Here is a 56,281-nt window from a genome sequence, read left to right on the forward strand (position 1 = left end):
TCGCCCCGTCCATCTCGGCGGCCTCGTAGATCTCACCCGGGATGGAGGCCATCCCGGCCGAGAAGAGCACCACGTAGAAGCCGACCGCCTGCCAGACCAGCACCCCGATGATCGACCAGAGGGCCAGGTTCGGCCGGACCAGGAAGAGCACCGGATCGAAGCCGAGCTTCATCAGTACGCCGTTGATCAGGCCGGACTCGTTGGGCCGGTAGACCATCTGGAACAGCACCGCGATGATGGCCACCGCCAGGACCTGGGGGAAGAAGAACACCACCCGGTAGAACTTCGCCCCCCAGACCCCCTGGCGTTGCCCACCGCTGCTCTTCCCGCCCACGTTGAGCAGGAACGAGAAGAACAGCGCGATGGCAATGGTGATCAGCGGCAGGGCAAGCAGCAGTACGCCGTGGTGCTGGACCGCCTTCCAGAAGCTGCCGTCGTCGAGCAGCCTCCGGTAGTTGTCGAAGCCCACCCACTGCGGGGCGGAGAGCCCCCTCCAGTTGGTCATCGAGATCTGGAACGCCTGCGCGTACGGCGCGATGACGAAGACCACGTACAGCGTGACCGGGGCGAACAGGAACCCGATCACGAACGGATACTTGCCGTGCCGCATGACCCCTACGCTCCGATCAGCGCTTGAACTTGGTGACGGAGCTGTCCTTCTTGATCGCGTCGGCGCGCTTCTGGATCCGCTCCACGAAGGCGTCCGCCTTGATCCGGCCGAACATCAGCTCGTTGGTGGCGGTACGCGCCTCCGTGTCGAGCTCCTTGTACCAGCCGTCGAAGTACAGGTTGAACACATCCTGGCCGGCCGCCTTGAGCGCGGCCTGCGAGCTGGCCACACCGGGCGGGAAGGCGAAGCCCTCCGAGCCGGCGGTGACCACGGTCGGGGCCTTGACCACCTCGGTGAAGCCCTTCGCGCCCTCCGTGGACAGCATCCGCCGCATGTACTCCAGGCCGCCCTTGGGGTTCTTGCTCTTCGCCGAGACGAAGTAGCCCTCACCCGCGGTGGCCCGCAGCGCCGTGGCCGGCAGCCTGTCCGAGGCGGACATGCTCGGCACCGGCATGAGCTGGTACTCGAAGCCGGCCGGCGTGTCCTTCTTCTGCTCGCCTTCCAGCCAGTCACCGCTGGGGTACATGGCCACCTTGTACTGGTTCTGCCGCAGCTGCACGTCGGTGTGCTTGAGCCCCTCGAAGCTCTTGTCGCTGAACTTCGCCCCGACCTCGGCCCACGCGGTGGCAGCCTGCTTGACCGCGTCCTGCTGCCAGGCGCCGTCCTCCAGGTTGTCGATGTTCTTCAGCACGTCCGTGCCGCCGATCTTGGCGGCGTGGGTGAGGATCACGTTCCACTGGTAGTAGGCCGCGTTCGCCCCGGCGTAGCCGTACGGCGTGATGCCCTTGGCCTTGATGGCCGTGAGCAGGGTCATGAACTCGTCCCAGTTCTTCGCCGGCGCCCAGCCGTTGTCCTTGAACAGCTTGCCGGAGTACCAGATGCCGAAGACGGTGGAGACGTAGTACAGGACGAACGGCTTGCCGTTGAACGAGCCCGCCTCGATGGTGCCGGGCACCACGGTGTCGCGGACCTTCTTGGCCGGGTCGTCGACCGACGGCGCGTCCCACAGCTCGGTGAGGTCCTGCAGCTGACCGTCGGCGACCAGCGCGCCGAAGTCCATCAGCTTCTCGCCCGAGTTGTTCACGAACTCCGGCGGGTTGCCGGAGGCGAAACGCGGCTGGAGCACGGTGGAGACGGCCTGGGTGGCCTGGTGCTTGACCTCCGCCTTGGGGAACGCCTTCTTGTAGAGCGGCTCGTGCACGTCGGTGGCGTACTTCTCGCCGTAGCCGCCGTTGAAGATGACCACCTCGATCGGGGCGTCCTCCTTGACACCCAGCGGGTTGGTCGCGCTCTTGGTGCCGCCGGAGACCTGCTCGTTCTTCTCGTCGCCACCGCTGGTGGCGCAGGCGCTGAGCAGGCCGATGGCCGGAGTGGCGAGCATGCCCACGGCGGCGGCGCGGCGCAGCACCGTACGGCGGTCAAGCTCGGCCGGGTGCTCGGGGGTAATCGACATCGTCGTCTCTCCTTGTGGAATTCGGGTCAGGCCGTGCGCCGGAGACGCCCGGCGTACCGCGACTCGAGGGCGATGTTGTGCTCGTCCCCGCCGGGGACGTTGGCCGAGAGGTAGATAGGGGGCACCTCTCCGGCCTGATGGAACCGTCGGACGACCTCCGCGGTCAGCAGCTGCGCCAGCAGCGCAGTGGTGACCGAGGAGACCGCACAGACCGCGCCGCCGCCCTCGAGCGGCAGCAGTGCATCGCCGTACGGCGCGCCATTGTCCAGCACGACGTCGGCGAGGTCGGCGAGCCGTCGACCGGACGGGTGCCGCGGGGCCACCCGTGCGGTGTGCTCGACCGAGGTGACCGCGATCAACGGGTGACCGCGCTCGGTGACCAGCGCCGCCAGCTCGACCACCGAGCCGTTGATGCCGGATTGGGACGCCACCACGAACACGTCGCGCGGCTGAGGCGCCGCGAGCGCGTAGATCTGGTGGGCGATTGAGGGGTCGCGTTCCAGCTTCGGGTCGGCGAGCACATCCGGCGGGGCGTCGCCGTGCACCACCAGGTCACGCACCGAGAGCCGGTTGGTGGGAACCAACCCGCCGGCCCGGGCGACCAGTTCGGCGGCGAACGCCTCGGAGTGCCCGGCGCCGAACGCCTGGAGCACACCGCCGGCGCGCAGGCTCTCGGCGATCAGGTCGGCGGCCCGGGTGATGCCGTCGGCCTCGGTGTCGAGCAGCCGGTCGAGCACCGGGCGGACTGCGTCCGCGTACCCCTGGGCGCTGATCATGCGAGGGCTCCCTTCGCGGCCTTGTGCCCGTCGACGGCCTGCGCGGTACGCCGGAAGGCCGCATGCGCGCGGTCGTGGGTGCGCTGGGCGACGGCGATGTAGAGCAGGTCGAGCACCACCAGCTGGGGGTGGCGGGCGGAGAGCGCGTCCGGCCGGAAGGTGGTCGCCTGGCTGGCGGTGAGCAGCACGATGTCGGCAAGCTCGGCCAGCGGTGAGCGGGGGAAGCCGGTGAGGGCGATCGTGGTGGCGCCCCGACTGCCCGCCTCGGCGAGCATCTCGATCGTCTCCCGAGTCTGGCCGGTGTGCGAGATGCCCAGCGCCACGTCTCCGGTGCGCAGCAGCGCGGCGCTGGCCAGCCCCTCGTGCACGTCGTTCCAGGCCCACGCGGCCACCCCGATGCGGTGCAGGCTGAACTGCATTTCCTCGCCAACCAGGGCGCTGCCGCTGGCGCCGAAGATGTTCACCCTGCTGGCGCCGGCGATTGCCACCGCGGCCCGCTCCACCTCGGAGAGGTCGAGCAGCGCGGCGGTGTCGTGCATGGCCCGGGTGTCGGCGGCCATGATCTGGTCGAGCACCCGGGCCAGCGGGTCGCTCGGCTGGATTTCCCGTCCGATGTCGATGGTCCACCCGGCCGAACGGGCCCGACCTGTCTCGGAGGCGATGCCCAGCCGCAGGTCGGCGTACCCCTCGAAGCCCATCGCCCGGCAGAAACGGGTGATGGTCGCCGGTGACGTGCCGCTACGCTCGGCCAACTCGACTATGGTGGATCGGGCGGCCGCCTCCGGGTCGCTCAGCACGTGCTCGGCGACCCGGCGCAGCGCGCCGGTCAGCTCACCGAGCCCGTTGCGGACCCGGGCCAGCACCCCGTCGGAGGCGGACCCGAGCGCGCCTCGCCGGTCGAACGCGTCGGCGTCGACCACCGCGGTCCCCGCGGAGGTGTCCACCTCGTGATCAACCATGCGACGCCTGGCCTTTCCAAAAAGATTGTTAACTGTTAGTGGTAAAAGTTCTTACTGAACGCCCCTCCGTGTCAAGACTGTGGGCGAAGTTTTCAAACTGTTACCTGGCGCACAGCCCGCCGCGCCGGCCAGATCTTGCCCCGCACGACGGCGCCGACCAGCATGAACGGGGCCCAACGTCGCGCAGCGCAAGGAGGCCGTGCCGATGTCCGACACCGTCGTGGTCGGTCTCGACGTCGGCGGTACGTCCACCCGGGCGACCGCTCTGACCCTCACCGGCGAACGCCTCGGCACCGGCCGAGCCGGCGGTGGCAACCCCACCAGCCACGGCGCCGAACAGGCCGCCACGGAGCTGCTGAAGGCCCTGCGCGGTGCGCTCGCCGACGTCGACCCGACCCGGGTGACGGCCGGCACCATCGGGCTGGCCGGGGCGGCCCGGCTGCTCGCGGACCCGGCCGGCCGCGCCGCCTTCGACCGGGCCTGGCAGGACGCCGGCCTGCGCTGCCCGTACGCGGTGCACGGCGACGCCCTGGTGGCCTACGCCTCCGGCACCGCCGCCCCGGATGGCACGGTGCTCATCGCCGGCACCGGGGCGATCACCGCTCAGGTCCGTGACCTGCGGCTGGACCGGGTCGCCGACGGACACGGCTGGCTGCTCGGCGACGCCGGGTCCGGCTTCTGGCTGGGCCGTGAGGCGGTCCGCCGGTTGCTCGCCGACCTGGACGCCGGCCGCGCCCCCGGCGCGCTGGCCACGGCGGTGCTCACCGACCTGCTGGGCAGCCCCGAGATCGCCGCCCGCCCTCGGGACACCGTGGACGCCACGATCCAGGCGGTGACCCGCCGACCCCCGATCGAGCTGGCCCGGCTGGCGCCGCTGGTCGTCACCGCCGCCGCCGACGGTGAACCGGTCGCCACCGCGCTGCTCACCGAGGCCGCCGCGCACCTGGTCGACAGCGTGGGCCGGATCCGCCCGGCCGGGGCGGTGACACCGTTCGTGCTCGGCGGTGGGCTGCTCACCGGGAACACCCCGCTGGCCGCCGCCGTCCGGGCCGAGGTCGGCCGGCACTGGCCGGACGCGCCGCTGCGCACCGCCGGCGACGGGGCCGCCGCCGCGGCCTGGCTCGCCGCCCGCGAGCTGCCCGAGGTGACCGATCCGACCACCCTGCACGCCCTCCTCTTCCCCACCCCCTGACCGCCCGACCCACACCCGCCCCGCGCCCCGCCCGCCGCGTTGGGTCAGAGCGGGCTCGATCGTGGAAATAGTCCCCACCTCGCGTCCGGAGGCCACTACATCCTGGATCGAGCACGATCAACGCGAGCCCCCGCCCCACGCCTGCCCGAGAGGCCCCGCGCGCCCGCCGCTCCACGGCGAAGAATCGGGGTGGGGACGCGGAGGTCTGCGCCAGCTGCGCGGCGATCGAGATCGGTCAGACGTGCGGCCCGGATCGGCGGGTCGGCTACTTGAGCTGACCCGCGGTCAGGCCGGTCTGCACCTGTCGCTGGAAGCCCACGTACACGGCGAGCACCGGCAGCACGGCGATGCTCAGCCCGGCGAAGAGCCGGGCGTAGTCGCCGGCGTATCCCTGGCTGACCGACAGCGCGAACAGCCCCTGGGCGAGCACCCACTTGGACTCGTCGCCCTGCATCAACACCTGCGGTAACAGGAACTGGTTCCAGTGGCTGAGGAAGTTGAAGATCGCCACACTGATCAGTCCCGGACGCGCCATCGGCAGCATCACCCGGAAGAACAGTCGGAAGTGACCGCAGCCGTCGACCATCGCGGCCTCGGCCACCGAGGTCGGCAGGGTCCGGAAGAACGCGGTCAGGAAGAACACCGTGAACGGCAGCGAGTAGGCCGCGTACACCAGGATCAACCCGATCCAGGTGCCGAAGAGGCCGGCGTTGCGGACCACGAAGAAGAGCGGCACCAGGGCGAGGAACACCGGGAACATCAGACCGCCGACGAACAGGTAGTAGACGAACTGCCGGCCGCGGAACTCGTACCGGGCGAAGACGTACGCGGCGGTGGCGCCCATCAGCATGGTGAGGCTGACCGAGCCGGCCACCACCACCAGGCTGTTGAAGAAGTACCGGCCGATGTGCGCGCCGGTCCAGGCCCGCGCCCAGTTGTCCAGGTTCAGCGCCCCGGGCAGCCCCCACGGGTCGGCCAGGATCTCGCCGTTGGTCTTGAACGAGCTGATGAACATCCACAGCAGCGGCAGCACGGTGAGCAGGCCCCAGAGCAGCAGGAAGCCGTGCGAGAAGACGTTGGCCACGCCGAGGTCCCGGCGGAGCGGGCGGTCCCGGCCGGCGGGGGGCGTCGACGCGGTGGCGGCGGGGGCGGGTCTGTCCACTGTGGTCACGAGTACTCGATCCGATCGCGCCGGCCGACCCGCAGCGACAGCACCGCCACCGAGAGGGTCAGGAAGAACATCACCACGCCGATGGCCGAGGCGTAGCCGAACTTGGTCTCACTGCCGAAGGCGGTGTCGTACATCCGTACGCCGATCACGTCGGTGGAGAAGTTCGGCCCGCCGTTGGTCATCAGCTGCACGAGGACGAACCCGTCCAGGGCGAAGATGGCCAGGTAGACCCAGGCCACCTGGACGGTGTCCCAGAGCAGCGGCAGGGTGACCCGGCGCAGCGTGGTGAACCGGGACGCGCCGTCGAGCAGCACCGCCTCGTAGATCTCCTTCGGCACGGCCGACATCGCCGCGCCGAACAGCACCACGTAGAAGCCGACGTTGCTCCACACCATCACCGCGAGGACGCACCAGAAGGCGGTCGCCGGGTCACCGAGCCAGGTCGGCGCGGGCAGGCCGAGCGCGTGCAGGGCACTGGTGAGCAGCCCCTGATTCGGGTGGTAGACCTCCTTCCAGAGCAGCGCGATGATCACCACGGAGAGCACCTGCGGGAAGAAGTACACCGTGCGGTAGAACGCGCCGCCACGTACACCGGTCACGCCGGCACGGCCCTTGCGCCCACCCATGGCGAGCATGGTGGCGAAGAAGATCCCGAGCACGATGGTCAGCACCGGCACCAGGGCCAGCAGGATCGCGTTGTTCTGCAACGCGTTCCAGACGTACCCGTCGCGCCACAGGGTCTTGAAGTTCGCCAGACCGACCGAGTTGGCGTCGGCCGAGTAGCCGAGCCAGTCGGTGGTGGAGATCTGGAACGCCTGCAGGTACGGCGACACGACGAAGACGATGTACAGCAGCACCGGCGGCACCAGGAAGGTGACGATCAGCGGCCACTTGCCATGTCTCACGATGAGGACCTACTTCCCGTGGTGCGGCCGGTGGGGGCGGTCCGCCCCCACCGGCCGGGGTGTCACGCAGCCCGCTTGAACTTCTTGATCGAGCTGTCCTGGGCGATCGAGTCGGCGCCCTTCTGGCACTGGTCGAGGAAGTCCGCCGGGCCGATCCGGCCACTGAAGAACTCGCCGCACGCGGCGTCGACGAGGTTGCGCTCCAGCTTGCGGTAGAAGTTGTTGTAGACCCAGTTGAAGCCGTTGGCGCCGGACGCGTCCAGTGCCTTGACCACGGTGCTCAGCCCGTACGGCAGCTCGACGCCCTCGCTGGCGCCGGCCACCACGGTGAGGCTGGCGACCTTCCGGGTGAAGTCCTGGGCGCCCTTCTTCGAGAGCATGGTCCGGAAGTACTCCAGGCCACCGGCGACGTTGCGGGCCTTGGCCGGCACCATGAACGGCTCGCCGGCGGTGCCCCGGATCGCCTCGAACGGCAGCTTGTCGCCGCTGCCCAGGCTCGGCGTCGGCGCGATGGTCATGTTGAACCCGGCCGGGGTGACGGCCTTCTGCTCGCTCTCCAGCCAGGAACCGCAGGAGATGAACGCGGCCTTGCCCTGGCACCAGGCGGTCTGCGACTGCTTGTGGTCCAGGCCGGGCGAGCCCTCCAGGATGTACTTGTCCTTGACGATCTGGTGCCAGGCGTCGGCCGCGGCCTTCATCGCGTCGGACTTCCAGGCGTTCGGCTCCAGGTTGTCGAGGGCGGTGGCCACCGACGGGCCGCCGAACTTGATCGCGGTGGAGATCAGCGGCCAGCTCATGTAGCGCGGGTGTATGCCGGCGTACGTCCAGGGGGCGATGCCGGCGGCCTTGATCTGCTTGCAGAGCGCGATGTGCTCGTCCCAGGTCTTGGCGTACTCCCACTTGCGTTCAGTGAACAGCTTGTTGGAGTACCAGATGCCGTACGCGGTGTAGGTGTAGTTCATCACCAGGAACTTGCCGTCGTACGAACCGATCTCGACCGCGCCGGGCAGCAGCGTGTCCTTGATCGTCTTGCCGGGGATGTCGAGGCTCGGGGCGGCGAGCAGCTCGCCCAGGTCGGCGAGGGCGTTCTGGCTCACCAGGCCGTTGAAGTCGATCTGACCCGTGCCGGAGTTGTTGACCACGTCCGGCGGGGTGCCGTCGACGAAGCGCGGCTGGAGGGTCTTGCTGATCTCCTGGGTGGAGGAGTGCTTGATCTGCGCCTTCGGGTACTTCTCGGTGTACATGGCCTCGTGGGCCTTCGCGTACTCCTCGCCGAACCCGCCGCCGAAGATCACCACCTCGAGCGGGGCGTCCTCCTTGACGCCGAGCGGGTTCTGCTCGGACTTGGTGCCCTTGTAGGCGGTGGCGTCGCTCTTGTCGTCGCCGCCGCCGGTGGCGCAGCCGGTCAGCAGGCCGGCGGCGGGGGTGGCCAGCAGCCCGGCGGCGGCGCTGCGCCGCAGGATGTCACGCCTGTTCATGATGTCTCCTCGGGTCGGGTCGGGCGGGCGCCGGTGATGGGGGGTGGCGTCCGTCGCGTCGAGGCGCAGGGGGATGTGTTGCTTGTCTTCATATGACACTGAGTCGTTGAAGAATTTCTACGGCAGCGACGCGCGGACTTCAACCCCCGGCTGCCGAACCGTTATCACCACCGGCCAGCACCGGGTCGCATAGCCTGAGGCGATGCGCCGCCTGCGCCAGCTCGCAGAGCGCACCCCGCCCGGCCGGGAGCGGTACGTCGACCTGCTCCGGGCGCTCGCCATCACCATGGTCGTTCTCGGGCACTGGGGCGTCACGGTGATCGAGCGGGACGCCGCCGGCCGGCCCACCGGGCACTCCGCGCTCGGCGAGCTGCCCTGGGCGTACCCGCTGACCTGGGTGGCCCAGGTGATGCCGGTCTTCTTCCTGGTCGGCGGCTACGCCAACGCGGCCTCGCTGACCCGGCTGCGGGCCCGGGACGGCGACGCCGCCGGCTGGTTGCTCGACCGCAGCGCCCGACTGGTGCGCCCCACCAGCGTGCTGGTGCTGGTGCTCAGCGCCGCGGCGGCGGTGGCCCGGCTGCTCGACGCCGACCCGACCCGGATCCGCGAGGTGGTCTGGTTCGCCACCATCCCGCTCTGGTTCCTGGTCGCCTACCTGGCGGTGGTCGCGCTCACCCCACCGATGTACGCGCTGCATCGCCGCTTCGGCCTGGCCGTCCCGCTCGTGCTGGTCGCCCTGGTCGGCGTCGGCGACCTGCTCCGAATGACCGGGCCGGAGCAGCAGGGGTACGGCAACTACCTGTTCGGCTGGCTGGCCGTACACCAGCTCGGCTTCGCCTGGCACGACACCCGCGCTGCCGGGCCGTCGGCACCCGACCGTCCGGGGGTACGCCGACGCCGGCTGCCCACGTCCCGCCGAGCCGGCGTGGTGTTCCTGGCCGTCGGGCTGGCCGCGCTGCTGCTGCTCACCGTGCTCGGCCCCTGGCCGGTGGCCATGCTGCACGTGCCCGGAGAGCGGCTGGACAACGCCGCGCCGCCCAGCCTCGCGTTGCTGGCCGTCGCCGCCACCCAGCTCGGCCTGGTCCTGCTGCTGCACGGCCCGGCGGAGCGCCTGCTGCGCCGCACCGGCCCGTGGCAGCTCGTGATCGGGGTCAACCTGGTGGTGCTGACCGTTTTCCTCTGGCACCTGACCGCCGCCGTCCTGCTGATCGGCCTGCTCGACGCGACCGGGACGCTGCCCACCCCGGCGGTCGGTTCGGCCGCCTGGTGGGCGTGGCGGGGGCCCTGGCTGCTGCTGCTCGCGGTGGTCCTGGCGGTCCTGGTCGCCATCTTCGGCCAGGTGGAGGCGCGCAGCGCCCGGCACCGCACCGGGCGCCGGGCCGGACGGGGCACCACCACCCGGACGGCGCTGACCGTGGCCGGCTACGCCGCTGTGGTGGCCGCGCTGCTGATCAACAGCGCGACCCCCGCGCGGGCACCGGAGCCGCTCGGCACACCCGTCCCGGCCCTGCTGGCGTACCTGGCCGGGGCGGGCGTGCTGCGGCTGCTCAGGTCTGGGTGGGGAACCCGAGGTTGACCCCACCGTGGCGTGGGTCCAGCCAGCGGCTGGTGACCACCTTGCCCCGGGTGAAGAAGCGCACCCCGTCCTCGCCGTGCGCGTGCAGGTCGCCGAAGAGCGAGGCCTTCCAGCCGCCGAACGAGTGGTACGCCATCGGCACCGGGATCGGCACGTTGATCCCGACCATGCCCACCTCCACCTCGTGCTGGTAGCGCCGCGCCGCGCCGCCGTCGTTGGTGAAGATCGCCGTGCCGTTGCCGTACGGGCTGCCGTTGACCAGCTCCACCGCCTCGTCGTACGAGCCCACCCGGACCACGGCGAGCACCGGCCCGAAGATCTCGTCCGTGTAGACCGACATCTGCGGGGTCACCCGATCGAACAGCGTCGGACCCAGCCAGAAGCCGTTCGGGTCGCCGTCCGGCGTGACGTCCCGACCGTCCACCACCGGCACCGCGCCGGCGGCCACCCCGGCGTCCACGTAGAAGCGCACCTTCGCCGCGTGCTCGGCCGTGACCAACGGGCCCATGTCGCAGCCCCGCCGGCCATCACCGGTACGCAGCCCGGCCATCCGGGCGGCGATCCGCTCGACCAGCGCGTCGGCCACCGGCTCCACCGCCACCAGCACCGAGATGGCCATGCACCGCTCCCCCGCCGAGCCGAACCCGGCGTTGACCGCCGCGTCGGCGGCCAGGTCCAGGTCGGCGTCGGGGAGCACGACCATGTGGTTCTTCGCCCCGCCGAGCGCCTGCACCCGCTTGCCGGCGGCGGTGCCGCGCTGGTAGACGTACCGGGCGATCGGGGTGGAGCCGACGAACGACACCGACTGCACCTCCGGGTGGTCCAGCAGCGCGTCGACCGCCTCCTTGTCCCCGTTGACCACGTTCAGCACCCCGTCGGGCAGGCCCGCCTCGGCGAACCACTCGGCCAGCAGCAGCGCCGCGCCGGGGTCCTTCTCGCTGGGCTTGAGCACCACCGCGTTGCCGCAGGCCACCGCGACCGGCACGAACCACAGCGGCACCATCACCGGGAAGTTGAACGGAGAGATCACCGCGACCACCCCGAGCGGCTGGCGGATCGTGTACGAGTCGACCTCGGTGGAGACGTTCTCGCTGAACGCGCCGCGCAACGCCGAGGGCAGGCCGCAGGCGTACTCGATCACCTCCAGGCCGCGCTGCACCTCCCCGGCGGCGTCGGCGAGCACCTTGCCGTGCTCTGCCGTGATCACCTCGGCGAGCCGGTCCCGGCGGGAGTGCACCAGCTCCCGGAAGGCGAACAGCACCGCCGACCGCTTCGCCAGGGACGCGTCCCGCCAGGCCCGGGCGGCGAGGGCGGCGGCCCGCACCGCGACGTCGACGTCCGCGGCCGAGGCCAGCTCCACCTCGGCGGTACGCCGACCCGTCGCCGGGTCGAACACGTCGCCCCGCCGCTCGGACGTGCCGCCGACCCGCTTGCCGTCGATGAAGTGCCCGATTCGGCTGCTCACGCCGCCACCCCCGCCGCCGACCGGATCGCGTCGACGAGGATCGCCAGGCCCTCGCGGGCCTCCTCCTCGGTCAGCGTCAACGGTGGACCCATCCGCAGCACGTTGCCGTACAGGCCGCCCTTGCCGGCGAGCAGGCCACCGGACCGGCACGCCTCGAAGACCCGGTTGGTCAGCGCCGGGTCGGGTTCGCTGGTGCCCGGCCGGACGAACTCGACGCCGAGCATCAGCCCCTTGCCGCGTACCTCCGCGACGCAGTCGAGGCCGCCCACGGCGGACCGCAGGCCGTCGGCGAGGATCGCGCCGACCCGGGCCGCGTTCGCCTGGAGGTCGTGCGCGATCAGGTAGTCGAGCACCGCGTTGCCGGCCGCCGTGGAGATCGGGTTACCGCCGAACGTGGAGAAGCTGATCGCCGGGACCGACTCCAGCACCTCGGCACGCCCGACCACCCCGGCCAGCGCGAACCCGTTGCCGATGCCCTTGGCGAAGGTGAGCAGGTCGGGCGTGACCCCGTGCGCCTGGTAGCCCCAGAAGTGCTCCCCGGTACGCCCCCAGCCGGTCTGCACCTCGTCGGCGATGAACAGGATGCCGTGCTCGTCGAGGACCTTCTTCCAGCCGGCGAAGAGCCCGTCCGGCGGGTGCACGAAGCCACCCACGCCCTGGATCGGCTCGGCGATCAACGCCGCCACGTCGCCGGCGGTCTGGGTGGCCAGCACCTCACGCAGGTCCTCCACCGCCGCGTCGACCTGCTCCTCGGCGCTCAGCCGGGCGAGCAGGCCGCGCACCCGGTCACCCGAGTGCAGCCAGGCCACCTGGAGAGGGTTCAGCCCGCTGGCCGACCAGTTGCGGTTGCCGGTGACGCCCATCGCCGCGTACGACCGGCCGTGGTAGCTGTTGCGCACGGCCAGGATCTGGTGCGAGCGGCGGTGGTTGGTGGCGACCAGCAACGCAGCCTCGTTCGCCTCGGTGCCGGAGTTGGTGAAGAACACCCGGGCGTCCGGGATGCCGGAGCGCTGCGCGATCTTCTCGGCCAGCTCCACCTGCTGGCGGATCAGGTAGAGCGTCGAGCTGTGCACGATGCCGGAGGTGAGCTGCCGCTCGACCGCCTCCCGGATCTCCGGGATGTCGTAGCCGATCATGTTGGTCAGCACGCCACCGAAGAAGTCCAGGTAGCTGCGGCCCTGGGCGTCGGTGACCCGGCGACCCGAGCCGGAGACCAACTCGATCGGCTCGGCGTAGTACAGCGGCATCCAGGACGGAAGCACGGCCCGGTGCCGGGCCAGCAGGTCGTCGGTCATCGTGGCAACCCTTCAGCGGCATTCGTGGATACCGCACGCTCCCACCGGCGGCCGGTGTGGGCAACTGCCACTGTGTAGCGCAGCGCGCGCCCGCTCCTGACAGTGCGTCAGCCTCGGGCGGCGGGCCAGACGTCAGCCGGCGGCGGCGGCGCGGCGACCGACCGCGCCGACCCGCGAGGCCGCGTGCAGCGCCCCGGCCACCAGCGCGAAGGCCACCCAGCCGGCCGCCAGGGCGGTAGCCGGCGAGGTGTCCTGCCACCAGTGGTACGCCGCCAGGAAGCCGACCAGCGCCAGGCTGTCGCGGGCGAAGTGCCGGGTGAACGCCACCAGGTCGCGACGGCTCTCGACGGCCACCAGCACCCCGGAGTACGGGAAGGTCACCACCATCGCGCGCAGCAGCTCGCCGAGCAGCCCGGTGAGCGTCGCGCCGACCAGGATCACCAGCAGCTTCACCGGCGCCGGCAGGCGTCGCCCCGCCTCCACCTGCAGCTCGGTCTCCTGCGGCGGCTCGGTTGGTGGCGGCGGGGCGGGATGCTGCCGGCGCAGCATCAGCATCGCCAGCGCCCAGAGCGCCACGCTGGCGCACAGCGCCAGCGCGAACGGCACCGGCACGGCCAGCAGGCCGGCGCTGAACGCCACGTACCCGGCGATCCCGGCGGCGTCGGCGAGAAGGATCGGCCAGCACAGCCGATGATGCGTGACCGCCACGACGACGAAGAACAGGTTGAGGCCGAGCACCCCGAGCAGTTGCGCGCCCTGCACCCGGTGCCCGGTGCTCACCAGGGCCAGCGACATCGGCAGCGGGAGACTGTAGACGAACGCCCGCAGGCGCACCGACCGGATCAGGCTGACCGCCCACACCACCGCCGTCACCAGCAGCACAGCGCTCACGGTCATCGGCGGGCCGCCCTCCGGTCGCGGTCAGTCCAGGAAGGTCGCGGCCTCGACGCAGACCTCGAAGACGTCGGTCAGCCGGGCCAGGTCCGCGGCGTTGACCGAGAACTGGTTCTCGGTGATCTCGCCGTGCGCGCTCATCACACCCTCCCAGCGCGCCGTGCCGTCCCACAGGGTCAGGTTGACGTGCCGCGAGGCCTCCACCACGCCCCACGGCAGCAGCCCCACCCGCACCCCGGCCCGTTGCTGCGCCCGCACCAGCTCGCTCAGCTCGTCGGTCAGGCCGGCGTGCAGGAAGACCCGCGTGATCCGTACCCCCCGGGCCAGCGCCTCGGTGTTGGCCGCCCAGTAGTGCCGCCCGACGTCGCCACGCCACCAGCTCAGCTCGCCGCTGGCCCTCGGCATCACGTTGGTCACCGCGTCCAGCCGCCGCACGCACTCCCGGGTCGCGCCGAGCAGGTCCTGGCAGTCGTCGCCCGGCCGGATGATCTGCCCGGCGCGCAACTGCTCGGTCTGCGCCCGGAACCGTTCGAAGCGGCGCCGGGCCTCCTCGGCGACCCGGCTGCCCGGATGCCGCTCGACCGCCTCCCGGGTGCCGGTGACCAGCTCGGGCACCGCGTGCACCAGCCAGGACGGCCCCTCCAGCAACGTCCGCAGGTGGAAGCGGCGCTCGGCGCGGGCCAGCGAGTCCACCAGCAGCGAGATGGTGGTGCCCATCAGCCCGGCGAGCAGCGACTCCACCCCGGTCGCCGCGTTGGTCAGGTCCAACGTGACGGACAGCGAGACCGACAGCAGGATGCCGACCAGCGCGACCGGGTCGGTGTGCGCCAGCAGCCGGACGAAGCCACCCGCCGGCCCGACCCGGTCGTTGCGGGGCCGGTGGAGCAAATCGGCCATCGAGGTACCTCCCGGGCGCCGGCTGCCGTCAGGGTACGACGGGACGACAACGAGGCCGCCCCGCCGGCCCGGTACGATCCGGCGGTGCCTGAGCTGCCCGTACCGCTGCCGACCGGGGCGCCGGGCGAACCGGCCGCCGGCATCGCCGAGTGGGTCTCCGCAGACCCGATACGCCGACTGGTCGAGCACTTCGGGGGCAGCTGGCCGGACGGCGACCTCGCCGACGTGCTCCGGTTCCTGGACGAGTTCTCCGCCCGACACTGGGACTTCCGCGGCGGCCGGGAACGGCCCGACGCCCGGGAGCCGGACCTCGACCCCGGCACCGTCGAGCTGGTGCTCGCGTCGGCGGCGGCGCTCGGCCTGATCCGGCCGGTGGCGCCGGCCCGGTCGGCGTACGCCCACCTGGTGGTGCTCGGCGGCCTGGCGCACGCCTGCGTACGCCGGGTCGGGTACGCCGCCCACCTGCTGCGCTCCGGACTGCGGGTGGACGGCGAGGTCGCCGTGCTCGGCAGCTTCCGGCCGCTGTCCGACTGGGAACGCCGGACGCTGGCCGATGCGGGCCTGCCCGCCGACGACACCGAGGTGGATGTGCTGGACACGGCGGTCCGGCGGGTGTTCGGGGTGGCCGCCCCGGCCGAGCAGGAGGGTGTCGACGCCGGGCACCCGCACCACTCCTGGTCGTCGCGGACCTACCGACCGGTCGGCCTGCCGCCGGTGCGGGTGCTCGCCGCGCCGTCCAGCGAACCGTACCGGCGGCGCGCGCACACCGCCGACACACAGCGGTTCTGGGCGGCGCACGTCCAGCTCGCCCCGGGCGACGAGGTGCTGATGGTCACCGCGCCGATCTACGTGCCGTTCCAGCACTGCGACGCGCTACGCACCCTGGCCGTGCCGTACGGCTGCGGCATCGACACCGTCGGGGTGGACCCGACGCTGGCCGACCTGGCCGTGTTGCCCGAGCAGACACTCACGCCGGGGCGCTACCTCCAGGAGATCCGCTCGGCGATCCGCTCGATGCGCGCCCTGCACGACCGGCCCGACCCGCTCTGACCCCGGCCGGGCGCGGTGTCACGCCCCGGCGGTGTCGGCGACGGCCTGGGCGAAGACCTCCGAGCGGTGCTCGAAGTTGCGGAACTGGCCGTAGCTCGGCGCCGCCGGGGACAGCAGGACCACCCCACCGGCCGGGGTCAGCTCCCTGGACAGCCGCACCGCGTCCACCAGGTCGTCGACCAGCTCGGTACGCACCTTGGGCAGGTTGGCGAGCGCCGCCACGATCCGGGTACCGCTGTCCGGGATGCCGATCACGGTCAACTCCCGCTCCGCCAGGTGCTCGGCCAGCGGCGTGTAGTCCAGACCCCGGTCGGTGCCCCCGACGATCACGGTCAACGGCCGGCCGTCGTACGCGTCGATGGCGTGCATGGCCGCGTACGGGCTGGTGGCCAGGGTGTCGTCCACGAACGTCAGCCCGGACGGGTCGGTGATCTCGGTGAGCCGGTGGGCCAGCCCCTGGAACCCGGCGACCGCGACGGCGAGCCTGTCCTTCTCGGCCACCACGTCCACGCCGAGCGCGTCGAGCACGGCGAGCGCCACGCACAGGTTGCCCTCGTTGTGCCGGCCGACCAGGGGCAGCACGGCGCGCGGGAAGAGCGGCTGGTCGCCGAGGTGGAACCAGGGCGTGCCGTCCGCGCCGGTGGCCACGTTGGTGGTGTCGGGGCGACCGGCACGGACCACCGGGCGATCACCCAGCTCGGCGGCGAGCCGGGGGTCGGCGCCGTTCACCACGATCGTCTCCGGGCCGTGGGCGAGCAGGTTGAGCTTGTCCCGGTAGTACTCCCGCTCCCCGCCGTGCGCGTCCAGGTGCTCGGGGAAGAGCGCGGTGACCACGGCCACCCGGGGCGAGTCGCTGAGGTCGCTGCACTGGTAGCTGGACAGCTCCAGCACGTACAGCTCGGCCTCCGGCAGGTCGAGCGTGGGCACGCCGATGTTGCCGCCGAAGACGTTCGGCCGGCCCATCGCCGTGAACAGGTGGCTGATCAGGCTGGAGGTGGTGCTCTTGCCCTTGCTGCCGGTGACCCCGACGGTGCGCGCGGCGTGGTCGGCCATCCACAGCGCGGTGCCCTGGGTCACGGTGACGCCGCGCCTGCGCAGCTCGACCAGCCACGGGTGGGTCTGCGGCACGCCCGGCGAGCGGACCACCACGTCGGCGGCGGCCAGCCGCTCGAAGCCCGCCTCGCCGGTGACCAGCGGGGCCGCCTCGGCCAGCGGGCCGTCCCACGGCAGCGAGAGGAAGTTGGCGCTGTCGTCAACGGCGACCAGGTCGGCCGGGCCGTGCGCGGCGATCGCGGTCACCGCGGCCCGGCCCTCGCGGCCGGTACCCCAGACGGCGACGGTACGTCCGCGCAGGTCAGACAGGCGCACGGGGCTCTCCTCGGTGGTCGCGGCGGCGGTGGGGCAGGGCTCGGTCCGGCGCAGCCGGACACGGCCGGACGAACCAGGGCCTAGTATGGCGTGTGCCCAACGAGCAGCTCCGGCGGATGGACGCCTTCACCTTCCCGTCCTACTCGATCGACTTCGCCACCGGCGAGGTGTTGTTCGACTACGCCCTGACCGGCCCGGCCGGCGAGCAGCGGTTCACCGAGGTCATCACCCTTCCGCTGCCGGCGGAGCCGCCGTCGGACGAGACGGTGGCCACCCTCGGCCGGGTGCTGGAGGTGCTGCACCTGGTCGCCGGGGTCAGTTACTACAAGGCCGCCGCGCCGCCCCGGCTGGTGCTGCCGGCGCCGCTGGGCGCGGCCACCGTCGACTACGTCACCGCCGTCTACACCAGGGGCCTGGCGGAGTACGCGTACCGCAACCAGCTGCCGCACGTGCTGGAGCTGCGGCCGGAGGTGCCAGCCGGTTCGCCGGAGTCGCCGCGCGTGTACGACGACTCCGACCGTCGTCCCCTCTCCGCGGTCGGCGGCGGCAAGGACTCCATCGTCAGCCTGGAGGCGCTGCGCCGAGCCGAACTGGACCCGGTGCCGTTCTCGGTCAACCCGAACCACGTGATCGTCTCGGTCAACGAGGCGTCCGGGCTGACCCCGCTGGCCGCCCGGCGGCGGATCGACCCGGTGCTGTTCGACCTGAACGCGGCCGGCGCGCTGAACGGCCACATCCCGGTCACCGCGATCAACTCGCTGATCGCCGTGGCGACCGCGGTGCTGCACGGGCTGGGCCCGGTGGTGATGTCCAACGAGCGCTCGGCGTCCGACCCGAACCTGGTCTGGAACGGTCACGAGATCAATCACCAGTGGTCCAAGGGCGTCGAGGCCGAAGGGCTGCTGCGCGCGGCGCTGGCCGAGCACGCCGGCCTGACCGAGCCGTACTTCTCGCTGCTGCGCTCGCTGTCCGAGCTGCACATCGCCCGACTGTTCGCCGAATTCACCCGGTACGACGACGTGGTGACCAGCTGCAACCAGGCGTTCAAGCTGCGCGACGCGAGCGAACGCTGGTGCCGCAACTGCCCGAAGTGCCGGTTCGTCTTCCTGGCCATGGCGCCGTTCATGCCGCGGGAGCGGGTCACCCACATCTTCGGCGGCGACCTGCTCGCCGACCCCGAGCAGATCCCCGGCTACCGGGAACTGCTGGGCGTGGACGGGCACAAGCCGTTCGAGTGCGTGGGCGAGGTCGAGGAGTCGGTGGTGGCTTTGGGCCTGCTCGCCGAGCAGGACCAGTGGCGCGACGCTCCGGTGATCCGCGCCCTGGTCGACGCCGTCCCAGCCACCGCCTGGTCCGCGGTGGCCACCTCGGACGTCTTCACCCCCGGCGGCCCCAACCACATCCCCCCCACCTACGCCAAGGCCCTGACAGCCCTCACCTGACCCGCCCCGGGCCCGGGGCGGGGCCGGGTGGGTCAGGGGGTGCGGACGGCGTCCAGGGCCAGTAGGGCGACGTGTAGGGAGAGGGAGGCTTCGACGGAGTCGAGGTCGACGTCGAGAATCCGGGCGATGCGGGCCAGGCGCTCGTAGAAGGCCGGCCGGGACAGGTGGGCGGCGGCGGCGCCGGCGGACTTGTTGCGCCCCTGCTCCAGGTACGCGCGCAGGGTGTCGAGCAGCCGCTCCCGGGGGTGCCGGGCGTCGTACTCCAGCAGTGCCCCGAGCTCGCGCTCCACGAACGTCTGCAACCGGGGCTCGTCGCGCAGCAGGTGCAGCAGGCCGGCCAGCCCGACGTGCGGCAGCCGGAAGATCGGCAGGTCACGCCGGTCCCGGCGGGCCGCCTCGGCGATCTGGCGCGCCTCGACCAGTGACCGTCGGGCTTCCCGCAGGTTGCCCACCCCGGACCCGGCGGCCACGATCACCCCGCCGGGAGCACCGCCGGCAGCCCGGGACGGGTCGGCGGCGGACACCATCCGGGACGCGTCCGCGCCGGACGCGGTCCGGACCGTGCCGGCGTCGAGGCGTACCCGGCGCAGCGCGGCGGCGAACGCGGACAGCGCGCGGTCCTCGGCGGCCGGGTCCGGCAGGGCCAGCAGCGCGCCCACCGAGTGGTCGTCGACGGCGCTGGTCAGCGCGGTCAGCTTCGCCTCCCGCAACGCCTGGCCGACCGCCTCGGACAGGTCCCGCAGCCGGGCGGGGCCGGCTTCCGGGCCACCCTCGCCGGCCGGGTCGTCGGCCCGGTGGCGGACCATCACGCCGACCAGGTGCCGGCGTTCGAGCACCACGCCGAGCGCCTTCGCCCGCAATGCCACCTCATCCACCGGCCGGGAGTGGTCGAGCAACGCGGTCAGCAGGGTGCGGTGGATCTGCCGTTCCAGCCCCTCGGCGTCGCGGCGGATCAGCCGGCCCAGCGCGAGGGTGGACGCGGCCCGCTCGATCAGGATGGTGAGCCGGGTCGGCGGCCCGCTGCCGGGGCGTGCGTCGGGCTCCACCGGGTCGGCGCCTCGGCGGCTGGGCAGCTCCCCGCCGGCCGGCCAGCGCAGCAGCAGCCGTCCCCAGTCCTGCCCCCGGGCGCCGACGACCGTCACCAGCCAGCCGCTGTCGGGGTCGTACGCGGTCCGCCCGGCCGGCCGGATCCGCCGGGAGTGCTGCTCCCAGCCGTCCAGCAGCAGCTCGGCGCTCTCGCCCGCCGGGTCGTACCCCAGCACCTGCCGGGACAGGTTCTCCAACACCACCGGGCAACCGGACAGCTCGGCGGCCTGCCGGATCACCTCGGCGGCGTCCGCGCCCTCGACCGACAGGTCGGTGAACCGCTGGTGGATCTCCTCGGTGGCGCGCAGCTCGGTGAGCTGCGCGTCGACGATCAGCGCGTGCACGGCCTCGGTGATCCGTACGAACGGGGTGGCCCGGCGCAGCTCCACCAGGGGCAGGCCGCGCCGTTCGGCGGCGGCGGCCATCACCCGGGGCACCCCGCTGACGTACCGGCGGCCCAGCTCGACGACGAGCCCGGAGACGCCGACGTCGGCCAGGTCGCCGATGAACGCGCGCAGCCCCGCGTCGTCACCGGGCAGCCCGATGCCGGTGGTGAGCACGAGTTCGCCGCCGCCGAGCAGGGTGGCGATGTCCGGCACCTCGGCGACGTGCACCCAACGGACCGGCCGGTCCAGCCCGGCGTCCCCGGCCACCACGCGCGGCGCGCCGTGGCGGACCGGGTCGAGGGCGAGGACCTCACGGACGGTAGGGAACACGGCCGCCACGCTACCGTCCGTGACACCGGAACTCGACATGCCGCCGCCGACGGGCCGGGTCACCGGTCGGATCTGCTCCGCGTCCAATCGGCTGACAAGGGCGTCCGCGCCCTCACCACGGGTCGTCGCGGCTCAACTCCCAGCAGGCCACGGCGGTGGCGGCGGCCACGTTGAGTGAGTCGACGCCACGGCGCATCGGGATGACCACCCGGACGTCGGCGGCGTCCATGGCGGCCCGGGTCAGGCCGGCGCCCTCGGCGCCGAGCAGCAGCGCCGAGCGGGCCCGCTGGGTGGCGTCGAGGCGCTGGATCGGCACCGCGTCCGGCGCCGGGGTCATGGCCAGCACGGTGAAACCGGCCGCCCGGACCTCGGCGAGCGCGTCCGGCCACGGATCCAGCTTCGCGTACGGGACGGCGAAGACCTCCCCCATGCTGACCCGGACGCTGCGCCGGTAGAGCGGGTCGGCGCAACTCGGCGAGAGCAGCACCGCGTCCACCCCGAGGGCGGCCACCGCCCTGAAGATCGCGCCGAGGTTGGTGTGGTTGTTGACGTCCTCCAGGATCACCACCCGGCGCGCGGTGGCGAGCACCTCGGCCGCTGTCGGCAGCGGCCGGCGGTGGAACGACGCCAGCACCCCCCGGTGTACGTGGAAACCGGTGGCCCGCTCCAGCACGTCCTGCGTCGCCGCGTAGACCGGCGCGTCGCCGGTGTCCAGGTCGGCGAGCTGGTCGGTGCGCTTGGCGTCGATCAGGTACGACCGGGCGGGGTAGCCGGCGCGCAGCGCCCGGCGCAGCACCAGCTCCCCCTCGGCGATGAACAGGCCGTGCGGTGGCTCCCAACGGGTGCGCAGCTCGACGTCGGTGAGCGCGCGGTAGTCGGCGATCCGGTCGTCGTCGGGGTCGGTGATCTGGTGGACGGGCACCCGACGATTCTGCCGGACGCCCGGCCGGGCACTCCGAAGCCGGTCGAGCCCACGGCATTGAGGGTGTTTTGTCCGTAAAGGAAGGGGAATGGCGTGCGACGTACCGGACCCGACGGGAAGGACCAGCCAGGTGAGCCCAGATCACACCGCGCCGGGCGAAGCAGGCACCATGCCCAAGCAGCCGACCGTCGCGGACCACATCGTCGCCCGCCTCTTCAGCTGGGGAGTGCACCGCTACTTCGGCTATCCCGGCGACGGCATCAACGGCCTCACCTCCGCCCTGCAACGCACCAACGAGCGGGCCCAGTTCGTCCAGGTGCGGCACGAGGAGACCGCCGGCTTCGCCGCGTCGGCGCACGTCAAGTACGGCGGCGGGCCGCTGGGCTGCGCGTTGGTGACCAGCGGTCCGGGAGCCATCCACCTGCTCAACGGCCTGTACGACGCCAAGCTCGACCACCAGCCGGTGATCGCCCTGGTCGGGCACACCGTGGTCACCGCCGAGGGTGGCGGCTACTACCAGGAGGTCGACCTGCTCGCCCTCTACAAGGACGTGGCCGCGGCGTTCCTGGCCCAACTCGACCACCCGGCGCAGGTCCGTCACCTCGTCGACCGGGCGTGCCGCACGGCGCTGGCCCGGCGTACGGTCACCGCCCTGGTGCTTCCCGCGGACCTCCAGGACAAGCCGGCCGTCCCGGACCCGCCGCACGCGCACGGCTACTACCAGACCAGCAACGTGCCGAGCAGCACGCCGACCGTGCCGCCCGAGGCGGACCTGCGCCGGGCGGCCGAGGTGCTGCGCGGCGGGGAACGGGTGGCGATGCTGGTGGGGCAGGGCGCCCTCGGCGCAAAGGACGAGGTCCGCGAGATCGCCCAGCGGCTCGGCGCCGGGGTGGCCACCGCGCTGCTCGGTTTCACCGCCGTCGACCACCGGGAGCCGTGGGTGACCGGCGCGATCGGGCTTCTCGGCACCCGGCCGAGCTGGCAGATGATGAGTCGCTGCGACCGCCTGCTGATCGTGGGCAGCAACATGCCGTACTCGGAGTTCTATCCGCCACCCGGGCAGGCCCGCGGGGTGCAGATCGACCTGGACGGCACCCAGCTCGGGCTGCGGTATCCGACCGAGGTCAACCTGACCGGCGACGCCGCCCCCACCCTGCGGGCGCTGCTGCGCGAGCTGGGCCCCGGTCCCGGGCCGACCGAATGGCGGACGGAGATCACCGAGGCCACCTCGGCGTGGCGCCGGGTGCAGCGCGACCTGGCCGAGCAGGACGCCGACCCGGTCAACCCGCAGCTGCTGTTCAGCACGCTCAGCGAGCGGCTACCTGACAACGCCATGCTCGCCGTGGACTGCGGCACCGCCACCGCCTGGTACGCCCGACACGTGCAGGTCCGCCCCGGGATGCTGGCCAGCCTCTCCGGCACGCTGCTGTCCATGGGCGGCGCCATGCCGTACGCGCTGAGCGCCAAGTTCGCCCACCCGGACCGACCCCTCGTCGCGCTCATCGGCGACGGGGCGATGCAGATGAACGGGGTCAACGAGCTGATCACCGTGGCCAAGTACTGGCGGAGCTGGGCCGACCCGCGGTTCGTGGTGCTGGTGCTCAACAACCGGGACCTGGCGTTCGTCAGTTGGGAGCAGCGCTCAAGTGAGGGGACGCCGATGTTCCCGGACAGCCAGCAGCTGCCGGACATCGGCTACCACCAGTGGGCACAGGTGCTCGGGTTGCACGGCGAGCTGGTCGACTCCCCCGACGATGTGCCCGGCGTCTGGGAGCGAGCCCTCGCGGCCGACCGTCCCGTGGTGATCAACGCGCTGGTCGACCCGGCCGAGCTGATGCTGCCACCGCACTTCACCGCCGAGCAGGCGCGCAAGACCGCAGCCGCGGTGCTGCGCGGGGACACCGACTGGGCCGGGATCATCCGCCGCGGCCTGCCCGCCACCATCGCGAGCTACCGCCCACGTCGCCGGCAGGGCTGACCGCCGGCCGGCGAGGTCAGCGTTGGCGGGCGAAGCCGACGAAGGCCCGCCAGGCGGTCGGCGCGAACGCGAGGGTGCCGCCCGAGCGGTCCTTCGTGTCCCGGACCAGCACCACCCCCGGCAGGTTGTCCGCTACCTCCACGCAGGAGCCGCCATTGCCGCCGGACCGGCTCGACTTGCGCCAGTGGGCACCCGTCAGGTCCATGTCTTCGCCACTTCCTTGATCAAGTCGAGTGACTGTCGCCGGGAGAGTGCCTCGTTCCGCACGATCTCCCAGGTGCCCGACAGCCTAGCAACGTCCGCGGCCTGCTCCACGATCTGCGCGGTGAGCTGATTGTCGGCGTGCGCGACCCGATCGCCGTCCGGCAGCTCGGCGATGATGAACTGGCCAGCCATGCCCAGATACATTCCCGTCTCGGCTGGCACGACCTGCAACTGCACGTGGTCCAGTTCCGCCAGCTCCACGAGTCTGGCAAGTTGGGCGGCCATCAACCCAGGTCGGTCGACCGGCCGACGGATCACCGCCTCGTCGACCACGGCCACGAGTTGCGTTGGCTTCTCCCGCGTCAAGATCGCCTGCCGGTCGAGGCGCGAGGCGACGGCCCGATCGATTTCCTCGACGGTGAACCGCCCGCCGGCCAATGTGGCCCTCGCGTAGTCCTGCGTCTGCAGGAGCCCCGGGACATACAGCGGCTCGTACCAGCGGAGCAGGACGGCTTCGCGTTCGAACTCGATCCATTCGCGCAGCCAGACCGGCGCGGCGGCGTCGTCCTTCACCAGATCGGCCCAGAGCCGCACGAAGAGCCCGCCGGTGTCCAGTGCCCGGTCGACGGCGGCGAGATAGTCCTCGCGAGGCGGGCGGGTGCCCAACTCGACCGCGCTGACCTGCTTGCCGGAGAAGTGCGCCCGCTCGCCCAGCTCGTCCTGGGTGAGCCCGGCCAGGGTGCGCTGCCGGCGCAGCTCGCGAACCAGGAACTCCGACGCGGACACGCTCACCGGCTCTCCACCTCCTCTACGGCGGGCCGGGCCGGTTCCCGGGCACTCTCGGGTGCCGGTCCGATGCTCCCCGCCCCACTGCGGAAGCTTCCGAGCGTAGTGGCCTGGTCAGCAGACTGTGAAGCACGCGGCGCCGGGTCGGCGGCCATTCCCCCGGTACGCCCCGGCGCCGCTCCCCCTGGGCAGAAGGAGACATGGTGAACGGAGCAGACCTGAACGACGGCGCTGGCACACGCGACGCGGCGGCCCGCGTACCCCCGGATCGGTGCCGGCCGACGGCGGTGGGTGAGCTACCGGCGTGGCTGGAGCCGCACCGGCCGTTGAAGCCGCTCTGGGTGTGCGCCGGGTGCGGTGACCCGTGGCCGTGCGCGGTGGCCCGGCTGCTGCTGCGGGCCCGGCACGAGGCGGACCGGGTACCGCTCTACATCCTGCTGACGGGCGTCTTCGCTCACGCCACCCGTGACCTGTACACGCTCAACCCCTACGACACGCCGCGTCCGCACGCGCTCTTCGCCCGCTTCGTCGACTGGGCCGACCCGCGCTTCCGCTGACCGACCCCCGCCGGGGGTGCGGTCAGCCGCGACGGTCGAGCCAGCGTTGGAGCAACGACCGCGGGTCGTCCTGGTCGGACCTGCGGTCGGGGACGACGGGAGCCCGCTCGACCGGGCGGCGGGGTTCGCCGGCCAGCTCGCGGCTCGGCGCGACGAACGCCTTCTCCGGCTGGCCCTTGACGGCGGTGGCGATGACCCGGGCGACCGCGTCGATCACCTTGGCCTGCACCGCGGAACCCACCGAGTCGGTCGTGTCGTCCGGGTTGGCGGCGATGCCGGCGACCGCGACCTGCGGGGTGAAACCGACGAACGTCTCGGTGGCGTTCTGCTCCGAGCTGCCGGTCTTGCCGGCCACCGGGCGGCCGTCGAGGATGTCGTTCACGCCGGTGGCCGTACCGCCGTTGCACTGCCCGTACGGCGACTGCTGCCCGACCGGGCAGCGGGCGGCGTCGGTCGCGGCACGGGCCACGTCGGCGTCGAGCACGCGCTTGCAGGACGGCTGCCCGACCGGCACCTTGTCGCCGTTCGCGGCGGTCACCGAGACCACCGGCACCGGCGTGCAGTAGGTGCCCTCGGCGGCCACCGTGGCGTACGCGTTGGCCAGGTCCAGCGGGGTGGTGGCGGCCACGCCCAGGGTGAACGAACCCCAGTTGGCGGCATCGTTCTTGGCGAAGTCGGCGTCCGGGCCAGCGCGGAAGGTGATGCCGAGCCGCTGCGCCATCTCCACCACCTTGTCCTGGCCGACCTGCTCGGCCAGCCAGACGAAGTAGGTGTTCACCGAGCGGCCGAAGCCGTCCCACATCATCCGGTACCCGTCCATCCAGTCCGGGTTGGCGTTGGCCGGGCACCAATGGCCGTCACAGCTCCCGGGGCCCTCGGCGGCGTACCGGGTGGGTAGCTTGGCGGGCGCGTCGAAGCCGGTGGAGAGGGTACGGCCCGACTCCAGCGCCGCGAGCATGGTGAACAGCTTGAACGTCGAACCGGCCTGGTACCCGTCGACGCTGGCACCGCCGGAGATCAGCGGGTTGACGGTGTTCGGGTAGTTGGCCTGCCCGTTCGGGTTGTCGGCGAGGCTGTAGTGCCGGTTGACCGCCATCGCCAGCACCTGACCGGTGCCCGGCTGCACGGCCGCGATCGGCAGGGCGCGCTTGTTGTCGTACCCGTAGACCTTGGTGGCCTGCTGCTGCGCGGTGGCCTGGACCTGCGGGTCCAGCGACGTGACCACGGTGTAGCCGCCCGCGCGCAGAGCCTGCTCGCGCTCCGGCACGGTGGCCCCGAACGCCGGCTGGGTCACCCACCAGCGACGCAGGTAGTCGCAGAAGTAGCCCCAGTCGTCGTGGCCCTGGGCCACGGAGGTGCAGCCGTTGGGCTGCTGGGTGGGGTGCAGGGTCAGCGGCTCGGCCTTGGCCTGCGCGGCCTGCGCTGCGGTGATCGCCCCGGTTTCGGCCATCGAGTCCAGCACGTACGACCGGCGGGCCAGCGCCTCGTCCTTGTCCCCGCCGATCGGGCTGTACGCGTCCGGGGACTGCACCAGACCGGCGAGCAGCGCCGACTCGGCGAGGGTCAACTTCGCCGGCGGCTTGCCGAAGTACTTCTGGCTGGCCGCCGCGATCCCGTACGCGCCGGAGCCGAAGTAGGCGATGTTCAGGTACCGGTTGAGGATCTCGTCCTTGCCGAGGCTCCGCTCCAGCGCGCCCGCGTACCGGATCTCCTGGATCTTGCGGCCGATGGTGGGATCGGTGGCGGCGGCGCGCTCCTCGGCGGTGCGGGTGGGGTCGGTCTTGAGCACGTTACGGACGTACTGCATGGTCAGGGTCGAGCCGCCCTGCTCGGTGCCGCCACCCTTGACGTTCGCCACCAGCGCGCGGGCCAGGCCCCGCAGGTCGGCGCCGCCGTGCTCGTAGAACCTCCGGTCCTCAGCCGCCACGATCGCCTGCCGCATCACCGGGGCGATCTCCGACAGCGGCACATCGGTGCGGTTCACGTCGTAGAACGTCGTGATCAGCGTCTTGCCGTCATTGGCGTAGAGGTAGGAGCGCTGCGGGGTGGCCGGGGTGCGCAGCGCGTCGGGCAACGCGGCGTACGTCCCGATCGCGGAGCGGGTGGCGAACCCGAGCAGCAGGTTGCCCGGCAACGCGGCGACTGCCAGGGCGAGCCCGGCCAGCAAGCCGGCGAGCAGCACGGTGAACAGCCGCGACAGCGGCGAGCGAGAGGCGGCCATGCTCCCCAGGATTGCCACGAAAGCCGCCAACCGACCACCCTCAACCCCGGATTGTCAGCAACTTCACGGCCCCCCACCAGCCAACTCCCACCACCCCCACCCCGCGCGCTCCCCTGGCACCGGTGATCAAGAGGTTTGCGTCAACCAGGAGGCCCTTTTTGACGCAAACCTCTTGATCACCGGGTGGGGTGGGTGGTTAAAGCGGGGTGTGTCAGGGGGTGGAGAGGCTGGCGCTGGCGGCGTCGCGGGCCGTTTCGCGGGGCATCAGGCGGCCGGAGCGGTAGCCGATGCCGATGCCGGCGATCAGCACGAAGATCGCGCCGAACGTCTGCAACGAGCCGATCAGGGCGCCGCCCAGGCCGAGCAACGGCGCGGCGATGATCAGCATGACCCCGTCGCCGAGGCTGAACGTGCCCGAACGGGCCACCGCCCACCCGGTGAGGACCCAGCCCACGCTGTAGAAGGTGGCGCCGACCAGGACCAGCGAACGCGCGGTGACGCCGAAGACCGGTGTCTGCTCGGCGAGCCCGGCGAAGGGCAGCATCAGCACGGTGCCGGCGATGCTGACCAGCAGCCCGGCGGTGGCCACCCGGCGGCTGCGGGTCGCGGCCAGCAGCCCGGTGAGGGCCAGCAGCGCGAGCAGGCCGAGCCAGACCGCGGCCACCCAGCCGATGAGGTACGCCGCCTGGCCGTCGGCCGGATACGGGTCGTTGCCCACCCCGCCGTCGCTGGCCATCGCCACCGCGCCGTAGAGGATGGCGTACGCGGGCAGCAGCCACACCGCCGCCCGCGCGAACCGGCGCACCGACCAGGCCCAACTGGCGTTCGTTGCCGGCCCGGCCGGGGTCGGCTCGCCGACGAAGGGCAGTACGCCGAACCCGCCACCGCTGGCCCGGGAGCCCAGCGGGCCGGCCGGGTCGTGCGCGCCGGGCACCGGCTCCGAGGACCACATCCGATTCGCCGGATCCTTCATGCGTCACCTCGCTCGTCCACGAGCGGTGCGGGACGCGCCGGGGCGCCCCGATTGCCTGGTCACCACCCGTCCTAGGACCGATCGTGGCAGGCGTCGGAGCGCCCCATGAGTCTTTCTCGCATTTATCCGGCCGGACGGCCGGCCAACTCGATCACTCGCGCTCGCGCTGGTCGGTCGGGTCGTTGACCAGACTGGCCGGCGAGACCGGCTCCGGCGCGGGCAGCCCCTGCTGCTTGCTGCCACCGGTGGCCTGCGCCTCGGCGACGCGTACCTCGTCGTGGATCTGCTGGGCGGCGTCCGCCGCGGCCTGCGCGGCCTGCGCGGCCTCGCGCTCGACCTGGCTCGCGTGGTCGGCCGCCTCCGGCGCGGGTAGGTCCCCCACCATCTGGCTCAGCCCGCCGAGCGCGCCACCCATCCCCTCCAGTGCCTTGGTCAGCTCGGCCGGGATGATCCAGACCTTGTTGGCGCTGCCCTGGGCGATCTGCGGCAGGGCCTGCAGGTACTGGTAGGCGAGCACCTTCTGGCTCGGGTTCGCCTGGTGGATCGCGTCGAAGACCGTCCGGATCGCCTTCGCCTGACCCTCGGCCTGCAGGATCCGCGCCTGCCGGTCACCGTCGGCCCGCAGCACCGCGGACTGCTTCTCACCCTCGGCGGTGAGGATCTGCGACTGCTTGTGCCCCTCGGCGGTGAGGATCGCCGCGCGACGGTCCCGCTCGGCGCGCATCTGCTTCTCCATGGAGTCGCGGATGCTGGCCGGCGGCTCGATCGCCTTGATCTCCACCCGGGTCACCTTGATGCCCCAGCGGCCGGTGGTCTCGTCCAGCACGCCCGAGAGGTGCCGGTTGATCTCGTCGCGGCTGGTCAGCGCGCGCTCCAGGTCCAGCGAGCCGATCACGTTACGCAGCGTGGTGACGGTGAGCTGCTCGATGGCCTGCAGGAAGCTGGAGATCTCGTACGTCGCCCGAACCGAGTCGACCACCTTGAAGTAGAGGACCGTGTCGATCGAGACCACCAGGTTGTCCGAGGTGATCACCGGCTGCGGCGGGAAGCTGACGACCTGCTCCCGCATGTCGACCTTGGTGCGTACCGCGTCGATGAACGGCACCAGCAGGTTGAGGCCGGGGCTGAGCGTGCGCTTGTACTTTCCGAGCCGTTCCACCACGTCCTGGCGCTGCTGCGGCACGATCCGCACCGCCTTTGCCAGCGTCACCACAGCGATCAACGCCACTGCGATCAGCAGTACGCCTATGGCCGTCATCCCGTTCACCCTCTCGCTTCCGGCAGCTCGCCGGCGGAAGAAACGTCGTCCTGCCAGACCAGGGCGGTCGCGCCCCGGACCTTTATCACTCGCACCCGTTCACCAGGCTCGTACGTCTGCGTCGTGTCGTACGACCGGGCGCTCCACAGCTCCCCGTCAATCTTGACGAGGCCGCGCTCGGCGTCCACCCGCTCCAGCACCGACGCCATGGAGCCCTCGATCGCCTCCACGCCGAAGGCCTGCTCGCCGCTGTCCAGTGCCGAGCGCTGGTGCCGCCGGATGACCGGGCGGACCACCACCAGACTCAGCGCCGACACCACCGCGAACACCAATGCCTGCACCGCCACCGGCGCGCCCAGAGCGGCCGCGCCCGCGGCGGCGAACGCGCCGACCCCGAACATGATCAGAAAAAGCGTCGTCGTGAAGACCTCGGCGACAACCAGCAGCACACCCAACACGATCCACACCACGGCGTCCACACCACGATCGTGACACGCAAATGCACGCGCGGCCGACCCGTGATGATCAGTAGGCTCGGCGGAACCCACCTGGCCCGCCGAAACACCCCAGAAATGGCGATCCGGCCGAGCCGACGAACGAGGAGTTCCCGTTGACCCTGCTGCCCGAGACCGCCCGACAGGTCGACGCCCAGGTGGCCCAGGCGCAGGCCGACGGCCGGGCCCCGTCGCTGGTGCTGGGCGTGGTCCGCGACGGCACGCTGGCGCACCTGGCCGTCGCCGGCGAGCATCCCCGCCCGGACATCGACCTGCAGTACCGGTTGGGCTCGATCAGCAAGACGATGACCGCCACCCTGATCATGCAGTTGCGCGACGCCGGCCGGCTGGCCGTGGACGACCCGCTGGAGCGGCACCTGCCGGGCACCGGCGTCGGCACGCTCACCCTGCGCCAGCTGCTCGGGCACGCCAGCGGCATCCAGCGTGAACCCGAGGGCGACTGGTGGGAGCGGACCGCGGGCGCCGATCTGACCACCCTGCTCGCCGGGCTGACCGCCGACAAGATCGCGTACCCGCCGCACGCCACATACCACTACTCCAACCTGGCGTACGGGCTGCTCGGCGGGGTGCTCGAACGGCTCACCGGTACGTCCTGGGCGGACCTGCTCAGCGAGCGGGTCCTCGCCCCTCTGGGGATGCGCCGCACCACGTACGCGGCCACCGAACCGTTCGCCCGTGGCTACGTCGTCCACCCGTGGCACGACACGCTGCGCGAGGAGCCCCGTACCGACACCGGAGCGATGGCCCCGGCCGGGCAGCTCTGGTCGACGATCGAGGACCTGGGCCGGTGGGCGGCGTTCCTGGCCGACCCGGACCCGAAGGTGCTGGCCGCCGACACGCTGACCGAGATGTGCTTCCCCGTGGTGATCAGCGACCTGGAGTCCTGGAACCACGGGCACGGCCTCGGGCTGGAACTCTTCCGGGAGGGCGACCGGGTGTACGTCGGGCACGGCGGTTCGATGCCCGGCTACATCGCCTCGCTGGCCGTCCACCGGCCCACCCGCACCGCCGTGGTCGGCTTCGCCAACTCGTACGGCCTGCGCACCGGGCACCTCGGGGCACTCGGCCGGCAGCTGCTCACGCTGGTGCTGGACGCCGACCCGACGCCGGTCACCCCGTGGCGGCCAGCCGCAGCCGCACCGCCCGCCGAGCTCGCCGAGCTGACCGGCCGCTGGTGGTGGATGGGCAGCGAGATCGAGGTGACCGTGGACGCCGCCGGCGAGCTGCTGGCGGGCCCGGTCGGCGCGCCGGACCTGCGCTTCGTCGCGGAGGGACCGGACCGCTGGCGAGGCCGCGCGGGCGGGCAGGACGGCGAGATCCTCACCGTGTGCCGGGACGAGCAGGGCCGGGCGGTCGCCCTGGACATCGCCACCTTCGTCCACACCCGCACCCCCGACCAGGAGCCCTGACCCACGCCTGGTGTTCAGGGTGGGCGCGATGCGGCGCGGATCGGTCAGGCTGGGTCGGCGACGAAGTCGATGAGGCGTTCCATGGCGTTGATCAGGGGGGTCTCCACGTCGGCGAAGGTGTTCACCCGGGACAGGATGCGCCGCCACATGTCGGCCGGCTCGGCCACCCCGAGGGCCGCGCAGACCCCCTCCTTCCACGGCCGCCCCGGCGGTACCACCGGCCACGCCGCGATGCCCAGCGCCGCGGGCTTGACCGCCTGCCAGACGTCCACGTACGGATGCCCGGTCACCAGCACGTACGGCGAGGTCACCCGGGCCACGATCCGGCTCTCCTTGCTGCCCGGCACCAGGTGGTCGACGAGTACGCCGAGTCGGCGGGTCGGGCCGGAGGCGAAGTCGCGCACCTCGGCGTCCAGGGCGTCGATGCCGTCCAGCGGTTCCACGACCACGCCCTCGATCCGCAGGTCGTCGCCCCAGATCCGCTCGACCAGCGCCGCGTCGTGGATGCCCTCCACCCAGATCCGGCTGGCCCTGGCCACCTGGGCGCGGACGTTGTCCACCGCCACCGAGCCGGACGCGGTGCGCCGGCGGGCCGCCGGCACCGAAGCGCGGGCCGGACGGCGCAGCGTGACCGGGCTGCCGTCGAGCAGGAACGCCGCCGGTAGCAGGGGGAAGTTGCGCCGCCGGCCGTGCCGGTCCTCCAGCACCACCGCGCCGGCCTCGAAGCCCACCACCGCCCCGCAGAACCCGGAGTCGGCGTCCTCCACCACGAGATCCGGCTCGGCGTCCACCTCGGGGGTGACCTTCCGCCGCCGCCAGTCGCCCGCCAACACGTCCTCGCCGTATCGCCCCGCCATGTCGATCACGCTAACCCCGCCACCCCCGGCCACCATCCCGACACACCGCCGAGCCCTGCACCCCCACCCTCGGCTGCATCGATCATGGAGTTGTGGTGCCCCGCGAAACGGCACGAATCAGTAGGGACCGCCCACCACGGCTCCATGATCGACCTGAGCAGTGGGTGGGCCGGGAGTGGGGCGAAGGGGGCAGTTCGGGGCAGGCAGGGCGGCCGGAGCGGCAGTCGAGACAGGGCCACCGCTGACCACGTACCCTTTCGGCATGTCCACCCCCACAGCGGGCGCGGCCACACTCACGCCGCGCCGGTCGAGCCGGTTCGTCGCCTGGGTGCGCGCGTGGCGCGCCGGGTTGGTGCCGTACGACGAGGTCGCCGACGCCATCGCCGGCGACGAGGAGCACCTCGTGGCGGACGCCCCCGGCACCTGGACCGACGTCCCGCTGGGCGCCGCGCTGCCCACCCTGGCCAAGCTCTCCCCGGACGAGATCCGTCTGGTGCTGCCCGCGCCGGGCGACCCCCGGGGGCTGCCCGGCCCCGGCGACTTCGCTGGCGCGGCGCTGGACGCGGGCGAGGCGGTGGTGGCCGGTGGGCTCGGGTTGATCCCGCAGGTCCGGCTGCACACCTCCGGCTCGGGGGACTGTTTCGAGACGGTGCTCTGGCGGGTCTACCCGCTGCCGGCCAACGCGCCCGCCGCGTCGCTGTCGCTGCCCGGCGCCGCCGAGGCCGAGGCCGAACTGGCTGCCGCGCTCGCCGAGACGACCGCCGCGCTGACCCGCCTGGACGTCGCCCAGTGGCGGCCCGAGCTGGCCGGGGCGCTGGCCGCGCTGCGCCGCCCGGATGGCGCCACCGACCTGCCGCCCGGCTTCGACCCCCGGGCCCGCCGACTCTTCGCCCGCGCCGCGGTGCTCGACCGGGTGCTCGCGCTGGCCGGGCACGCCGCGCCCGGTGGCGCGATCAACAACTACGAGGCGCAGCAGCGCGACGCCGCGCTCCGCCCGCTCACCACGGCCTGCCGACAGGCGCTGGTGGCCGCCTGCAACGCCCCACTGCGCCCCTGACGAGGTTGGTCAGACCTCGTCGAGCAGGTCCGCCACCGAGTTGATGATCCGGGACGGGCGGTACGGGTAACGCTCCGCCTCGGTGCGGCTGCTGATCCCGGTGAGCACCAGGATGGTCTCCAGCCCGGCCTCCAGCCCGCACAGGATGTCGGTGTCCATCCGGTCGCCGATCATCGCGGTGCTCTCGGAGTGCGCGTTGATGGTGTTCAGCGCCGAGCGCATCATCATCGGGTTCGGCTTGCCGACGAAGTACGGCTCCACCCCGGTCGCCTTGGAGATCATGGCGGCGACCGAGCCGGCGGCGGGCAGCGCGCCCTCCACCGACGGACCGGTGACATCGGGGTTGGTGCAGATGAACCGAGCCCCGTCGTTGATCAACCGGACCGCCTTGGTGATCGCCTCGAAGCTGTAGGTGCGGGTCTCACCGAGCACCACGTAATCCGGGGCGAAGTCGCTGAGCACGTAACCGACCGCGTGCAGCGCCGTGGTCAGCCCCGCCTCCCCGATCACGTACGCGGTGCCGCCCGGCCGCTGGTCGGCGAGGAACTGGCCGGTGGCCAGCGCGGAGGACCAGATCGACTCCTCCGGCACGTCCAGCCCCATCCGGCTCAGCCGGGCGGTCAGGTCGCGCGGGGTGTAGATCGAGTTGTTGGTCAGCACCAGGAACGGCTTGCCGGACGAGCGCAGCCGGTTGATGAACTCCGGCGCGCCGGGCACCGGCTGGCCCTCGTGCACGAGCACGCCGTCCATGTCGGTCAGCCAGCTCTCGACGGGCTTGCGGTCATGCATCGGTCATCCCCGGGGTGTCGGTGGGCGGGTGGACGGTCAGGGGCGGCGGGTCGGCACGCAACACACGGTGGGGCAGGTGTCCCACATCGGCAGCTCGCCCAGGCGGCGGCGCAGCTGCGCACCGTCCGGGTCGGTCCGCTCGGTGACCAGCTCCCGCACCATGGCCACGAAGCGCGGGTCGGTGCCCGGGGTACCGGCCCGGACGAAGTCCAGGCCGAGCTGCTTGGCCGTCTCCAGCGCCTCGGTGTCCAGGTCCCACACCACCTCCAGGTGGTCCGAGACGAACCCGATCGGGCTGACCACCACGCCGGTGGTGCCGCCCTGCGCGAGGGTCGCCAGGTGGCCGTTGATGTCCGGCTCCAGCCACGGCACCTGCGGCGGCCCGGAGCGGCTCTGCCACACCAGGTCGTACGGCAGGTCGGGAGCGGCGGCCGCGGCCACCAGCCGGGCGGTCTCGTGCAGCTGCGCCTCGTACCGGCCGCCGTGCGGGCCGGCGTTGGCCGCCATCGAGGTGGGGACGGAGTGAGCGGTGAAGACCAGCCGGGTGCCGTCCCGCTTCGCCGGGTCGAGCTGCCCCAGGGCGGCACGGACCGCGTCGACGTGCGGCTCGACGAAGCCGGGATGGTCCCAGAACTGGCGCAGCTTCTCGATCACCGGGGCGTCCGGGCCGACCGCGGCCCGGGCGGCGGCGATGTCCTCCTGGTACTGCCGGCAGGACGAGTAGCCGCCGTACGCGCTGGTGACGAAGGCCAGCGCCCGGGTGACGCCGTCGTCGCGCATCTGGGTCACGGTGTCCGCGAGAAGCGGGTCCCAGTTGCGGTTGCCCCAGTAGACGGGCAGGTCGAGATTGTGTGCGGCGAAGTCGGCGCGGACGGCGGCCAGCAGGTCACGGCACTGCTGGTTGATCGGGGACACCCCGCCGAAATGCTGGTAGTGCTCGGCGACCTCGGCCAGCCGCTCGGGCGGCACGCCCCGGCCCCGGGTCACGTTCTGCAGGAACGGCATCACGTCCTCGGGCCGCTCCGGCCCACCGAAGGACACCAGCACCACCGCGTCGTACGCCATGGGTCCATTCTTGCCGGTCGGCCGGGACGACCCGGCGACGCCCCCTGCTCCGGAGTGGTCCACGGTGTTAAGAAGGGTCCCCTGCTCTACCGCAGGCGTTAACAAGGGACCCTTCCTTGCACCTCAGGCGCCGATGGCGTGGTAGCCGCCGTCGACGTGCACGATCTCGCCGGTGGTGGCCGGGAACCAGTCGGACAGCAGCGCCAGGCAGGCCCGGGCCGCGGGCTCCTGGTCGGTGAGGCTCCAGCCGAGCGGAGCCCGCTCGGTCCAGGCGTCCTCGAACTGGTCGAAGCCGGGGATCGACTTGGCGGCGATGGTGCGCAGCGGCCCGGCGGCGACCAGGTTGCTGCGGATGCCCTGCTTGCCCAGGTGCATCGCCAGGTAGCGGGACGCGGACTCCAGGCCGGCCTTGGCCACGCCCATCCAGTCATAGACCGGCCACGCCTTCGTCGCGTCGAAGGTCAGGCCGACCACCGCGCCGCCTGCGGACATCAGCGGCAGCGCCGCCATGGCGAGCGACTTGTACGAGTAGGTGGAGACGTGCAGCGCGGTCGCCACGTCCTCCCAGGGGGCGTCGAGGAAGCCGCCGCCCAGGCAGCTCTGCGGGGCGAAGCCGATGGAGTGCACGACGCCGTCGAGCCCGTCGACGTGCTCGCGGACGCGGTCGGCGAGGCTGGCCAGGTGCTCCGTGTTGGTCACGTCCACCTCGATCACCGGCGCCGGCTCGGGCAGTCGCTTGGCGATCCGCTCGACCAGGGAGAGCCGTCCGAAGCCGGTCAGCACGACCTGCGCGCCGTTCTCCTGGGCGAGCTTCGCCACCGAGAAGGCGATCGAGGCGTCGGTGATGACACCGGTGACCAGCAGCCGCTTACCGGCGAGCAGTCCGGACATGCAGGGTTCCTCCGTACGTAGTCAGAAAGCGCTGGTCAGTGGCCCATGCCCAGGCCACCGTCGACCGGGATCACGGCACCGGAGACGTACCCGGCGGGGTCGCCGGCCAGCCAGGTGACCACCGCGGCGACCTCGTCCGGGTGGGCCATCCGGCCAGCCGGGATGGACTTGCGGATCTCCGCCTTGCGGTCGTCGGACAGGCCGGCGGTCATGTCCGTGTCGATGAAGCCGGGCGCCACCACGTTCGCGGTGATGTTGCGGCTGCCCAGCTCTCGGGTGATCGAGCGGGCCACGCCGACCAGGCCGGCCTTGCTGGCGGCGTAGTTGACCTGACCTGCGCCGCCGGAGAGCGCGACCACCGACGAGACGAAGATCATGCGACCCCACCTGGCCCGGAGCATCTTCCCGGAGGCCCGCTTGGCGCACCGGAACGCGCCGGTGAGGTTGGTGTCCAGCACGCCGGTGAACTGCTCCTCGGACATCCGCAGCAGCAGCGTGTCGTCGGTGATACCGGCGTTGCAGACCAGCACCTCGACCGGCCCCAGCTCGGCCTCCACGGCGGTGAACGCCGCGTCGATCGAGTCGGCGTCGGTGACGTCGGCTCGCACCCCGAACAGCCCCTCGGGGGCGTCGCCGCTGCGGTGGGTCACCGCCACCCGGTCGCCCTGCTTGGCGAAGGCCTGCGCGATGGCCAGGCCGATTCCCCGGTTTCCCCCGGTCACCAGCACGGTACGGGCCACGATTCCCCCTTGCGAATGGTCAGCACGGACGCGTCGGAGCCTAGGCGTTACCGGTAGGTAAGCGCTAACGGGAGTCGCGTCACACTGGGGTACGACACCGGAGTCAACCCCTGGTGGCACGCCCCGCGAAGGGTCGGCCCCGTAGCCTCCCGGTGGTGAACCGGCAACCGATCGTCGGGGCCCTGCGCGCCCTGCGGCACACCCTGCTGGGCGCGGACGCCTTGCCCGGCCGGCCGCTGCTGGCCCGCTGGCCCGGGCTGGCCCGTTACGCCGCCCCGGTCGGGCTGCTCGCCGCGCTCGGCCTCTTCTGGATCACGCTGGCCCTGGAGAACGACTGGGGCCTGCCGGCGCCGATCGCGGTGCTGTTCGCGGCGATGACCGTGGCGCCGCTGCTGGCGCTGCCCCGGCGTCCGCTGCTGGCCTGGCGGCTGACCGTGCTGGCCCTGCTGGTGTGCACGTTCAACGCGCCGGCCGACGCGCCCGGCCCGTGGACCCCGCCGCTGGCGCTCGGGTCGATCGCGGTGGTCGCGGTGGTCGTCGCGCGGGTCGACCGGCCGGTGCTGGTCTGGGTGGTGGCGATCACCACGGTTCCGGTGTTCACCCTGGTCCGCGCCGAGAACCGGGCCGCCGTCCTGGCGCTGCTCGGCGCGCTGGCGATCGTCGGAGACCTGATCCGGCGCAACCGGATGTCCCGGCGCGCGCTGGCCGAGCAGACCGAGCTGAGCGAACGGGAGCAGGAGCGCCGCGCGGTGCTGGAGGAACGCACCCGCATCGCCCGGGAGTTGCACGACGTGGTGGCCCACCACATGTCGCTGATCGCGGTGCAGGCGGAGACCGCGCCGTACCGGCTGACCGCCGTGCCGGCGCCGGTGGCCGCGGAGTTCGCCGCCATCGCCGGCTCGGCCCGTGACGCGCTGACCGACATGCGGCGGCTGCTGGGGGTGCTGCGCAGCGAGTCGACCGGCCCGCAGACCGCGCCGCAGCCCGACCTGACCGACCTGGACGCGATGGTGGACGCGGCACGCCGGGCCGGGCTGCCGGTGACTTTGGACGCCGAGCCGGCGGACGACGGGCGGGTGCCCGCGCCGGTCGGGCTGGCCGCGTACCGCATCGTGCAGGAAGGCCTGGCCAACGCGGCCCGGCACGCGGCCGGCGCCGCGGTGCGGGTCACCGTCCGCGCCGGCCGGTCCACCCTGGCGGTACGCGTGCAGAACGCGCCGCCCGACGACGTGGACGTCCGGCCGACCGCCGAGGCCGGCGCCGGGCACGGGCTGACCGGCATGCGGGAGCGGGCCACCTCGCTGGGCGGTACGTTCACCGCCGGGCCGCTGCCCGGTGGGGGTTACGAGGTGGCGGTCGAGCTGCCGTACGACGCGGAGAGCGGGGACCGATGATCAAGGTGCTGATCGCGGACGACCAGGCAATGGTCCGGCAGGGCTTCGGCGCGCTCCTCGCCGCCCAGCCGGACCTGCTGGTGGTCGGTGACGCCGCCGACGGCGCGCAGGCCGTCGCCGCCGCCCGCCGGCTCGACCCGGACGTGGTGCTGATGGACGTGCGGATGCCCGTGCTGGACGGGCTGGCCGCCACCCGCAAGCTGCTCGGCGACCGGTCGGCGCAGCGCCCCCGGGTGCTCATCCTCACCACCTTCGACCTGGACGACTACGTGTACGAGGCACTGCGCGCCGGGGCCAGCGGCTTCCTGCTCAAGGACGCCCCGGCGGCCGACCTGGTGCACGCGGTGCGGGTGGTGGCGGCCGGGGACGCGCTGCTCGCCCCGGCGGTCACCCGCCGGCTGATCGCCGAGTTCGCGGCCCGCCCGGACCGCCACCGGCCGCGCCCCACCGACCTGGCCGGACTCACTCCGCGGGAGACCGAGGTGCTGCGGTTGATCGCCCGGGGCCGCAACAACGCGGAGATCGCCGGCGACCTGGTGGTGGCCGAGCAGACGGTCAAGACGCACGTCGGGCGGATCCTGGCCAAGCTGGGGCTGCGCGACCGCGCCCAGGCCGTGGTGCTGGCGTACGAGACGGGTCTGGTCGCCGCCGGCGAGTAGCTCTGCGGAGCCAGCCCGGGAACGGCTCCCCGGGACGACGCGCGAGCGCTGCCCGCCCACGCACTCTCCCTCCGGATGACATTCCGGAGGGAGACCATGATGCGACCACGAGGTGCCGGCCGACTGGCGCTGGCCGCGCTGCTCGGCGTGAACCTGGTTCTGCCGACCCGACCCGAGCCCGTCGCGGCGGCCGGGTTCGTCGAGGCGTACCCGGTGACGGCGGCGGCGATGCGCGCGGCCGGCCCGCCGTACGCGGACTGGGCGGCCGGCGGGCGCCGGTTCCTGACGTTCGACCCGCGCGGCGACGGTCGTGCCGTCGAGGTGCTCGGCGACCTGGCCGACGCGGACCGGATCGCGGTGCTGGTGCCCGGTGTCGGCAGCACGCTGGCCGACTTCGACCGTGGACTGGGCGGGGTGGCGCGTCGGGCGCCGGCGGCGCAGGCCGGGCAGCTGTACCGGGAGCTGCGGGCGGCCGACCCGGCGGCGCGGGTCGCGGTGCTGGCCTGGCTCGGCTACGACCCACCCGACGGGGTGCTGGCCGCCGCCGCGGGCACGAGCGCCCGGCGGGGCGCGGACGGCCTGGCCGCCCTGCTGCGAGAGTTGGCCGGGCGCCGCCCCGCCGCGACCATCACCCTGGTCGGGCACAGCTACGGGGCGCTGGTGGTGTCGCTGGCCGCGGCGGACGCCCCGCCGCAGGTCGCTGACGTGGTCAGCCTCGGCGGGATCGGCGCCGGGGTGCAGCACGCGAACGAGCTGCGCGGCGGGCGGCGATTCTGGGCCGCCGAGGCGCCCACCGACTGGATCCGGCGGGTGCCGTCGGTGCGGCTGCCCGGTCTCGGGTACGGCCGGCGACCCGGCGACCCGGCGTTCGGCGCCCGGCCGTTGCCGGTGGCTGGGGTCGCCGGGCACGACGGCTACCTGGTGCCGGGCAGCGCCACGCTGGTCGCGGTGGCGGCGGTCGTGCTGGGCGGCGCCGACGCCGACCGGGCCGGGAACGCCCGGTGAGCCGCGACCGCGCGGTCGACGCGCTGCGGGCGTACGCCATCGGCGGGGTGGTGCTCGGGCACTGGCTGGTCACCGGCCTGGTGCTGACCGCCGGCGGCGGGCTGCACCAGGCCAGCCCGCTGACCGCGCTGCCTGGCCTGGCCCCGGTGACGTGGGTGTTGCAGACCCTCGGGTTGTTCTTCTTCACCGCCGGATTCGGCTCGGCCCGGTCGCTGGCACGCCACCGGGACGGGCCGGGCGGCTGGCTGGCGCGCCGGCTGCGCCGGCTGGCGCTGCCCGCGCTGGCGCTGCTGGGTGCGGGAGCCGCCATGCTGCTCGCCGCCACCGTCGCCGGCATCCCGGACGACACGCTCGCCGTCGCGCTGCGGCTCGCCGTCAGTCCACTGTGGTTCCTGCTACCGCTGCTGCTCCTCGTCGCGTCGACCGGCCCGCTGCGTGCCGCCGTCGCGAGGTGGGAGGTGATCCGCTGCGTCGCACCGGCGGTGGCCGTGGTGGCGGCGGCCGACCTGGCGGGCCGCCTGCTACCGGCCGGCACCGACCTGCCGCCGGTCACCGTGGTGGCGGCCTGGGCGGTGCCGTACCTGCTCGGCCTGGCGCACGCCGACGGTCGGCTGGCCGACCGGCGGGTGGCGGGCGCGCTTGCCGGCGGCGGTGCCGCCGCGCTGGCCGCGCTGCTGGCGCTGGGCTATCCGGCCAGCGCGGTCGGGGTGCCCGGGGAGGGGGTGTCGAACCTGAACCCGCCGTCGCTGCTGGCGGTGGCGCTGGCAGTCACCCAGGTCGGGGTGGGGCTGCTCGCCCGGCCGGCGCTGGAACGGCTGCTGGCCCGCCCGCTGCCGGGCCGGGCGGTGACCGAGGTGAACCGGAACGCGGTGCGGATCTACCTGTGGCACCAGCCGGTGCTGGTCGCGGTGACCGCGCTCGTCGCCCGCGGTGGGGTGGCCCTGCCGGGGCTGCACACCGCGCCGGACGGCCCGGGCTGGGTGCTCGCCCGGTGCTGCTGGCTGCCGCTGTTCGCCGCGGTGCTGGTCACGCTGACACGGGCGGGCCGCCGGCCGGCCCGGCGGACGGGGTGGCGACGGCCGGGCGGTGGAGGGGCGGCCGGCCGGTCGGCCGAGTGCGTCCCGTCGACAGCGCGGGTGTACGATGATCGACGTTCCGGCCCGCCCGACTTCAGGAGGTGATCGCTGTGCGAGATAGCGATCCTCCCAGTCGTGGCCGGGCCGATGGTCAGCCCCGCTGAGCCACGACTCAGTCTGGTGAGCTGACCCCGCTCCGCTCCCCCGCCACCCGGCCCACGCCGAGGTGCGCGTGCCGCGCCGTCCGAATCCGGACGGTCGCCGGGAGCCGCCCGGTCACGACTTCGTGTGCGCGTCCCCACCCCCTGCGGTCCGCCCCCGCACGCGGACCGTCCAGCCGCCACCCGGAGCCGTCCATGAGCCGCTACGTCGCCCCGCTGGGCTTCACCCTCGCCGCCGTCTGGGTGGCCATCGTCTTCGTGCTCGCCGGCGGCGGGCACTGACCCCAACGCTCGCGCCCGATCTCGTCACCCGGGCAGTGGTGGCGGCGCCCGGGACCAGCCCGGGCACCGCCGGCCTCACAGCATCCGGGACGACCAGAGCAGGCTGAGCGCACCCGCGCAGAGCGCCAGCAGCAACGCCACCCCGGCGTACCACTGGGTCACCTCGCGCGGCTCGGTGCGGAACCCGATCGAACTGCCCATGTCCTGGTAGACCTGCTTCAGCTCGCTCACCGAGGCCGCCTCGTAGAAGTAGCCCTCGGTGGTCTCGGCCAGCTCGGCCAGGGCCAGCCGGTCGACCGGCACCCGCTGGAGCTGGCCGCCGATGTCGACCTGGCCGGTGTCGGTGCCGAAGGCGATGGTGGAGACCGGCACGTTGGCCGCCTGCGCGGCCGCCGCCGCCTCCTCCACCGACCGGCCGGACGTGCGGAACCCGTCGGAGAGCAGCACGATCCGGGCCGGTGGAATACCCGCTGCCCCGTCGGCCGGCACCGAGCGGATCGCCTCCAGGCAGGTGAACACGGCCTCGCCGGTCGCGGTCGCCTCGGCCAGCACCAGCCCGTCGATCGCACTGGTCACCGCCGCCCGGTCCTTGCCCGGTGGCACCAGCACGTTGGCCGCCTTGGCGAACGACACCAGCCCCAGGTTGTAGCTCTTCGGCAACTCGCCGACGAACTGCTTCGCCGCCTCCTGGGCCGCCTCCAGGCGGTTCGGCGCCACGTCGTCGGCCTGCATGGACAGCGACACGTCGATGGCGAGCATCACGGTGGCCCGCTCCAGCGGCTCCTTGGTGTCCACCGCGGGACGGGCCAGCGCGGTGGCCAGCACCAGCAGACAGAGCAGGAACGCGGTCGCCGAAACGTGGCGGCGCCAGCCCAGCCCCTTCGGCGCCACGGTGCGCAGCAGATCCACGTTGGTGAAGCGCATCGCGTACGCCCGGCGGTGCAACTGCCGCCACAGGTAGAACGCGGCGAGGGCGAGCACCGGCAGCACGGCCAGCAGCCACCACGGTTGCATGAAACGGATCATCGTGTCGTCCCCCGGGTGCGGGCGTGCCGCTGCGCGGCCACGAAACGCACCATGTCCAGCAGCCAGTCTCGGTCGGTACGCAGTCGCAGGTGGGCCGCGCCGGCGCTACGCAGCGCGGCGGCGATCGTGGCCCGCTGGGCGGCGGCAGCCTCGGCGTAGCGCTGCCGAAGCCGCGGGTCGGCGGTCTGCACCTCGTGCAGCTCGCCGCTCTCGGGGTCGACCACCGGCAGCACACCCACGTCGGGCAGCTCCAGCTCCCGCGGGTCGACCACCTCGATCGCCAGCACGTCATGCCGGACCCGCAGCTTGCGCATCGGCCGGGTCCACTGCTCGGTTGGCGCGAGGAAGTCCGAGACCACCACCGCCACCCCTCGCCGTCGGGGCGGCCGGTTGAGCATCTCGATCAGCGCGCCCAGGTCACCCCGGCCGGGCTGGATCGCGGTGCTGGCGACGGCGCGCAGCAGGCCCTGCGCCTCCTTGCGACCGGAGCGGGCCGGCAGGCGGGTGAGCACCCCGGGCCCGGCCGGCGACGGCCGCCCCCGCCAGCGCCGGGCCGGGGCGGCCGCGCCGCCGCCGGTGCCGATCACCGCGCCGATCCGGTTACCGCCGCGCACGGTCAGGTGGGTGATCGCGGCGGCGGCGGCCACCACGACCTCCCGCTTGAGCCACTGCCCGGTGCCGAAGTCCAGGCTGGCCGAGAGGTCCAGCGCCAACCAGGTCTCCAGCTCCCGGTCCGCCACCGTACGCCGCACGTGCGGCGTCGTCGTCCGTGCCGTGACCGGCCAGTCCATCCGGCGTACGTCGTCGCCGGCCCGGTACTCCCGCGACTCGCCCGCCTCGCTGCCCGGCCCGGGCAGCAGGCCCGCGTAGTCGCCCTGAAGCAGACCGTCGAGCTTTCGGGTGACCAGCAACTGGAGCCGGGACAGCACGGCCTCGCTGCGGTCGGGGACGGGGGCGGGTCGAGGGGTGGGTGAGGTCACGGCCGCTGCCCGGGCCAGCCGGCGCCCGGCGGCGGGGTGGTCGACGACGGGCTGGCCTGCTGCCGAGGTGCGACCGCCGGGAGCGGAATGGTGGACATCACCCGGTGCACGATGTGGTCGGCCGGCACGTCGTCGGCGAGCGCGTCATAGCTGAGCACCAGCCGGTGTCGCAGGATGTCCGGGGCGATGTCCTGCACGTCCTGCGGCAGCGCGTAGTCCCGCCCGCGCAGCAGCGCCAGCGCGCGGGTCGCCCGGACCAGGCCGAGCGAGGCGCGCGGGCTGGCCCCGTACTGGATCAGCTGGGCGACGTCGGGCATGCCGTGCTCGGCCGGCGCGCGGGTGGCCAGCACCAGCCGGACCGCGTAGTCGACCAGGGCGTTGTGCACGAAGACCTGGTCCGCCTTGCGTTGCAGGGCGATCAGGTCGGGCGTGTCGAAGACCGCGCTCGGCTCCGGCGCGGCGACGCCCATCCGGTAGACGATCTCCCGCTCCTCGGCGTCGGTCGGGTAACCCACCACGATCTTCATGAGGAACCGGTCCCGCTGCGCCTCCGGCAGCGGGTAGACGCCCTCCTGCTCGATCGGGTTCTGGGTGGCCATCACCAGGAACGGGTCGGGCACCCGGTAGCTCTCCCCGCCGATGGACACCTGCCGCTCGCTCATCACCTCCAGCAGCGCCGACTGCACCTTGGCCGGAGCCCGGTTGATCTCGTCGGCGAGCAGGAAGTTGACGAAGACCGGCCCCAGCTCGACGTCGAACTTCTCGCTCGACTGCCGGTAGATCCGGGTGCCCATGATGTCGGCCGGCACCAGGTCCGGGGTGAACTGCACCCGGGCGAAGGACCCGCCGACAACCTTGGCGAGGGTCTCCACGGCCAGGGTCTTGGCTACCCCGGGCACCCCTTCGAGCAGGCAGTGACCGCGGGCGAGCAGCGCGACGAACATCCGCTCCACCATCCGGTCCTGCCCGACGATGACCCGTTTGATCTCAAACAGCGCCCGTTCCAGCAGGGTCGCGTCCTGCGCGGGTGTGGTCACCGGCGCGGGGTCCGCCGGGGCCGCCCCGTTCGGCGTCGGGGCGTCGGGCATGGTCGGCTGGGCCACCGGTCCTCCACAGCGTTGGTCGGTCGTCGCGGCTGATGCGGTATCAAGACTCGCACGCCTTGCTGAGTGTCGAGGTGGGGAGAAGCCGATTTTCGCCGCGCCGTCCCCGGCAGCCGAATCGCCCGTCACGGGGTGGACACGGACCGGCCCGCCGCGTGTACCATTCACCCCGTCGCCGGGCGGCTCCCCCCGTGGCCGCCCGGCGCTCAAGCCCTCCGCCCGCCGCCCTAGACTGGCCGGGATGAGCAACCCCTCCCCCGCCGGCGAGGCCCTGATCTGCTCGGCCCGCGGCTGCCGCGCCCCCGCTGTCTGGGCGCTGGAGTGGAACAATCCCCGTCTGCACACCCCCGAACGGCGCAAGACCTGGCTGGCCTGCGACGAGCACCGGGGCAGCCTCGGCGATTTCCTGGACGCACGCGGCTTCCTGCGTGCCGTCAATCCGGTGCCCGGATCGCCTACCCTCGACATGTGAGCGAGCGCAGCGGGCGAACAACTGGGCACAGCGGTGGGACGCCTCGCGCCGCTGCCGCGCGGAACGGATCCCATCGGTGAGCGCGGAGGACCGCGTCGACCCACCGGCCTCCCCCGGCCCCGCCTCCCCGTCCTGGCCGCGCACCGCACCACCGCCGCCACCGCCCGGGGCGTTCCCGGCGCCCGGCACGCTCGGCCCGGATCCCGCCCCGCCCGACGCGTCATCGCCCGCCCCGCTGCCGCCGGCAGCCCTACCGACAGCCGGCGGGTACGACGCCAACCCCCGCCCACCCGACCTGCCGGCGCCCGGCCTGCTGCCCGCCGGCCCGTCGCCCGCCGCCGGCGCAGCGGGTCCGGCCTCCGGCGCACCCGGCCCGCTGTTGACGGACGGGTCCACAGGGCGGGGGCCACTGGAGCCCTGGCCGGACACGGTCCACTGGCAGCCGATCTCCACCGACCTGATCTGGGTGGAGCTGATCCGGCTGGCCGTGGTGCTCGCGATCGGGCTGGCGGTGACGGCGGTCGGCTGGGCACTGAGCGGTCAGGGCCTGTTCGGGCTCGCCCTCACCGCCGTGCTGGTGTTCGGCGCGTGGCGGGCCGTGGCGATCGTCCGCGCGGTCCGGGCCTGGGGTTACGCCGAGCGGGAGGACGACCTGCTGGTCCGGCACGGGCTGCTGGTCCGGCGGCTCTCCATCGTGCCGTATTCCAGGATGCAGTTCGTCGACGTCAGCGCCGGGCCGCTGGAGCGCGCCTTCGACCTGGCCACCGTGCAGTTGCACACGGCGGCGGCGGCGAGCGACGCCCGGGTGCCGGGGCTGCGCCCGGCGGAGGCGTCCCGGCTGCGTGACCGACTCACTGCGCTCGGCGAGGACCGGGCGGAGGGGCTGTGAGCACGCGACCGGTCGACCGCCGGCCGCGCCGGAGGCCGACCCGATGAGCGACCGTCCCGCCGAGCCGGGCACCGGCCCGCCCCGGCCACCCGGCGGCGCGCCCCCCACCGGCCCGCCCCCCGGCGGCGCGGTACCGCCCTACGCGCCCGGCGGCGCGGTGCCCTATGCGGCGGTGCCGCCCGGGGTGCCCTATCCCTGGCCGCTGCCGACGGCGGGTGGCGACGGCGAGCCGCGTCAGCGACTACACCCGCTCAGCCCGCTGTTGCACGGGGCCAAGTCGCTGGTCGTGGTGATCGCCGGGCTGTCCTGGTCGACGCTGTCCCGGGTCGGCTTCGGCTGGTTCGCGGCCATGGTGGTGATACTGGCGCTCGGCGCGACCGTGCTGTCGGTGATCAGCTGGTACAACACCGGCTACCACGTGGTGGGCCGCGAGCTGCGGGTGTACGAGGGGCTGCTCTGGCGGCGTACCCGGGCGATCCCCCTGGAGCGGTTGCAGGCCGTGGAGGTGGTCCGGCCGCTGCTCGCCCAGTTCACCGGCCTGGCCGAGCTGCGGCTCGAGGTGGTCGGCGGGGGCAAGACCGAGGCGCCGCTGGCGTACCTGACGGTGGCCGACGCGGCCCGGCTGCGCGAGCGGCTGCTGGCGCTCGCCGGCCGCGCGTCGCAGCCGCCCGCGCCGGGTCTCACGGCGCCCGGGACAGCGCCGCAGGCCGCGCCGGGCCGCCCGCTGCACGCGGTACGCAACCAGAACCTGCTGGTCAGCCAACTGCTCACCCCGCAGGCGTTCCTGCTCCCGTTCGGCCTGGCGTTCGTCGTGGTGCAGTTCCTCACCGCAGGGTCCTGGTCGTTCGTCGCCGTGGCGAGCACGCTGACCGCGATGGCCGGTGTGCTGCTGCAACCGATCCGCCGGGTCCTCGACGACTGGAACTTCCGGCTGGCCCGCGACGACGGCACGCTGCGGGTGCACAACGGCCTGCTGGAAACCCGGGCGCAGACCGTGCCGCTGGACCGGGTGCAGACCGTACGGGCCACCTGGCCGCTGCTCTGGCGGGTGAAGGGCTGGCTGCGGCTGCGGCTGGAGGTTGCCGGGTACTCCGCCGCCGAGGCCGACGACCGCAACCGGCCGGACCGCCTGCTGCCGGTCGGTGACCTGCCGACCGCGACGATGATCGTCACCGAGGTGCTGCCGGGCGTACGCCTCGACGCGCTGACGCTGAACCCACCGCCGCCCCGGGCCCGCTGGCTGCACCCGCTGGGCCGGGGCGCGCTCGGCGCCGGCCTGTTCGAGCGGGTCTTCGCCACCCGGTCCGGGCTGCTCACCCGGCAGGTGGCGATCGTGCCGTACGCCCGGATCCAGAGCGTGCGGGTGGTGCAGGGGCCGGCGCAGCGCCGGCTCGGGCTGGCCACCGTCCACGCGGACACCGCGGGCGGGTCGGGCGCGGCGGCACAGGACCGGGATCTGGCGGAGGCGTGGGGCCTGGCGGCCGAGCTGACCGCCCGCGCCCACGCCGCCCGCCGCTCCGGCTGACCCGTCCCACCCCGGCCGGGGCCGGACCTGGCGGCGTCAGCGGTCGGCGGGTACCGGCGGCTCGTCGGCGTTGCTCGGCCCGACCGGTGCCGCCTGCCCGCTGGCTGGCCGGCCCGGTGGGTCGGTGGCGCCGTCGGGGCCGGTGACCTGCCCCGGTGGCGGTTGCTCGGCGGCCGGCCCGGGACGACGGGCTCGCAGCGCCGCCCACCCGCGCTCGGCCAGGCCGACCACCAGGAAGGTCAGCCCGACGTACGTCCAGCCGACCAGCACGTCGATCACGTAGTGCTCACCCGAGTAGACCAGGGTGAAGGTCATCGCCAGCGGGTACGCGAGCAGCAGCGGCCACCAGCGGCGGCGGGTGGTATGCAGGAAGAAGAGCACCACGAACAGAGCCCACGCGGTGTGCAGCGACGGCATCGCGGCGACCGGGTTCGAGGCGATCTGGCCGGCGTTGAGCACGTTGCCGGCGCCGTGCATGCCGAACGCCTTCCACCCGCGGGTGGAGATCCGGGCGACCTCGGTGAGCAGCCCGTTCTGCGCGGCCCACCACGGCGGCGCGGCCGGGTAGATGAAGTAGGTGGCCAGGCCGGCGGCGCAGAGGAAACCCCAGCGCCGCATGTACGCCGCCCAGCGTTGCCGGTCCCGCAGCCAGAGCACCGCGGCGGCGGCCAGCGCCACCACGAAGTGGGAGAAGTACACCCAGCTCGCCGCGACGTCGTACCAGTGCAGCTGCGGGTGGTAGAGGTGCTGCTGCAACCAGATGGTGGGCACCTCACCGCCGGTGGCCCAGCCGAACATGAACCGGTCGGCGACGATCAGCTCCATCGCGTGCGGGGTGGCCCCGTTGTCGGCGAACCCCCGGGAGAGGTTGTACGCGGCGAGCAGGAGGACCACCGGCACCCAGTCCCGGGCGAAGCGCAGGTGACTACGCCACGGCCGGTCGCTGTTCCAGGCGATGGTCCCGGCCCAGATCCAGACGAAGGCGTACGCGGGGTCGGTGGGCAGCCCGATGCCCAGCCAGGCGGCCACGAAGGCGACCGCCCAGACTGTCATGGCGACGATGCGCCGACGGCCCCCGTCCGGGGACGCGGGCGGGTCGGTCCGGGCGGGGGGTTGGGGGTCAGTCACGACGGCCATCGCGGTCAAGGTTAACGACGGGTGCGGCATCGACCGACGGCGACCACCCGCCGGGCCGGTCCAGCGGTGGCGCGGCGGGTACGGCCGGATCGCCGGGCGAGTGCTCGGCGGGCTCGGCGAGCACCTAGGCTGGCGACCATGCAGGAGCAGCCCGAGCCGGCCTTCGCGCCGGGTCTGACCGCCCAGGTCGAGTTGACCGTCACCGACGCGGACACCGCCCAGGCGGTCGGTTCCGGGGACGTACCGGTGCTCGGCACCCCCCGGGTGCTCGCGCTGGCCGAGGCGGCCACCGTCGCCGCGACCGCGACGGCGATGCCGTCCGGGTCGACCACCGTGGGGACCCGGGTCGAGCTGGAGCACCTGGCGCCGACCGTGGTCGGCCGGACGGTCCGGGCGCAGGCCCTGCTGGCGGCCGTCGACGGTCGCCGGCTGTCGTTCGAGGTCACCGTCACCGATGGCGGCGAGACGGTGGCCCGGGGTCGGGTGGACCGCATCCTGGTGGACCGGCAACGCTTCGTCGACCGTGCCGGGCGGGCGTCATGACCGGCGGGTTCGTCGAGGTCGCCGACCGGGTGCACCTGCTGCGCGAGCCGCTGCTGCGGGTCAACGTCACCCTGGTCGTCGGCGACGACGAGGCGCTGCTGGTGGACACCCTCTCCTCGGCGGCCCAGGCCACCGAGCTGGCCGCCGCCGTCCGGGCGGTCACCGACCGTCCGCTGACGCTGGTCAACACCCACCACCACTACGACCACTGCTTCGGCAACGCCGTCCTCGCCGGCGACCCGCCCCGCCCGGTGTACGCGCACGCGCTGGCCGCCGCGGCCCTGCGCGAGCAGCCGGAGCGGCTGCGCCGGGAGGCGTACGACGAGGTGCGCGAGGAACATCCGGCGCTGGCCGCCGAGCTGGCCGACACACCGCTGCTCGCCCCGACGCACACCGTGCACACCGAGACGGCACTCGACCTGGGCGGCCGGCGGGTGCTGCTGCGTCACCCCGGGCGGGGGCACACCGACGCCGACCTGGTGGTGCACGTACCCGACGCGGACGTGCTGGTCGCCGGGGACCTGGTGGAGCAGAGCGGCCCGCCCGCCTTCGAGGACTCGTACCCCCTGCGGTGGCCGGACGCGGTCGCCGACCTGCTCCGGCTGACCGGCGTGGGCACGGTGGTGGTGCCGGGCCACGGCGACCCGGTGGACGTGGAGTTCGTCCGCGCCCAGCACGCCGAGCTGGCGAAGCTGGCGTGGCTGATCCGGGCCGGGCACACCGGCGGCGCGCCGCCGGAACGGGTCGCCGCCGAGGCGCCCTTCGGCGCCCGCGCCGCCCTCACCGCCGCCCGCCGCGGCTACATCGAACTCGACGGGAACGCTTAGATCCCGAAGCGGCGTTGGACGTCGGCACGGGTGGGCATGGCGGTGGCGCCGCCGGGTGACTCGCAGACCAGGCCGGCCACCCGCAGGGCGAACCCCACCCGCTCGACCCAGCCCGCCGGGTCGGCCGGCTCGCCGTCGAGGAGCAGATCGGCGATCAACGCGGCCATCACCGAGTCGCCGGCGCCGGTGGCGTCGACCGCGTCGACCCGGGGGGCCGGCACCCGGACCGGGTCGGCGTCGGCGGCGGCCAGCACCGCGCCGGCCGCGCCGAGCGTCACCACGACCGTCGCGGCGCCCAGCTCGCGCAGGTATGCGGCCACCCCCTCGACCGGCTCGCCCGGGTAGAGCAGCTCGGCGTCGGCGGTGCTCAGCTTGACCAGGTGTGCGCCGGCGGCGAACTCGGCCACCACCTCCCGCAGCCCGGCCAGCGCGCCCGGCCCGGGAAGGAGCCGGGGGCGCACGTTCGGGTCGAAGACCCGTAGGCCGGTGGCGAGCCCCCAGGCACGCCGGGCGGCCGCCAGCGTGCTGGGTTGGAGCAGGACGACGGAGCCGCAGTAGAGCACGTCGGCCCCCTCCAGCAGCGCCCGGTCGAGATCCTCGGGGGCGAGCAGGCTGTAGGAGGGCGGCTCCCCGTAGAAGCGGAAGTCGGGTTCCGGGCCGGCGAAGGTCACCACCGCGAGGGTGGTCGGCGCCGGCACGGTGACCGCGCCGGCCAGCCCGACATCGGCCGCGGTCAGGAAGGCGCGAATCCGGCCGGCCAGCACGTCGTCGCCGAGTGAGCCGACGAACTGCGCCGCGCCGCCGAGCCGGGCCACCCCGACGGCGACGTTGAGCGGCGCGCCGCCGATCGCCTGCCGGTAGACCCGCTCGCCGTCCCGCTCGGTGTCGAGCAGATCGACGAGCGCCTCGCCGAGCACCACCGCGTATCCCATGCCGGTCCCTTCGTCCTCGCCAGCCACCGACCGCCCGCCTCGGCGGTCCGCGTGGCACCAGGCTGGCACAGCGCACGACCCGGTGGGCGCCGAAGGCGCAGGTCCGATCGGGCCACTGACGAGGCGTCCGGGGTGCTATCCCGCCTGGTGGATCGGCCCGGCGAGTGCCGTCAGCGGGCGGCCGGTCCCGCCCCAGCGGGCCGCGACGATCTGCGCGGCCACGCTCACCGCGGTCTCCTCCGGGGTACGCCCACCGAGGTCCAGCCCGATCGGCGAGGCCAGGCGAGCGAGCTGCTCCGCGCTGAGCCCTGCCTCGCGCAGCAGCTTGTGCCGCTCGTCGTGGGTGCGCCGCGACCCCATCGCGCCGACGTACGCCAGCGGGTGGCGCAGCGCCAGCGCCAGCAGCGGCACGTCGAACTTCGGGTCGTGGGTCAGCACGCAGACCACCGTCCGCCCGTCGACCCGGCCGGCGTCCAGCTCCGCCCCCAGGTAGCGGTGCGGCCACTGCACCACCACCTCGTCCGCCTCGGGGAAGCGCCGAGCGGTGGCGAAGACCGGACGGGCGTCGCAGACGGTCACCCGGTAGCCGAGGAACGCGCCGATCCTGGCCACCGCGCCGGCGAAGTCGATGGCCCCGAAGACGATCATCCGGGGCGCGGTGGCGTACGCGGTCACGAAGAGGCTCAGGCCGTCGCCTCGGCGCTGCCCGTGGTAGCCGTACCGGAGCATCCCGCTGTGCCCGGCGGCGAGCAGCCCGAGGGCGTCGGCGGTGGCGGCGGCGTCCAGCCGGTCGTCGCCGAGCGAGCCGGTCACCCGCTGCCCGGTCAGCACCAGCCGGCGGCCCAGTCGCCCCGCCGGGTCGGCCGGCACCGCTCCCGGCGGATCGCCGGCGTCGGCCGCCACGCAGGTGACCACCGCCACCGGTTGGCCGGCCCGGCGTGCCGCGTCGACCGCGTCCAGCTCCACGAGGCCGCCGCCGTCGATCCGCTCCACGAACACGTCGAGCTCCCCGCCGCAGGTCAGGCCCGCGGCGTACGCGGCGTCGTCGCTGACTCCGTAGCGGGTCAGCTCGGGGGCGCCGGTGTCGAGCACGTGGCGGGCCCGTTCGTAGAGGTCGGCCTCGACGCAGCCGCCGGAGACGCTGCCGGTGACCGTGCCGTCGGCCGCGACCAGCATGCTGGCGCCGGGCGGCTGCGGCGCGGACCGCCAGGTGGCCACGACGGTGGCCAGGGCGACCGCCTCGCCGGCGCGGCAGCGGCGGTGCAGCTCCTCGAACACGTCGGGCACGTTCCGCCGCCTCTCCGTCTCGCCGCCGCGTCAGCCGGCCGTGCCGGCCAAGCCCGTCGACCTGGTGGCATCGCCAGGAAAGCGGCGAATCAGTCTCATGAGCAGGATATGGTCGATTTCAATTGGAGGGGGTGCGAGTTGGTGAAGTCCTACCAGGCGCTGCGTACCGCGCCGAGCCCCGACCACGCCGTGGTCCGCGGTCCCGGCGCCGTCGAGGTCCACCTCACGGTGAACGGGGAATCCCGGACGACGACCGTCGAGCCACGGGTCAGCCTGCTCGACGCCCTGCGCGACCGGCTCGAACTGACGGGGACCAAGAAGGGCTGCAACCAGGGGGCCTGCGGCGCCTGCACGGTGTGGGTGGACGGACGCCGCGTGCTGTCCTGCCTCACCCTGGCGATCACCTGCGAGAACCGCGAGGTGACCACGATCGAGGGACTGTCCGACGGGGACACCCTGCACCCGGTGCAGCAGGCGTTCCTGGACTGCGACGCCTTCCAGTGCGGCTACTGCACATCCGGGCAGATCATGTCCGCGGTGGCGCTGCTGGCCGAGGGGCACGCCGGCGACGACATGGAGATCCGGGAGTGGATGAGCGGCAACATCTGCCGCTGTGCCGCGTACCCGCACATCCGGGCGGCCGTCCGCCGGGTCCGCGACCAGGGAGGCACCGCCGATGCGGCCCGTTAGCTACTCGCGCGCCACCGACGTCGGCAGCGCGATCGGCGCGGTGAGCGCCGACCCGGAGAGCACCTTCCTGGCCGGTGGCACCACCCAGATCGACCTGCTGCGCATCTACGTCGAGCAGCCGCGCCGCCTCGTCGACATCAACGACCTGCCGCTGAACCGCGTCGAGGAGCTGCCCGGCGGCGGGCTTCGGCTCGGCGGACTGGCCCGGATGAGCGACGTGGCCGAGGAACCGGAGCTGGTGCGCCGTTACCCGATGGTCGCCGAGGCGCTGCTGCTCGGCGCCTCCCCGCAGCTGCGTAACATGGCCACCCTCGGCGGCAACCTGTTGCAGCGGGTGCGGTGCGGCTACTTCCGCGACACCGCGGCGGCCTGCAACAAGCGCGTCCCCGGCAGCGGGTGCAGCGCGATCGAGGGGATCAACCGGGGGCACGCCGTGCTCGGCACCAGCGAGCGCTGCATCGCCACCCATCCGTCCGACCTGGCCGTCGCGCTGGTCGCGCTCGACGCCGTGGTGCAGACCGAGGGACCGGGCGGCCCGCGGAGCATCCCGATCGACGACTTCTTCCTGCTTCCCGGCGAGACCCCGGAGCGGGAACACCCGCTGGCCCACGGCGAGCTGGTGACCGGGATCGACCTGCCGCCGGCACCGGTCGCGGCCACGTCCCGGTACATCAAGATCCGTGATCGCGAGTCGTACGAGTTCGCGCTCGCCTCGGTCGCGGCGGCCATCTCGGTGGGCGGCGGCCAGATCACGGAGGTACGGCTGGCCCTGGGCGGGGTGGCCACCAAACCGTGGCGGGCCCGGGCGGCCGAGCAGGTGCTCGTCGGCGCTCCGGCGACCACCGAGTCGTTCCGCCGGGCGGCGGCGGCCGAGCTGGCGCCGGCGGTGTCGCACGGGATGAACGCCTTCAAGATCGAGCTGACCCGGCGGACGATCGTCCGGGCCCTGGAGCAGCTGACGCAGCGGGAGGTAACGGCATGAGCCCGGCGATCGGCGCGACGCTCAACCGGGTGGACGGGCGCGCCAAGGTACGCGGCGAGGCGCGCTACTCCGCAGAGGTCCCGGTGACCGGCCTGGTCCACGGCGTGCTGGTCGGCGCCACGGTGGCCAGCGGCCGGATCACCGCGATCGACACCGTCGAGGCCGAGCGGGCCGACGGGGTGCTGGCCGTGTTCACCCATCGCAATCTGGACCGGGTCGCCACCGTGCCGAAGCTGCTCCCGTCGCTGGCCGGGCTGGCCGCACCGGGCCAGACCTTCTTCCCGATGCAGGACGAGACGATCCACTACGCCGGTCAGCCCATCGCCCTCGTGGTCGCCGACACCATCGAACGCGCCGAGCACGCGGGCACCCTGATCCGCGTCGAGTACGCCTCCACGCCCGCCATCACCCTGATCGACCAGGCCCGGGACCAGGCGTACGTGCCCGAGCGGATCTTCGGCGGGCTGCTGCCCGGGCACGGGTCCCGTGGTGACGTGGCGAAGGCGCTGGCCGAGGCGGAGGTGTGCGTGGACGCGACGTACCGGTTCGCGCCCAACCACCACAACCCGATCGAGGCGTCCGCCAGCACCGCGGTGTGGGAGGACATCGACCGGTTGACCGTCTACGACTCGACCCAGGGGCCGAACGCCACCCAGTTCACCGTCGCGGCGCTGCTCGGCCTGCCGCCGATCTCGATCCGGGTGGTGAGCCACGCCGTCGGCGGCAGCTTCGGCTCCAAGGCGATGATCTGGCACCACCCGGCGCTGGCCGCGCTCGCCGCCCGGCAGGTTGGCCGGCCGGTGCGGCTGGCGCTGACCCGGGAGCAGATGTTCACCTCCTGCGGGCACCGCGAGGAGCAGGAACAGCGGATCACCCTCGGCGCCCACGCGGACGGTCGGATCACCGCGCTGCGCCACCACAAACTCTCCCTCACCTCCCAGTTCGACGACTGGGCCGAGCCGTCGTTGCAGAGCCCGGCCGTGGCGTACACGAGCCCCCACTACGAGGGGGTCTACCACCTGATCCGGGGCAACACGATCACCCCGACCTTCATGCGCGCCCCCGGTGAGGCGACCGGCATGTTCGCCCTCGAATGCGCGATGGACGAGCTGGCCGAGCGGGTCGGGATCGACCCGCTGGAGCTGCGGCTGCGCAACTGCTCCGACACCGATCCGGAGAGCGGGCACCCCTGGTCCAGCAGCGGGCTGAAGGAGTGCTACCAGCGGGCGTCCGAGCTGTTCGGCTGGTCCGACCGCGACTCCCGGCCCCGGCGCGAGGGCCAGTGGCTGATCGGCAGTGGCATGGCTAGCGCGCTCTACCCGGTGACCCAACCGGTGAACCCGCAGCGAGCCCGGGCCCGGCTCTACAACGACGGCACCGCGGTCGTCGAGGCCGGCGTGTCGGAGTTCGGCACCGGCGTCTACACCGCGATGACCCAGGTCGCGGCGGACGCGCTCGGCCTGCCGGTGGAGCGGGTGCGGTTCGTCGGCGGCAGCAGTGACCTGCCGAACGTCACCGCCGCCGTGGGCTCCACGGGCACCAGCGCGGTCGGTTCCGCCGTACACCTGGCGGTGACCCAGCTTCGCGACGAGCTGATCGGGCGCGCGGTCGCCGACGACCACTCGCCCCTGCACGGCGCGGACCCCGCCGGGGTGGTCGTGCGGGACGGCCGGATGGCGCGGCGCGACCGGCCCGACGTCGGCGAGACGTACGCCGATCTGATGCAGCGCACCCTGACTCCGGACGTGGAGGTGCTCGGCACCTGGACGCCGCCACCGCAGGACGCCGGGTACGGGGTGCACACCTTCGGCGCGCAGATGGCCGAGGTGGCGGTCGACGCCGACCTCGGCGTGGTCCGGGTACGTCGGATGGTCGGGGTGTTCGCGCCGGGCCGGGTGCTCAACCGCAAGACCGCGCACAGCCAGTTGATGGGCGGCATGCTGTGGGGGCTCGGCCAGGCGCTGCTGGAGGCCACCCGGATGGATCCCCGGTCGGGTCGTTGGGCCAACGCCAGCCTCGGCGACTACCTGGTGGCGGTCAACGCGGACGCGCCGGACGTAATGGTGGACACCATCGAGGTGCACGACGAGGTCGTGAACCCGCTCGGGATGAAGGGCGTCGGGGAGATCGGCGTGGTGGGTGCGGCCGCCGCGATCGCCAACGCCGTGCACCACGCAACCGGCCGTCGGCAGTACGAGCTGCCGATCACCCTGGAGAAGCTGCTCTGAAGACGGCCTGACACATCGAGAACTGACTATTGCGTCGCGGCCGGGCGGCATGGTGGGATGACGCGTACCGGGCGGTGCGAGGGCTGCCGCGCCGCCGGTTGCCGGGTTCGTTCGACGCGAGGGCGCCGGTCCACGACAGGGACCGTTGACGGCGCGTGTCCACCGGCCGATCCCCTGCCGGGGCACGCACCGTGATCGTCGCTTCCGCTCCTTGCAGCGGGGCGATCAGGCCACATCCCCACCCGATTGCGGCGGGGCGGCTCGGGCGGCGCGCCTCGCGAGTCAGGAGAACCCGTGAACCGTTCCCGTACGGCCGCGTTGCTCACCGCGGCCGTGACCCTCACCCTCGGCGCCCTCGCCCTGGCGTCCAGTCCGGAGCCGGCCGCCGCGCACGGCGCGGCGATGACCCCCGGCAGCCGCACCTTCCTGTGCTGGCAGGACGGCCTGAGCCAGACCGGCGAGATTAGGCCGAACAACCCGGCGTGCTCCGCGGCCGTGGCGCAGAGCGGCGCGAACTCGCTCTACAAC

Annotated in this window: 51 protein-coding genes and 2 pseudogenes (2 of these 53 running past the window's edge); 21 read left to right on the forward strand and 32 right to left on the reverse strand. The window is 73.2% G+C overall.

The features are described 5' to 3' along the window. The 4 genes in view from ACFYPS_RS29525 to ACFYPS_RS29540 are tightly spaced (at most 26 nt apart) and all read right to left on the reverse strand, a layout consistent with a single transcriptional unit that may run on beyond the window. Positions 1-610, reverse strand: the 5' portion of a protein-coding gene (locus tag ACFYPS_RS29525) for a sugar ABC transporter permease (protein ID WP_354967534.1). 299 nt of this gene lie to the left of the window's left edge; 610 of the gene's 909 nt are visible here — the first part of the coding sequence; the start codon lies at positions 608-610; its stop codon lies beyond the left edge, outside the window. A gap of 16 nt (positions 611-626) precedes the next feature. Further along, entirely contained in the window at positions 627-2,063 is a 1,437-nt protein-coding gene (gene ngcE / locus ACFYPS_RS29530) for an N-acetylglucosamine/diacetylchitobiose ABC transporter substrate-binding protein (RefSeq protein WP_387328624.1), read from the reverse strand. Positions 2,064-2,089: 26 nt separating this feature from the next. After that, on the reverse strand, positions 2,090-2,839 hold the full coding sequence (locus ACFYPS_RS29535; RefSeq protein WP_354967532.1) for an SIS domain-containing protein: 750 nt from the start codon (positions 2,837-2,839) through the stop codon (positions 2,090-2,092). Then, positions 2,836-3,798 (reverse strand): MurR/RpiR family transcriptional regulator, encoded by a 963-nt coding sequence (locus ACFYPS_RS29540; RefSeq protein ID WP_354967531.1) that lies wholly within the window; start codon positions 3,796-3,798, stop codon positions 2,836-2,838. Before ACFYPS_RS29540 ends, ACFYPS_RS29535 begins: the two co-directional genes overlap by 4 nt. A 205-nt stretch (positions 3,799-4,003) precedes the next feature. On the opposite strand from ACFYPS_RS29540, the gene ACFYPS_RS29545 reads away from it, so the two are divergent. After that, on the forward strand, positions 4,004-4,990 hold the full coding sequence (locus ACFYPS_RS29545; protein WP_387328628.1) for an N-acetylglucosamine kinase: 987 nt from the start codon (positions 4,004-4,006) through the stop codon (positions 4,988-4,990). A 265-nt stretch (positions 4,991-5,255) separates the two neighbouring features. On the opposite strand, the gene ACFYPS_RS29550 is transcribed toward ACFYPS_RS29545, so the two are convergent. From ACFYPS_RS29550 to ngcE (ACFYPS_RS29560), 3 genes are all read right to left on the reverse strand, one after another. Next, the gene (locus tag ACFYPS_RS29550) at positions 5,256-6,161 is read right to left on the reverse strand and encodes a carbohydrate ABC transporter permease (protein ID WP_387328631.1); all 906 of its coding nucleotides are present in this window, start codon (positions 6,159-6,161) and stop codon (positions 5,256-5,258) included. After that, positions 6,158-7,066: a carbohydrate ABC transporter permease gene (locus ACFYPS_RS29555; protein ID WP_387328633.1), complete on the reverse strand. Its 909-nt coding sequence runs from the start codon at positions 7,064-7,066 to the stop codon at positions 6,158-6,160. The genes ACFYPS_RS29550 and ACFYPS_RS29555 overlap by 4 nt, the downstream gene beginning before the upstream one ends. Before the next feature lie 62 nt (positions 7,067-7,128). After that, a complete protein-coding gene (gene ngcE, locus ACFYPS_RS29560; RefSeq protein WP_354967527.1) occupies positions 7,129-8,544 on the reverse strand; it encodes an N-acetylglucosamine/diacetylchitobiose ABC transporter substrate-binding protein in 1,416 nt (471 codons plus the stop codon). Between the two features lie 202 nt (positions 8,545-8,746). Between ngcE (ACFYPS_RS29560) and ACFYPS_RS29565 the strand changes: the two genes are divergently transcribed. After that, positions 8,747-10,120, forward strand: a complete 1,374-nt coding sequence (locus ACFYPS_RS29565; RefSeq protein ID WP_387328637.1) for an acyltransferase — start codon at positions 8,747-8,749, stop codon at positions 10,118-10,120. On the opposite strand, the gene ACFYPS_RS29570 is transcribed toward ACFYPS_RS29565, so the two are convergent. The 4 genes from ACFYPS_RS29570 to ACFYPS_RS29585 form a co-directional block, all read right to left on the reverse strand. Beyond that, positions 10,092-11,585 (reverse strand): CoA-acylating methylmalonate-semialdehyde dehydrogenase, encoded by a 1,494-nt coding sequence (locus ACFYPS_RS29570; protein WP_354967525.1) that lies wholly within the window; start codon positions 11,583-11,585, stop codon positions 10,092-10,094. The genes ACFYPS_RS29565 and ACFYPS_RS29570 overlap by 29 nt on opposite strands. After that, positions 11,582-12,880, reverse strand: coding sequence for an aspartate aminotransferase family protein (locus ACFYPS_RS29575; protein ID WP_354967524.1), 1,299 nt, complete (start codon positions 12,878-12,880; stop codon positions 11,582-11,584). Before ACFYPS_RS29575 ends, ACFYPS_RS29570 begins: the two co-directional genes overlap by 4 nt. Positions 12,881-13,012: 132 nt before the next feature. Continuing rightward, positions 13,013-13,777, reverse strand: coding sequence for a hypothetical protein (locus ACFYPS_RS29580; protein WP_354967523.1), 765 nt, complete (start codon positions 13,775-13,777; stop codon positions 13,013-13,015). A gap of 24 nt (positions 13,778-13,801) precedes the next feature. Next, entirely contained in the window at positions 13,802-14,671 is an 870-nt protein-coding gene (locus ACFYPS_RS29585) for a hypothetical protein (RefSeq protein WP_354967522.1), read from the reverse strand. An 84-nt stretch (positions 14,672-14,755) separates the two neighbouring features. On the opposite strand from ACFYPS_RS29585, the gene ACFYPS_RS29590 reads away from it, so the two are divergent. Beyond that, positions 14,756-15,721 carry a hypothetical protein gene (locus ACFYPS_RS29590; RefSeq protein WP_354967521.1) on the forward strand — a complete coding sequence of 322 codons (966 nt, stop codon included), beginning with the start codon at positions 14,756-14,758 and terminating at the stop codon, positions 15,719-15,721. Positions 15,722-15,739: 18 nt separating this feature from the next. Here ACFYPS_RS29590 and murD read toward each other — a convergent pair whose 3' ends face one another. Beyond that, positions 15,740-17,089 carry a UDP-N-acetylmuramoyl-L-alanine--D-glutamate ligase gene (gene murD, locus ACFYPS_RS29595; RefSeq protein ID WP_354967520.1) on the reverse strand — a complete coding sequence of 450 codons (1,350 nt, stop codon included), beginning with the start codon at positions 17,087-17,089 and terminating at the stop codon, positions 15,740-15,742. A 92-nt stretch (positions 17,090-17,181) separates the two neighbouring features. On the opposite strand from murD, the gene ACFYPS_RS29600 reads away from it, so the two are divergent. Continuing rightward, complete coding sequence (locus ACFYPS_RS29600) at positions 17,182-18,531, forward strand: hypothetical protein (RefSeq protein ID WP_354967519.1); 1,350 nt, start codon at positions 17,182-17,184, stop codon at positions 18,529-18,531. Between the two features lie 32 nt (positions 18,532-18,563). Here ACFYPS_RS29600 and ACFYPS_RS29605 read toward each other — a convergent pair. From ACFYPS_RS29605 to ACFYPS_RS29615, 3 genes and pseudogenes are all read right to left on the reverse strand, one after another. Beyond that, positions 18,564-18,998 (reverse strand): annotated as a pseudogene (locus ACFYPS_RS29605) (PucR family transcriptional regulator); the annotation flags it as partial. Positions 18,999-19,099: 101 nt separating this feature from the next. Further along, positions 19,100-20,372, reverse strand: a pseudogene (locus tag ACFYPS_RS29610) (PucR family transcriptional regulator ligand-binding domain-containing protein); the annotation flags it as partial. A 73-nt stretch (positions 20,373-20,445) separates the two neighbouring features. Further along, the gene (locus tag ACFYPS_RS29615) at positions 20,446-21,345 is read right to left on the reverse strand and encodes a TrmH family RNA methyltransferase (protein ID WP_387328704.1); all 900 of its coding nucleotides are present in this window, start codon (positions 21,343-21,345) and stop codon (positions 20,446-20,448) included. Between the two features lie 79 nt (positions 21,346-21,424). Between ACFYPS_RS29615 and ACFYPS_RS29620 the strand changes: the two genes are divergently transcribed. Further along, positions 21,425-23,233 (forward strand): thiamine pyrophosphate-requiring protein, encoded by a 1,809-nt coding sequence (locus ACFYPS_RS29620; protein WP_354967517.1) that lies wholly within the window; start codon positions 21,425-21,427, stop codon positions 23,231-23,233. Between the two features lie 16 nt (positions 23,234-23,249). On the opposite strand, the gene ACFYPS_RS29625 is transcribed toward ACFYPS_RS29620, so the two are convergent. Beyond that, the gene (locus ACFYPS_RS29625) at positions 23,250-23,438 is read right to left on the reverse strand and encodes a DUF397 domain-containing protein (RefSeq protein WP_354967516.1); all 189 of its coding nucleotides are present in this window, start codon (positions 23,436-23,438) and stop codon (positions 23,250-23,252) included. After that, the gene (locus ACFYPS_RS29630; protein WP_387328644.1) at positions 23,429-24,229 is read right to left on the reverse strand and encodes a helix-turn-helix domain-containing protein; all 801 of its coding nucleotides are present in this window, start codon (positions 24,227-24,229) and stop codon (positions 23,429-23,431) included. Before ACFYPS_RS29630 ends, ACFYPS_RS29625 begins: the two co-directional genes overlap by 10 nt. A 194-nt stretch (positions 24,230-24,423) precedes the next feature. On the opposite strand from ACFYPS_RS29630, the gene ACFYPS_RS29635 reads away from it, so the two are divergent. Beyond that, positions 24,424-24,780 (forward strand): hypothetical protein, encoded by a 357-nt coding sequence (locus ACFYPS_RS29635; RefSeq protein WP_387328647.1) that lies wholly within the window; start codon positions 24,424-24,426, stop codon positions 24,778-24,780. A 22-nt stretch (positions 24,781-24,802) separates the two neighbouring features. Here the strand turns inward: ACFYPS_RS29635 and ACFYPS_RS29640 are convergent, their stop codons facing one another. The 4 genes from ACFYPS_RS29640 to ACFYPS_RS29655 form a co-directional block, all read right to left on the reverse strand. Beyond that, positions 24,803-27,001 (reverse strand): transglycosylase domain-containing protein, encoded by a 2,199-nt coding sequence (locus ACFYPS_RS29640; RefSeq protein ID WP_387328650.1) that lies wholly within the window; start codon positions 26,999-27,001, stop codon positions 24,803-24,805. Between the two features lie 211 nt (positions 27,002-27,212). Continuing rightward, positions 27,213-27,974, reverse strand: coding sequence for a hypothetical protein (locus ACFYPS_RS29645; protein ID WP_354967513.1), 762 nt, complete (start codon positions 27,972-27,974; stop codon positions 27,213-27,215). A gap of 151 nt (positions 27,975-28,125) precedes the next feature. Then, positions 28,126-29,232, reverse strand: a complete 1,107-nt coding sequence (locus tag ACFYPS_RS29650) for an SPFH domain-containing protein (RefSeq protein WP_354967512.1) — start codon at positions 29,230-29,232, stop codon at positions 28,126-28,128. A gap of 5 nt (positions 29,233-29,237) precedes the next feature. After that, positions 29,238-29,711, reverse strand: a complete 474-nt coding sequence (locus ACFYPS_RS29655) for an NfeD family protein (RefSeq protein ID WP_354967511.1) — start codon at positions 29,709-29,711, stop codon at positions 29,238-29,240. Between the two features lie 131 nt (positions 29,712-29,842). On the opposite strand from ACFYPS_RS29655, the gene ACFYPS_RS29660 reads away from it, so the two are divergent. Then, positions 29,843-31,156, forward strand: a complete 1,314-nt coding sequence (locus ACFYPS_RS29660; protein WP_387328653.1) for a serine hydrolase domain-containing protein — start codon at positions 29,843-29,845, stop codon at positions 31,154-31,156. Between the two features lie 44 nt (positions 31,157-31,200). Here ACFYPS_RS29660 and ACFYPS_RS29665 read toward each other — a convergent pair whose 3' ends face one another. Beyond that, complete coding sequence (locus tag ACFYPS_RS29665) at positions 31,201-32,013, reverse strand: DUF3097 domain-containing protein (protein ID WP_387328656.1); 813 nt, start codon at positions 32,011-32,013, stop codon at positions 31,201-31,203. Positions 32,014-32,275: 262 nt separating this feature from the next. Between ACFYPS_RS29665 and ACFYPS_RS29670 the strand changes: the two genes are divergently transcribed. Beyond that, positions 32,276-33,070, forward strand: a complete 795-nt coding sequence (locus ACFYPS_RS29670; RefSeq protein WP_354967508.1) for a hypothetical protein — start codon at positions 32,276-32,278, stop codon at positions 33,068-33,070. A 9-nt stretch (positions 33,071-33,079) separates the two neighbouring features. On the opposite strand, the gene ACFYPS_RS29675 is transcribed toward ACFYPS_RS29670, so the two are convergent. From ACFYPS_RS29675 to fabG, 4 genes are all read right to left on the reverse strand, one after another. Next, complete coding sequence (locus ACFYPS_RS29675; protein WP_354967507.1) at positions 33,080-33,859, reverse strand: HAD-IIA family hydrolase; 780 nt, start codon at positions 33,857-33,859, stop codon at positions 33,080-33,082. Between the two features lie 36 nt (positions 33,860-33,895). Further along, positions 33,896-34,924, reverse strand: a complete 1,029-nt coding sequence (locus ACFYPS_RS29680) for a ferrochelatase (protein ID WP_387328661.1) — start codon at positions 34,922-34,924, stop codon at positions 33,896-33,898. A gap of 123 nt (positions 34,925-35,047) precedes the next feature. After that, a complete protein-coding gene (gene fabI / locus ACFYPS_RS29685) occupies positions 35,048-35,815 on the reverse strand; it encodes an enoyl-ACP reductase FabI (RefSeq protein ID WP_387328664.1) in 768 nt (255 codons plus the stop codon). 35 nt (positions 35,816-35,850) lie between these two features. Further along, positions 35,851-36,555 carry a 3-oxoacyl-ACP reductase FabG gene (fabG, locus tag ACFYPS_RS29690; RefSeq protein WP_354967504.1) on the reverse strand — a complete coding sequence of 235 codons (705 nt, stop codon included), beginning with the start codon at positions 36,553-36,555 and terminating at the stop codon, positions 35,851-35,853. A 155-nt stretch (positions 36,556-36,710) separates the two neighbouring features. Between fabG and ACFYPS_RS29695 the strand changes: the two genes are divergently transcribed. From ACFYPS_RS29695 to ACFYPS_RS29710, 4 genes are all read left to right on the forward strand, one after another. Further along, on the forward strand, positions 36,711-37,949 hold the full coding sequence (locus tag ACFYPS_RS29695; RefSeq protein WP_387328667.1) for a sensor histidine kinase: 1,239 nt from the start codon (positions 36,711-36,713) through the stop codon (positions 37,947-37,949). Next, positions 37,946-38,608, forward strand: a complete 663-nt coding sequence (locus ACFYPS_RS29700; RefSeq protein ID WP_387328670.1) for a response regulator — start codon at positions 37,946-37,948, stop codon at positions 38,606-38,608. Before ACFYPS_RS29695 ends, ACFYPS_RS29700 begins: the two co-directional genes overlap by 4 nt. A 99-nt stretch (positions 38,609-38,707) precedes the next feature. Continuing rightward, positions 38,708-39,613, forward strand: a complete 906-nt coding sequence (locus ACFYPS_RS29705) for an alpha/beta hydrolase (protein ID WP_387328673.1) — start codon at positions 38,708-38,710, stop codon at positions 39,611-39,613. Further along, positions 39,610-40,794 (forward strand): acyltransferase family protein, encoded by a 1,185-nt coding sequence (locus tag ACFYPS_RS29710; protein WP_387328676.1) that lies wholly within the window; start codon positions 39,610-39,612, stop codon positions 40,792-40,794. Before ACFYPS_RS29705 ends, ACFYPS_RS29710 begins: the two co-directional genes overlap by 4 nt. A gap of 413 nt (positions 40,795-41,207) precedes the next feature. Here ACFYPS_RS29710 and ACFYPS_RS29715 read toward each other — a convergent pair whose 3' ends face one another. The 3 genes from ACFYPS_RS29715 to ACFYPS_RS29725 are packed head-to-tail and all read right to left on the reverse strand — an operon-like array spanning position 41,208 to position 44,241. Then, positions 41,208-42,158, reverse strand: a complete 951-nt coding sequence (locus ACFYPS_RS29715; RefSeq protein ID WP_354967499.1) for a VWA domain-containing protein — start codon at positions 42,156-42,158, stop codon at positions 41,208-41,210. Next, positions 42,155-43,156 carry a DUF58 domain-containing protein gene (locus ACFYPS_RS29720; protein WP_354967581.1) on the reverse strand — a complete coding sequence of 334 codons (1,002 nt, stop codon included), beginning with the start codon at positions 43,154-43,156 and terminating at the stop codon, positions 42,155-42,157. Before ACFYPS_RS29720 ends, ACFYPS_RS29715 begins: the two co-directional genes overlap by 4 nt. After that, positions 43,135-44,241, reverse strand: a complete 1,107-nt coding sequence (locus tag ACFYPS_RS29725) for a MoxR family ATPase (protein WP_354967498.1) — start codon at positions 44,239-44,241, stop codon at positions 43,135-43,137. The genes ACFYPS_RS29720 and ACFYPS_RS29725 overlap by 22 nt, the downstream gene beginning before the upstream one ends. Before the next feature lie 241 nt (positions 44,242-44,482). Between ACFYPS_RS29725 and ACFYPS_RS29730 the strand changes: the two genes are divergently transcribed. From ACFYPS_RS29730 to ACFYPS_RS29740, 3 genes are all read left to right on the forward strand, one after another. Then, on the forward strand, positions 44,483-44,713 hold the full coding sequence (locus tag ACFYPS_RS29730) for a hypothetical protein (RefSeq protein WP_354967497.1): 231 nt from the start codon (positions 44,483-44,485) through the stop codon (positions 44,711-44,713). 313 nt (positions 44,714-45,026) lie between these two features. After that, on the forward strand, positions 45,027-45,602 hold the full coding sequence (locus ACFYPS_RS29735; protein WP_387328707.1) for a PH domain-containing protein: 576 nt from the start codon (positions 45,027-45,029) through the stop codon (positions 45,600-45,602). 43 nt (positions 45,603-45,645) lie between these two features. After that, the gene (locus ACFYPS_RS29740; RefSeq protein ID WP_387328681.1) at positions 45,646-47,127 is read left to right on the forward strand and encodes a PH domain-containing protein; all 1,482 of its coding nucleotides are present in this window, start codon (positions 45,646-45,648) and stop codon (positions 47,125-47,127) included. 36 nt (positions 47,128-47,163) lie between these two features. Here the strand turns inward: ACFYPS_RS29740 and ACFYPS_RS29745 are convergent, their stop codons facing one another. Continuing rightward, positions 47,164-48,264: a phosphatase PAP2 family protein gene (locus tag ACFYPS_RS29745; protein WP_354967496.1), complete on the reverse strand. Its 1,101-nt coding sequence runs from the start codon at positions 48,262-48,264 to the stop codon at positions 47,164-47,166. 138 nt (positions 48,265-48,402) lie between these two features. Here ACFYPS_RS29745 and ACFYPS_RS29750 point away from each other — a divergent pair, with 138 nt between their 5' ends. Next, positions 48,403-48,807: a hotdog domain-containing protein gene (locus tag ACFYPS_RS29750; RefSeq protein ID WP_354967495.1), complete on the forward strand. Its 405-nt coding sequence runs from the start codon at positions 48,403-48,405 to the stop codon at positions 48,805-48,807. Then, positions 48,804-49,634, forward strand: coding sequence for an MBL fold metallo-hydrolase (locus ACFYPS_RS29755; RefSeq protein ID WP_354967494.1), 831 nt, complete (start codon positions 48,804-48,806; stop codon positions 49,632-49,634). Before ACFYPS_RS29750 ends, ACFYPS_RS29755 begins: the two co-directional genes overlap by 4 nt. On the opposite strand, the gene ACFYPS_RS29760 is transcribed toward ACFYPS_RS29755, so the two are convergent. Together ACFYPS_RS29760 and ACFYPS_RS29765 are read right to left on the reverse strand one after the other, a co-directional pair. After that, the gene (locus ACFYPS_RS29760; protein WP_354967493.1) at positions 49,631-50,566 is read right to left on the reverse strand and encodes a carbohydrate kinase; all 936 of its coding nucleotides are present in this window, start codon (positions 50,564-50,566) and stop codon (positions 49,631-49,633) included. The two genes, ACFYPS_RS29755 and ACFYPS_RS29760, sit on opposite strands and share 4 nt — an antisense overlap. A 135-nt stretch (positions 50,567-50,701) precedes the next feature. Continuing rightward, positions 50,702-51,853 (reverse strand): XdhC/CoxI family protein, encoded by a 1,152-nt coding sequence (locus ACFYPS_RS29765; protein ID WP_354967492.1) that lies wholly within the window; start codon positions 51,851-51,853, stop codon positions 50,702-50,704. A 189-nt stretch (positions 51,854-52,042) separates the two neighbouring features. On the opposite strand from ACFYPS_RS29765, the gene ACFYPS_RS29770 reads away from it, so the two are divergent. The 4 genes from ACFYPS_RS29770 to ACFYPS_RS29785 all read left to right on the forward strand — a co-directional run. Then, positions 52,043-52,543: a (2Fe-2S)-binding protein gene (locus ACFYPS_RS29770; RefSeq protein WP_354967578.1), complete on the forward strand. Its 501-nt coding sequence runs from the start codon at positions 52,043-52,045 to the stop codon at positions 52,541-52,543. After that, entirely contained in the window at positions 52,530-53,525 is a 996-nt protein-coding gene (locus ACFYPS_RS29775) for a xanthine dehydrogenase family protein subunit M (protein WP_354967491.1), read from the forward strand. Before ACFYPS_RS29770 ends, ACFYPS_RS29775 begins: the two co-directional genes overlap by 14 nt. After that, positions 53,522-55,753 carry a xanthine dehydrogenase family protein molybdopterin-binding subunit gene (locus tag ACFYPS_RS29780; RefSeq protein WP_387328688.1) on the forward strand — a complete coding sequence of 744 codons (2,232 nt, stop codon included), beginning with the start codon at positions 53,522-53,524 and terminating at the stop codon, positions 55,751-55,753. Before ACFYPS_RS29775 ends, ACFYPS_RS29780 begins: the two co-directional genes overlap by 4 nt. A gap of 294 nt (positions 55,754-56,047) precedes the next feature. Continuing rightward, a protein-coding gene (locus ACFYPS_RS29785; RefSeq protein ID WP_354967489.1) for a lytic polysaccharide monooxygenase crosses the window boundary here: on the forward strand, positions 56,048-56,281 show its beginning. Its footprint extends 885 nt past the window's final position; only the first 234 of its 1,119 coding nucleotides appear in the window; the start codon lies at positions 56,048-56,050; the stop codon falls past the right edge of the window.

Origin of the sequence: Micromonospora sp. NPDC005087 (assembly GCF_042872965.1) — a bacterium.
Taxonomy (GTDB): domain Bacteria; phylum Actinomycetota; class Actinomycetes; order Mycobacteriales; family Micromonosporaceae; genus Micromonospora.

Excerpts from the sequence above, each read along its gene's own strand:
- ACFYPS_RS29780 (WP_387328688.1), top strand. The coding sequence starts at position 53,522 with ATGAGCCCGGCGATCGGCGCGACGCTCAACCGGGTGGACGGGCGCGCC.
- ACFYPS_RS29575 (WP_354967524.1), bottom strand. The coding sequence starts at position 12,880 with ATGACCGACGACCTGCTGGCCCGGCACCGGGCCGTGCTTCCGTCCTGG.
- fabI (WP_387328664.1), bottom strand. The coding sequence starts at position 35,815 with ATGTCCGGACTGCTCGCCGGTAAGCGGCTGCTGGTCACCGGTGTCATC.
- ACFYPS_RS29675 (WP_354967507.1), bottom strand. The coding sequence starts at position 33,859 with ATGCATGACCGCAAGCCCGTCGAGAGCTGGCTGACCGACATGGACGGC.
- ACFYPS_RS29670 (WP_354967508.1), top strand. The coding sequence starts at position 32,276 with ATGTCCACCCCCACAGCGGGCGCGGCCACACTCACGCCGCGCCGGTCG.
- ACFYPS_RS29760 (WP_354967493.1), bottom strand. The coding sequence starts at position 50,566 with ATGGGATACGCGGTGGTGCTCGGCGAGGCGCTCGTCGATCTGCTCGAC.
- ACFYPS_RS29625 (WP_354967516.1), bottom strand. The coding sequence starts at position 23,438 with ATGGACCTGACGGGTGCCCACTGGCGCAAGTCGAGCCGGTCCGGCGGC.
- ACFYPS_RS29640 (WP_387328650.1), bottom strand. The coding sequence starts at position 27,001 with ATGGCCGCCTCTCGCTCGCCGCTGTCGCGGCTGTTCACCGTGCTGCTC.
- ACFYPS_RS29620 (WP_354967517.1), top strand. The coding sequence starts at position 21,425 with ATGCCCAAGCAGCCGACCGTCGCGGACCACATCGTCGCCCGCCTCTTC.
- ACFYPS_RS29750 (WP_354967495.1), top strand. The coding sequence starts at position 48,403 with ATGCAGGAGCAGCCCGAGCCGGCCTTCGCGCCGGGTCTGACCGCCCAG.
- ACFYPS_RS29775 (WP_354967491.1), top strand. The coding sequence starts at position 52,530 with ATGCGGCCCGTTAGCTACTCGCGCGCCACCGACGTCGGCAGCGCGATC.
- ACFYPS_RS29665 (WP_387328656.1), bottom strand. The coding sequence starts at position 32,013 with ATGGCGGGGCGATACGGCGAGGACGTGTTGGCGGGCGACTGGCGGCGG.
- ACFYPS_RS29545 (WP_387328628.1), top strand. The coding sequence starts at position 4,004 with ATGTCCGACACCGTCGTGGTCGGTCTCGACGTCGGCGGTACGTCCACC.
- ngcE (WP_354967527.1), bottom strand. The coding sequence starts at position 8,544 with ATGAACAGGCGTGACATCCTGCGGCGCAGCGCCGCCGCCGGGCTGCTG.
- ACFYPS_RS29580 (WP_354967523.1), bottom strand. The coding sequence starts at position 13,777 with ATGACCGTGAGCGCTGTGCTGCTGGTGACGGCGGTGGTGTGGGCGGTC.
- ACFYPS_RS29540 (WP_354967531.1), bottom strand. The coding sequence starts at position 3,798 with ATGGTTGATCACGAGGTGGACACCTCCGCGGGGACCGCGGTGGTCGAC.
- ACFYPS_RS29645 (WP_354967513.1), bottom strand. The coding sequence starts at position 27,974 with ATGAAGGATCCGGCGAATCGGATGTGGTCCTCGGAGCCGGTGCCCGGC.
- ACFYPS_RS29680 (WP_387328661.1), bottom strand. The coding sequence starts at position 34,924 with ATGGCGTACGACGCGGTGGTGCTGGTGTCCTTCGGTGGGCCGGAGCGG.
- ACFYPS_RS29730 (WP_354967497.1), top strand. The coding sequence starts at position 44,483 with ATGAGCAACCCCTCCCCCGCCGGCGAGGCCCTGATCTGCTCGGCCCGC.
- ACFYPS_RS29700 (WP_387328670.1), top strand. The coding sequence starts at position 37,946 with ATGATCAAGGTGCTGATCGCGGACGACCAGGCAATGGTCCGGCAGGGC.
- ACFYPS_RS29650 (WP_354967512.1), bottom strand. The coding sequence starts at position 29,232 with ATGACGGCCATAGGCGTACTGCTGATCGCAGTGGCGTTGATCGCTGTG.
- ACFYPS_RS29715 (WP_354967499.1), bottom strand. The coding sequence starts at position 42,158 with ATGATCCGTTTCATGCAACCGTGGTGGCTGCTGGCCGTGCTGCCGGTG.
- ACFYPS_RS29705 (WP_387328673.1), top strand. The coding sequence starts at position 38,708 with ATGCGACCACGAGGTGCCGGCCGACTGGCGCTGGCCGCGCTGCTCGGC.
- ACFYPS_RS29535 (WP_354967532.1), bottom strand. The coding sequence starts at position 2,839 with ATGATCAGCGCCCAGGGGTACGCGGACGCAGTCCGCCCGGTGCTCGAC.
- ACFYPS_RS29745 (WP_354967496.1), bottom strand. The coding sequence starts at position 48,264 with ATGGCCGTCGTGACTGACCCCCAACCCCCCGCCCGGACCGACCCGCCC.
- ACFYPS_RS29585 (WP_354967522.1), bottom strand. The coding sequence starts at position 14,671 with ATGGCCGATTTGCTCCACCGGCCCCGCAACGACCGGGTCGGGCCGGCG.
- ACFYPS_RS29565 (WP_387328637.1), top strand. The coding sequence starts at position 8,747 with ATGCGCCGCCTGCGCCAGCTCGCAGAGCGCACCCCGCCCGGCCGGGAG.
- ACFYPS_RS29740 (WP_387328681.1), top strand. The coding sequence starts at position 45,646 with ATGAGCGACCGTCCCGCCGAGCCGGGCACCGGCCCGCCCCGGCCACCC.
- ACFYPS_RS29635 (WP_387328647.1), top strand. The coding sequence starts at position 24,424 with ATGGTGAACGGAGCAGACCTGAACGACGGCGCTGGCACACGCGACGCG.
- ACFYPS_RS29755 (WP_354967494.1), top strand. The coding sequence starts at position 48,804 with ATGACCGGCGGGTTCGTCGAGGTCGCCGACCGGGTGCACCTGCTGCGC.
- ngcE (WP_387328624.1), bottom strand. The coding sequence starts at position 2,063 with ATGTCGATTACCCCCGAGCACCCGGCCGAGCTTGACCGCCGTACGGTG.